This is a genomic window from Terriglobales bacterium, assembly GCA_035624455.1.
GTDB lineage: Bacteria > Acidobacteriota > Terriglobia > Terriglobales > Acidobacteriaceae > DASPRM01.
In genome coordinates this window covers 1-50279 of record DASPRM010000099.1, presented here as the reverse complement: position 1 = coordinate 50279, position 50279 = coordinate 1, and the positions used below count along the sequence as shown (strand labels likewise).

Below are 50279 nucleotides of genomic sequence, written 5' to 3'. Positions count from 1 at the left end.
GCCGTTTGAGCCTTACGTGATGCGCCACACGGCTCTGACCCGCATGGCTCCATTCTGTGACACTTTCACGCTGGCGCGGATTGCGGGGCATAGCTCAATCACGATCACACAGCGGTACTGCCATCCCCAAGCCGATGCCGTGGAAGCCGCATTCACGAGATTCGGCAATCGCTCAGAAGTGGTCACCGATGGTGGTCACCGCGAAAATCGGCAACTTGCAGACCGCAACGAAGCACAGACGGAAGCTGGTGCTTAATGAATAGGTTAGATGGTGAGCGCGGAAGGAATCGAACCTTCAACCTACTGATTAAGAGTCAGTTGCTCTGCCAGTTGAGCTACGCGCCCACGTCAGTATTCATGCAGGTTTCAGCGCTTTGAAGGCCCCGGCGAACCGGCGCCTGTACTTAACATGGCAATTCTAGGCTGCGCATCGCAGCGTGCAGGTCGCTGCCACGTGTGAACCTGCGCTTCTACCTTAACACGTTTGCCCAACCCTGTCGCGGCACAAGCCTTCTTCAATTCCGTGCGCAGGTTGCTCCTCCCAGTCGAAAGTACGTGCCACTGCTTTCTTCCACAGCCTGTACATCGATTCGCGTTTGACTTCATCCATGGCGGGTTTCCACGTTTTGTCCACTGCCCAATTTGCGCACAGGTCCTTGAGGTTCTCGTAGTACCCGACGGCGAGGCCGGCAGCGTAGGCCGCTCCCAGCGCAGTCGTCTCCTTCATCACAGGCCGTACCACGGGTTTGTTAAGGATGTCCGACTGGAACTGCATCAGCAGATCGTTTTCCACCATGCCGCCGTCGGTGCGGAGAACATCCAGGTCGATACCCGAATCATTTTTCATTGCGTCCACGACCTCACGAGTCTGGAACGCAGTAGCTTCGAGCACCGCCCTTGCGATGTGGCCCTTATTCACGTAGCCGGTCAGGCCCGCGATTACGCCCCGAGCTGTAGTCTTCCAGTAGGGCGCAAACAACCCGGAAAAGGCCGGCACAAAATACACACCGCCGTTGTCCTCCACCGTCTTGGCCAGGGCTTCAATCTCGGAGCTCTTCTTGATGGCGCCTATATTGTCGCGGATCCATTGCACCAACGCGCCGGTGATCGCGATGCTGCCTTCGAGCGCATAGCACGCAGGCTCCTTGCCGAACTTGTATGCCAGCGTAGTGAGCAGCCCGCAGTGCGACTGCACCGGACGCGTTCCTGTGTTCAGCAGCAGGAAGCAGCCAGTCCCGTACGTGTTCTTGGCTTCGCCCGGCTTGAAGCAGGTCTGGCCAACCAGCGCCGCCTGCTGGTCTCCCAGGTCTCCGGCGATTGGCACCCCCTGAATGCTCTTCACGATCGCTTTGCCATACACCTCCGAGCTTGAGCAGATGCGCGGCAGCACGCTGCTCGGAATATTGAACAGCGCAAGGATCTCCGGATCCCAATCCAGGGTCTGCAGGTTCATCAGTTGTGTGCGGCTGGCATTGCTGACATCGGTGACGTGAATACCACCATCGGCGCCGCCGGTCAGATTCCAAATGAGGTAGGTATCAATATTGCCGAACAGGAGGTCTCCAGCTTCCGCCGATGCGCGGGCGCCGGCGACATTGTCAAGAAGCCAGCGAAGCTTCAGGCCGCTGAAGTACGTGGCCAGGGGCAGACCACATTTGCCGCGCAACCGATCCTGCCCGCCTTGATCGGAGAACTCCGCAACGTAGTCTGCCGTGCGCGTGTCCTGCCATACAATGGCGTTGTAGACCGGCTTGCTGGTCTTTTTATTCCAAACGACGATGGTTTCACGCTGGTTGGTGATGCCGACGGCAGCCAGATCTTCTGGCTTCAGGTTTTTGGCTGCCATAGCTTCCGTGATCACTTCGTTAGTCCGCGAGAGGATTTCCTGCGGGTTATGTTCCACCCACCCCGGCTTGGGATAAATCTGTTCGTGTTCTTTCTGAGCAACGCTGATTGCCCGTCCGGCGCGGTCGAATATCAGGAAGCGGGTGCTGGTTGTGCCTTGATCGATTGCTGCAACGTACTTTGCCATTGCCAATGGCTCCTTCCCGGTGCGCCTGCGCACATCAGCAACGCATCCTGGTCTGAAATATCCCAGTCCACCGCTATCCGCAGTTTGTTATCAAAAATCCCGATGAGAGAACGGGAGTTCGACACACTCCAGGTGAGGTAAGAACCACGGCATGCTCTGGAGAAAAAGCCTGGGTCAAAAGCTTCAAAGCTGTTCTTGGCTGACAATTCGAGTAGAAAAGCCCCGGCAAAAATTCGGGAACCTAAAAGAAGCGAGGGTCGCTTCACGAGACAACTGCACGAACTAGAACACAAAGGCCAGCCCGCCGCGAACGGCGCGAGGGGACTGCACCAGGTACACGGTGCGGCCATCAGAAGCCGCCACTGGCATGTAGCCTTGCGCCAGCAAGTTCCTGATGTCCACCAGGACCTCCATCTTGAACGGCATGAAACCACCCGCCGGCAGCGGTTGACGCAGGAACAGGTTCAAGTAAGGATCGGCTTGTCCTGCCGAGACATTGAACAGATCGACCGGCGTAAGCGCTCCCCCACTGGTCCACTTGTAGGAAGCGATCCAGTGAGTCTTGGCAAAGGGAGCATCTCCGGAAAGCTTGGCCGCGACCCCATGACGGCGCACCGTATGCAGGTTCTGAATCGAGCCGCCGCTGTCGGTTGGCAGCATCGTGAGGACGCCGCCGTAGGAGTAGTTCACCGTCGCGGTCAAATCCTTGTTCAGCTTTCGCTGCAGTACCAGACGGATGCCGTTGGTATTCAGATCCCCGCCGTTGTAGGTGAAAGTGCCTGAATAAATATCCGGCAGCAGATTGGGTGAATTGGGATCTACATCCCCCACGCCCATCAGTGCGGCATTGCGGATGCTGTCGGAAAATGCCGCCAGCTGCAGCGAGGTCTTGTCCAGCTTGTGCGATACCGAAATTTCCTGGTGGCGCGCCTTCTCCAGAACCGGATTAAAGTCCACCATCGACATGCGCAGTCCGCCTTCGGTGAGATCGGCGGGTGCGCTGTCATAGCCTTTGCTGCGCCGGGAATTGGGCTCCGCCGTGGCGTACTGATATTCCACCACGGTATGCGGCGAGAGATGGAGATCCACGGAGCCGAAAGGACGGTATGCGTTCACCCGTCCCATGTATTGCACCGTCTGGAACTCCATTCCGGCGTGAAGATCCAGCACCTCCAAGAGCGTGGTCGTGTCCGCGAAAGATGCATTTAAGGCTTCCAGCGCTCCATCGCGGGCGACGGTCAAAGGCGAGCTGGCGAAGCGGCGCATGGTCAGCGCCAACTGCGGCCTGGAGCCATCCGCCAAGGCGTGATCGTAAGCCGCATGCAGGATCGTCGCTCCTGCGCCGGGTCCGTAACCAACATCACCCTGGAAGGCCAGGCGGCCGGAGCCGAAAAGCGAATGCTCCAGGGAAAAATCTGTGCTCATTTCACTGGGACCGCCGAAGCTTTCCGCTTGCGATCCTGCCATGAACCCAAGACTGGCCTTCAGGCTCTCACTCTGACCAGCCTGGTTTGAAACCACCACCGGACCGCCATTCTGCACCCGCAGCACAGGACGGTTCGCCATCGACCGCAGGGTCCACTTCCAGTCGTCATCGTCCTCGCCGGACCGTCGAGCCGGCAACAGCTTGATGGCGTCGGCCAGCGTATTCAGGGTCATGTTCACGACCATGCCGGCGCCGCCGTGAACGGGAATGTTCTCTCGCAGGCTGGGGAGAAACATGGGCGCACTGGCCTTGACCTCATACTTGCCGGGCAGCAAGTCCATCACCGCATAGAAGCCGCGCACATCGGTGAACACGGTAGCCTCGGGTAGCACTTTGCCGGCAGAGATGATCTCCACCATCGCGCCCATTTGCGGCACGCCCGAGGCATTCTTCACATGTCCGGAAATCGTGCCCAGCTTGCCGGCGTGGGCCGAAACCGCGAGACTCATCAGCAGTACTGCCAGTCCGACCCTTCTTATCATTCCACTAACCCCCACAGGACATCATGCGTTTTCAAACCAACGCTTTCGATCTGCTTGCCCGTGGTCCCAAAACCAACCCCGGTTGGGGCCATGTCCCGCCAATTCTTACTCAACTGCAAACCGCGCCGACGGCGAAATCTCCTGTTTCGAGATGCTGTCGTTGATCTTAATGGTTACCCTGTAGATCCCCGGTTCCATCCGGCTCAGAGCCAGCGACTTCTCCAGCGTGACCTGTTCTCCCACATTCCCCAGATCTTTTGTCGATTCCACCGCGTGCACCACCTCTTTATTGGTCGCCGTATTTACCACGTCGTACTCGATGGTGGCGGAAGGTTTTTTGGTTTGCTGGTCGATGCCCAGATTGTAGACCTGCATCCAGAAGTTGATTCGCTGGTCGCGCTTGAAGGTGGCCGGCTTGCCGTCGGCGCTGTCCAGTCGCGGGCGCACCTTAGTCGTGCCAATCACGAAGCTGCCCGCGCCCACGCTCTTGGCCGGCACCTTCTCCATCTGATCGGCCAGGATCAGCGTCGATGCCGTGAGCTTCTCATCCCCATACTCGGGAACGATGATCCCCTTGCTCCAGGAACCCTTGCGGTCCCCATTCACATCCTTGAGAACAAGGTCAACGCGATAACGCCCAGGCTTGAGCGGCAGGGCCTTCCAATACAACGAGGATGTTTCCAGAACCTTGGGCAGCAATTCCGACGGTTCCGATCGCTCCACCGTGTCCTCAAAGGTCTGAGCGATCTTTCCGGTGAGCGTCGTTACCCGGCCGTAAATGTTGACCACCCCTCGCGAGACACCATCCTTCGTCTGGAAGGTGATGTCCTTATTCTTCATTTCAATGGTGATGGGAACCAGCACGGTGTCCGAAGTGACTTTAATAAAGTCGGCCCGCACTTCGAAGGGCATCAGGTTGTAATGGATCTTGGTGGTGACTACTTCTTCGAGATCCTTGAATTTGATCGCCGGAGCCCTGTTCAACTTAGCGAACATCTCCAGTCGGTCAAATTCCTTCGATTGCAGCTGCGAATCCATCGGTCCTGGGCCCAGGTTCTCAGGATTCGTAAAGCGCTGCGTCTTGCTCGCCATGCCCATCTGCTCATACAGGGTTTCGCCGGCCCCAGGCACGTGCAGCAGCGCGTCCTTCTCCGAGCGGTCCATCGACAGGCGATACTCGCCGCACATGCACTGGTCTACGAACTCAACCTCGATCTCCTGCCCCACACCCTCCAGGTAGCGCCAGCGCCAGGTTTCAAAGGGATAGGTGGAGGTCGAACCGCCTCCTTCTTCAATCGGACGCTCGTACTGACCACCCGAGGGATGGGCATCAATCTCGTCGGGCGGCCCATACTGGATGTACAAGCGGCCGCGATCCGTCCGCCATCCCGGGATCCCCGAGGCAAAATGCTCATTGGCGTAGGCAATGCGCCGGTAGTGCTCTTCTTTATATTCGTTCTCTACCGTGTCGGGAGTGGGATCGCGGCGTAGCCAGAATTGCTCGATGAACTGGTCCCGCTCCTCGTCGTTGGAGAGTTTCTTAAACGCATCCTTCTCTTCGTCCGTGATGATCCAGCGCACATCCTCGTCGAGCCATTTCTTATAAGTCCGGCTGAGCTCTTGCTTGAGAGCCTTCGCATGTTCCTTTTTCTCTTTTTCGCTCAGTGGTCGCTTCAGCGGATCTTGTTCCTGGCTTGCAGGTTGTGCCTGGGTGCTGGACTGGCTTTGGGCCGCGGGCGGTGCTGCCGAGCCCTTGTCTGAACTTGATTGTCCCAGTGCGTTGGTTCCAAGAAGAGTGCCGGCCAGACCAATTAAGAAGAGGCGTCTAACAAATCCATCCGACATCGGGGATAAGCTCCTTGGAGACACTACTAGATTTGTAGATTGTATGTATTTACTGTACGTCAATCAAGCCGCCCAATGCTGAAAATGTAGGATGCATGCCTCTAAGTAGCCGGATGCCAACCGTTTTCGTTAATCCGCAGTTCATCCCATCCGGGTTCCGCACCGGGAATCTGTAATTATCAGACGTTACAACTCGTCTTCCTGAAGGGACGGCTTGCGGAACTGTCGGGTATAATTTCAACGGTAATCCCACAACGATCAGGTATCTGACACCTGCCTGAATCGAGCCGCCAAGCAACTGGTTGAAGCTCCGGAAGGCCAATTCGCGGCGAACTTTTGCTCCGCAAGCCGCGTATTTACTTAGAGACTGCCTTCTTGGCTCGGGGCGACACGACCGGGCTTGATGATCAGCCGGCGATACCCGTTTTCAACTGGGACCGCTCCGCGATGAGGCAAGAGTGAAGAAGTGGAAGAAAATCGCAATCATCATCGGCATTGTGCTGGTGGTGTGCGCAGTGGTCGGCTTCACCGTCCATGAGAGCAGTAAGAATCTCATAGCCGTACAGACCGGCAAGGTTCTTCGCCAGGATCTCTCGGCTACGGTGAGTGCTTCGGGCGAGATCAAGCCCAAGACTTACGTCAACATCGGCGCCAATGCCTTCGGCAAGATCGTGAAGCTCTACGTTCACGAGGGTGATCGGGTCAAGAAAGGGCAGATGCTGGCGCAGATCGAGAACGTCCAGCCGGGCGCGGACGTGGAAGCCAATCGCGCCAATCTTGAAGCAGCTCAAACCGATTCCGCCGCCCAGGAGGCCGCGCTGCACACCGCGCAGGCCGATCTCGAACGAGCCAACGCGGACCTGGAACGCGCCAAGCTCGACTACCAACGGGCGCAGGGACTCTATACCCAGGCGCTGATCGCGAAGCAGGAGTACGACGCGAAGAAAGCGGCCTATGACAGCGCGGTCGCTGGGGTGGCGCAAGCCAGCGCCCGCATCGTGCAAAGTCGCGCGCAGAAACAATCCGCCGACCGCCGCATCGCTCAGGCCAGCGCCAACCTGGTGCGCGCGCGTGATGTTCTGGACAAAACAGAATACGTCGCGCCCTTCGACGGCATCGTTACCAATCTGCCGGTGCGCGAGGGCGAGACGGTGGTGATCGGTATCCAGAACGCGCCCGGCAGCACGCTCATGACTCTGGCGGACATGTCGGTGATCACCGCTGAGGTCCGCGTGGATGAGACCGACATTGTGAATGTACGCAACGGACAGGCTGCCGAAGTCACCATCGACGCCATGCCCAAGCAGGTTTTCCATGGCGTGGTGACCGAGATCGGCAATAACGCCATGGTGCGCTCCACCGGCGTCTCCACCTCGCAGTCCACCGCCGCCAGCCAGGAGGCGAAGGACTTCAAGGTGGTCGTAACCGTGTCGGACCCGCCGGAGAATTTGCGCCCCGGTCTTTCCACCACCGCGAAAATTACGACCTCGACCAAGAAGGCGATCCTGACGGTTCCGATTCAGGCCCTGACCGTCCGCCAGCGAGCCGACCTGCAGGACAAAGACAAAGACAAGAAGTCCGACAAGTCGGTGCAGGCGGCATCGCCTGCTTCATTGGATCCTGCAAAGGCCAAGGAAGAGCTGCAGGGAATTTTTGTGGTGCGCAACAAGAAGGCGCAATTTGTGCCTGTTAACACCGGCATCAGCGGAGTCACCGACATTGAGGTACTCAGCGGCCTGGCAGAAGGCGACGAGATCGTCACCGGCAGTTACAAGGTCCTCCGCACCCTGCGCAATGGCGCTTCGGTGAAGGTGGACAATTCCGCCCCCAAGAAAGAAACGGAAGAGAAGTCGTAACATTCTGGCGGCTCGAGCGTCCATACGTTTGGCGGGATATTGGAAGTGGGAAGTGGGTGGCCACTCTTGTCGCGCAGCGACAGGGTGGGATCGAGAGAATGGGAGAAAAGAGCATGGCGACCGAGGTGGCGAGCTTGAACGAAATCGAGATCACCGCTCCTCCAGACGGGTGCATGATCTGCACCGAGAATCTGTGGAAGACCTATGACATGGGTTCAGAGCAGCAGGTGCAGGCGCTGCGCGGAGTCAATCTTCGCATCGAGCGCAACGAATACGTGGCCATCATGGGTCCCTCTGGCTCGGGCAAATCCACTCTGATGAACCTGATCGGCTGCCTCGACTCTCCCAGCGACGGCAAATACTGGCTGAACAACCAGCTGGTCAGCGAACTCGACGACGATGAGCTGGCCCGCATCCGCAATAAAGAAATCGGTTTCGTTTTCCAGACGTTCAATCTGCTGCCTCGCGCCACCGCTCTGCACAACGTCGAGCTGCCGCTGATCTATGCGGGTATTCCCGCCGAGCGGCGCCTCGAAAAAGCCAAGGATTCTTTGAAAGCCGTGGGTATGGAAACCCGCATGAATCACAAGCCCAACGAGCTCTCCGGCGGACAGCGCCAGCGCGTAGCGATTGCGCGCGCTTTGGTCAACAATCCTTCCATCATCCTTGCCGACGAGCCCACCGGCAACCTCGACTCGCAGACCGGCACCGAGATCATGGCGCTATTCGATCGGCTGCACTCCGAGGGCAACACCATCGTGCTGGTCACCCACGAGCACGACATCGCCGAGTACGCGCACCGCGTCATTCATATCCGCGACGGCCAGGTCTACGCCGACGAACGCGGCACCAAAAAGCGCGGGATAGGATTCACCGCAAAGTAGCGGAGTAGCTTCGAAGGGGCGCGGCTTCCCAGGCCGCGCCGTAACCATTCCTTCATTCTTGTCATCACGAGCGGGGGTCCCCAATAAGCCTGCTTTTGGCACAATCCCCCCTCCCCCTTCCCGGTTTACAAAAAGTGAGCCTCCATCCTATTCTCCGGACTATGCTTATCGCCGCTTCCGTGATATAACCCTCGGAAGGTTGAATAAAATCGCTCCCCCCTATACCACTCCGAATCAGTCCGGAAGGAGGTTTGTGCCCGACTCACGAACTGGGAAGCGGTTCGATTTGAAGCTGCCGGTTTCCATCAATCCTGCCGATTCGATTCAGAAGCTGGAAGGAACTACCGATAATTTAAGTGTCGGCGGGGTGTACCTGCACGCCGACGCCAAATTCGAAGTCGGCAGCAAGGTGAATTTCGAGATCACCCTGCCCGCGGAGGCCACCGGCGGCCCATCGGATGTGAAGATCCAATGCCGCGGCACGGTCGTGCGCACCGAGCGCGACGAACACGGCGGCCAGACCGGAGTGGCCTGCGTAATCGATGGATATGAGTTTGTCCGGACATAGGTTCTGACTGACATGTTGAAACTGGTAGTTGCCGATAAACAACCTGTATTTCGCGCGGGAATCGCCAAAGTGCTCGCGGTGGAAGACGAGATGCGCATCGTGGCGCAGGTGCAGCAACCCGAGCAGATGATGATGGCGCTGGAGCGCTTTCGTCCTAACGTGGTGGTTTGTTCCTCAAGCTTCTATGCCGATCTGCACGAACTGGCGGCCGCCACTGCGCGCGCCAAGGGCCGCCTGGTCATCGTCGGCGAGGCGGGTGAAAATCCTTCGCAATATCTCAGCGCCGGTGCGCATGGCGTGGTCTATCGCAACGTTACCGGACCTTCGCTGCTGCAGTGTGTGCGCGCCGTGGCACGCGGCACCAACTGGGTGCAGGACAACACCGTCCCCGCCGAGGTCAGCGAGAACGACATGGTGGGCGCACGCGTCGTCGATCGCCTCACTCACAAGGAACTGCGCATCGTGGCCCTGATCGTTCAGGGCTATAAGAATAAGGAGATCGCCACCGAGCTGGGGACCACCGAGCAGGTCATCAAGAACTACCTGCGCAACGTGTACGACAAGATCGGCGTCTCCGATCGCCTGGAACTGGCGCTGTTCACCATCCATCACCGCATCCTGGCCGAGGCCGCTGCCGCCAGCTCTGCCGGTGCCAGCACCAACGCCACCGAAGCGCGGTAGGGCAGGTTAGAAGGCTAGAAGTAAGAAGTCAGAAGTCAGAAGTCAGAGGTTGGGAAGTTAGAAGTTCGAACTTCGAACCGAAAATGTTCGAGTTCCACCCAGCGGCTGTTAGCGCAAATCCTTCCGCCTTGCCATCTCGAGCGGGCGCCAGCCCGGTCGGCAGTTCTTCACGCAATCAAACCTTTCGTACCCTGGGTGAAATCGAGGCAGTGTTTTCAGTTGCTTACAGAGAATTTCCGCGCAAAATATTGGGCGAGGGAGAGATAGGTCTCAAATTGTTGAGAGATTTGAGATTCAGAGAGAGGCCGAACTGCAGATCCCTCGCTCGCGGCGCTCGCTCGTGATGACAATAAAAAAAAGGCGCCTACCAACACTGGCCGGATAGTCGCGCCGCGGAGCCCCGCTTGAATGGACGAGATGTCCGTTCCCAGATGCAATTTCGATTCTCCACTCCCTATTTTCAGTGTAGCGAATTGGGAAGGGCAATTGGGACATGGAGGCGGATTTTGTATCGTGCTGCGACTCAGAAGGATACGAGAGAAATTGGGCTTAGGAAGGGCTTGACAAGAAATTGAGAGGCCGATCTGGGGGGCGCAAGTCCTGGAACGTGGGGCAGCCGCGGCGGGGTTGGCGGCCGGAAAACGGCCAAGCAGAAAATACCTTAAGATCCTGTCGCGCTGGAAAAAGCCCCACTCAAGCCAAAAGAGGGCTTGAGTCGGCCACCCCCAAAGAGCGGGCTAGAGTGGGGCACTCTTAAGATTCGGACTAATCCTGGTCGCGGCGCTTCAGGGTTGGACGATCGTCGTCGCTGGTGTCGGGTTTGGGCTGTCCGGTCTGATTGTCGCTGCTGTTGGAGCTGCGCCGCAGCGTGGGCGCGGTGGCGTCCTTGTTTTCGATGAGCTTGTGACGGTTCTCGAGCTTGGCCAGGCGGCCCTTCACATCGTCAAACTCAGAGGTGTCGACGATGTAAGTGTCGCGCGCCGGCAGGATCCTCTGAATCTCTGCCTGGCTCTTGTCAATGCGGTCCGGCGTGGGCGGATGGGTGGAGAACGCCTTGGCCAGCGTTCCAGGTTTCTTCTTCTCCTTGGCCTCGATCTTCTCGAAGAAGGAGATGAAGGCCTGGGGATCGTATCCCGTCTTGTACATGTATTGCAGGCCGAGGTAGTCGGCTTCGGCTTCGAATCCGCGGGAGAAGGTGAGGAAGGTCATGGGCATGGCGAGCCCGACCGCGGTGCGCACCGCGTATCCGATGCCGCCGCCCACGAAGATCAGGGGAATGGAAGCCAGGTTGGCGATCTGCCCGCGTGTCATCTGGCGGGTGGCGTGACGGGCGGCTACGTGCGCGATCTCGTGCGCCATCACCCCGGCCAGTTCGGCTTCGTCGTCGGCGGCCAGAATCAATCCTGAATTGACGTAGAAGAATCCGCCGGGGAGCGCGAAAGCGTTGACCTCATCGGAATCGATGACCTTGATGGTGAAGGGAACCTTGGCGTCGGAATTGCGCACCAGGTTCTGCCCGACGCGGTTCACGTACTCGGTGACCACCGGGTCCTGCACCAGCTTGGCAGAGCCTTCGATCTCCTGGGCGTATTGTTTGCCCATCTGGATTTCATGCTCCAGCGAGTACCAGTCACCCATGCTCTTGCCCCCGCCGACCTTGCGGTTGCCGATGGCATCAATGTCGTCTTTGCTGCCGTCGTGCTTGCCCTGGGGGTGGGGATTTTGCGAGGCCGTGTCCTGGGGCGTGGCGGGTGGCGGGGCGTCCTGAGCCAGCGCAAAGGGGACAAAGCAAAACCACAAAACCGCCGCCAGGAAATATGCGCGCCACTTCATAGGACCCTCCCTCGAGGTGCCGATTCGCGGTCGATTGGTGGGCTCATTATATGCCCAAACGAAGGCGACATTCCGAGGGGATTATTTGCTTCGGACGGTTCGGAGGGATCGGGTTCAAAGATGGGATTGCGAGCAGGGCGAGGTTGGGCAGGGAAATAAGGCATCTCATTCGCAAAAAAGGTCGTTAGAACCTGCGAGGATTGCCGGATCCAGGGTGTAATCCTGAGCGAGACGCGCGGGCTTCCCAGCAACCACCTGAGCTGGGCACGCCTGTTGGGTCAATGAATGCTAACGCCTGGTTTCGCCAACTAATGGAAGGATTAACCTCCGGTTCGGCTCCTCAGCGAAGAACATAAGGAGTCAGGAACATCTGGTGGCGATTTCCGAGATTGGAGACTGAGCGTTTTCTACCTCATTCCAAGTGGCACAGTTTCCTGTTTTCTGAATACGGCATTTCCCGGATTGAACAATGACCAAGCGGTTGTCAGTATTTCGGCCTACGCGCGGAAGAAGGTAGAACCTGTCTCATAAACTATAGTGGCGGAAGGGCATTCACCTTCAAAGGAGTCAAGGAGATGCAAACCGAAGAAACACTGTCGAAAGTTTGGGATCAGCACGTAGGTGCGGAGTTCGCGGCTCATAACGCGGATCAGGCAGTCGCTACAATGACGGCGCAAGCATACGTCAACGAGATTCCGCTGATGATCGGCGGCAGAGGGAAAAACGAAGTGCGAGACTTCTACGCGAACCATTTCGTGTCACAAATACCATCGGACACGGAAATCGTTCCTGTCTCACGGACTATCGGCCAGGGTCGGGTTGTTGACGAGCTCATTGTGCGCTTCACTCATTCGATCCGCTTAGACTGGATTCTGCCTGGCATCCCGCCGACTGGAAAAAAAGTGGAGGTCCCGGTGGTGGCTATCATACAGTTCGAAGGCGACAAAATCTCGCACGAGCACCTGTACTGGGATCAAGCTTCAGTTCTTGTCCAGATCGGCCTTCTTGACCGAACGCTTCCGGTTCGCGGCGGCGAAATCGCGGCGCAACTGTTGAACTCTACCCAGCCAATGAACGAGCTCATCCATGCCGCAGCACAGCACCGGGATGCTACCTGACCAAGGGTTATGAAGCCCCGGCTCGTATCGGTGAGAGTTGTCGAAAATCTCTAACACTCGTGACACGGCGGGTATAAAAGGCCACCGCTTGAGATTTTTCGTGGAAGATCGGAGGAGAGTGGTTCCAATTGCTGGAGGGAGCGAAAGCGTCAACAAACGCCAGTCGCTCTACAGCGGGTACACTCAACTGGCGTAACATCACGATTACGCTCATTGACCCTTAATTGGTGTAAACGTCTGGTTTGCGTTGTTCCCTTTTCGGCACCGATCTCACATGTTTCGGCGACCGGAGTCACTGACATTCATCGAGAACGGCGTATGTTTTCTTTTGACGTTTGCCCCGCGCGGGTTGCGCGGAGCGCTCCCGCCGTAGGGTTCTCGCCTCGGCCCTTCTATTTCAAGACAGGAGCGAAGTAATATGTTTGCCCGTGTACTGAATTTTGAAATCAAGCCGGAGAAGAAGGAAGACTTCGTGAAACTGATGAAGGATGAGATCCTGCCGATCCTGCGGAAGCAACCCGGCTTCCTGGAGGTTCTGCCCTTCTTCCCAGAGAAACTGAGAGACGAGAAGGTACTCCACGTCAGTCTGTGGATGGACAAGGCTGATGCCGAGCGCTATGAGAGAGAGCAATTTCCGAAGATTCACGAGATGCTGAAGCCGCATCTGGCGACTGCAATCAACGTGAGGCCCTATCACCTGGAGACGAAACTCTGCGAGCATTTTGTAGAAACGATCGCCGCCTGAACTAGGCTGAAATCAAGAAGACTTCCGGGCCCTGGAGAACGCGCTCCGGGGCCCTTTCCCTGTAGGCAAGAAGCCAGTCTGATGTCCCAACCGCTCTCACCAGACCACACCCATGACTGTTGATATTTCTAATTGCCTTCTTTCCGGGTCAATGAGTGATAACGCCTGTGGCTGTTGAAAAAGTCCCTTGGACCCTAATTCGCGTCAAACTAGATGACCGGAAATGTATCCACAATCGGAGAAAATCGTTTATAAGGCATCCTGACGCGATGTGATTTTTGGTGACCGGGGCGGAAAAGAGTTTTTCAACAGCCACGCCTGTTAACGACAAGCAATGGGCTGGTCAGGCGAGTTTATCTGCGTGGCGGACTAGCACCACAAAAAAAACTGCCGAGCACTCGCTCGGCAGACTTTTTCGTTATTATCTCGCACTTTTGGGCAGCAAATCGCGGACGCTTACTTCATCCGGCGACGGATCATGCCAGCCAATCCGGCCAGTCCAGTGCCGAGCAGCACCATCGATGCTGGTTCTGGCACAGTTGAGGTGGCCTGCAAGACGCCGGGGAGGCCGTTGACCTCTGCATACCACAGATCATAGGTACCCGGCCCAATGGTGACTGAAGAGGTCTCGGCGGTGGTGGGCTGCGCCGCCGACGTGGGCAGCAGATCGCCGGGACAGCTGGCGATGGTGCAGGTGCTCGTTTCGGTTCCCGCGAGGAACAGGCTGATGCCATCATCGTGGATGGCCGAGAAGGTTTCTGCTGTAGTTTCCGTAAAAGTGAACCGAAAAACTGTCGCCTGCGCGAAACCTCCCAAGCTCAGGGGATTAGTCAGGCACGCAGCCGAAGTACAAGTCGCCGGAGTTGGCGCTGCGGGTGAATCAGAGGCAAAGAAGCCTGGGATCGTATTGAGGGCCGTGTCATTGTAGTTGATCGGAAACACGAACGGGGTGCTGCCCGCAACCAGTGGAAGCGGGCCTCCGAATAATCCTACTGCCGTTGGCAACCCCTGCTGGCTGATCGAAGAGGAAGTCGCGCCGGGCGTCGCGGCATTCCAGATCGTTACGGTAGCAGAGGTTATCACGTCAGCCTTCGCCGTGCATATCGTCCCGACCAGACCAAGAACCGTGGATGCGAGAAGCAAACGTTTCATTAATTTCAACTTCATATGTTCTCTCCTTCGGACCATTAAAAGACGTGAAAGTTACAGTGGCGTGAAATTTTGTCCACGGTAGGTTTGCGAATGGCCGCTTTACCTTGCATTGGCCGTGAACAGGCTCAATGGTGCGAGATGTTTCCCTCATGTGGAATGGAACTTCCCGCACAGCGGGTCCACAGGTTGCTCAATTTACGAATTGGGGGCAAAGTTCAACGTGCATTTCCCTTAAGTCGATAAACCCCTGCTGGCGCGAGCGTGCCTTTTCGCACAGCGCGCTTTCAAAAGTAAACCAGCCTAAGCCCTGAATGCCGCACTGGTAAATACAGTCTTTACGGTACTCAACAATTAGCGGGGCGCTCCGGCCCTTGACGAGTTTTCTGAATCATGTGGCTATCTGGGAATGGCCCTACTGCTCATCTAGACTGTTGCCTTGAAGGATGTCAATGAAGCTGGTTGTGATACTGGCAGTCTTGGCCTGGATGTTTGCGAACTTCCAGAAACAGAGGCTCCGGCAACATTGGAGTTTCAGCGCGGAACTGACGGAAACGTATACCTCGACGGACGTCAGGTTAGCATTACTTTGCTGAACTGATCTTCCGCTTAGGACATCGACCTTCTGTCCCCGCTCTCTCTGCGCCCCATCGAATCCGTTCTGCCAGCATTTAGAGATTCACCCGACCTGAGCCCGCGAGGGATCTGCAGTTCCTCAAGCTGCCGTGGTTCACTCCAGGATGTGCTACAGGTCACTGAAGCGGGGACGATTCGGGTCGACGATTTTCCAGATGGTTGTGATCGATTCCTGGTAGTGCGCTGCCCCTGGCCGGCCACGGCGGGAAACCGCGACTGCAAGCTGCGAACCTCCCAGGGCAGAGAAGAGCTGGTCGTCGATGCATGCCAAGGGCCTGATAAGCCTCGCTGTAACCGTCTTGCTGTGCCTACCGAGCCTCGTTGGTGGAAGTGCTCTTCTCTTTAACCAGTGGCAGTACGGAAATATTGAGCAGTGGGAGCAGACCTCATCGGCGCTGGTGGCACTAGGGGTGCTTTTCGGCGGGCCACTGGTCGCAGTAGCAGCCCTCGTCGGCGGCACGACTGCGATCCGCAGTAACGTGCGCGTAGAGTTCAAGTTCGTGCAGTTGGTGACGGTCGGCCTGGCTGCGATTGCCGCCTTCACCTTATTGTTGCGTTTCGGAAGATAAGAATTTCAGGTTGTCAGCCAGCGTCGTTAGCCTCTGCGATTTCCTAATGGGAAGACAAAATCCGGTTTGTCGATGAGCGCATGTGCGAGATTCTCATGCCACTCATCTTGTGCACGACAATCATCGCCACACAGGCAAACATGGTACTGAGAAAACCAACGCGAAGACTGTGAAACTTGTCGGAAAGGTAGCCAACCAGCCACGGAAGAGCCGCTCCCCCCAGTCCGGCGACGCCCAAAACAATGCTTCCGGCGCCCCCGGTGCCGTACCATTCGGTGAAAATGGCAACTGCCGTCGGAAACAGCGCTGATAGTCCGAGTCCTGCGACAACCACGCCCAGAAACAGGCTCGCCGCGGGGCCTGGCAGCATGAACACTGCGATGCCAACCAGCATCGTCGTTATCCCATAATCGATCAGCCGGCCGCCCGTAATCCGGCGCAGGATCAATGGAGCGGTCAAGCGCCCGGCGAGAATTGCGCTCCAGAAGCTGGCTTGCAAAATCGCCGTTTGGGAATCTGAGGTGTGGTGGGTGCGCAGGGAGAATGTGGGGATCCAACCCGAGAGCGCAGTTTCAATACCGACATAAATAAAGAGAAGCAAGGTCGTAAGGAACAACAAAAAGGTTGTTTCGCCGGTGTGAGAAGTGGTCAGGATTTTGCTCCGCGGCGTCGCCGAAGGATGGGCAGTCAGAGCCGAAGCGATCCCGGCGGCAGCGGATGCGAATGCCAAGAGCAAGAGCAGGCCTGTGAGCCCGATCGGCTTCAGCAGAAGTCCAATCATCAGCGGTGCGGATACGGCGCCAACCCCCCAGAAAAAATTCAGCAGATTGAGCGCCGCGGCCCGGCCCTCGGGAATGAGTTGGGCGACAAAAAGATTGGTGGAGGGCAAGGCAAATCCCAGTCCCACGCCATAGCAGCAAACTGCCCCGACGCCCACGATCCATTGGGAACTGCTCAACAAGGCCACGCCCGCGGCCATGACGAACATCCCGATGATCATCGTCCAGCCCGGACCAATCAGCGAGATCAACTTGCTGCCCACTACCGAGCTGGATGCCGAAGATAAAAATTGCGCGGTGAACAGGTGCCCAGCTTGGCGGTCACTCAACGACCAACGTGCGGAAAGCAGCGGCAGGATCGGCCCCAGCATCGTGGTTACGACACCGGTGAGTGCGAAAGCAAAGTGGACTGCCAGGAGACGCAGCTTCAAACCAATTTCCCTGCGGCAGAGGTGTTGGGAGGTTTGGCGTGCGGGAGCGGCTGTGCAGAAGCCGTGGATTCTCGCACTATCAATTCAGGATCGAGCTTCAGACAGGCCGGAGCTGCGGTGGCGGAGCCATCGTGAATGCGCCGCACCAGGGTTTCCGCGGCCAGCATGCCCATGCGCACCAGCGGCTGGCGAATGGTGGTCAAGGCAGGGATGTGGTAAGCCGCCTGGTAAATATCGTCGAAGCCGACGACGGAAATGTCCTGGGGAACCTGCATGCCGGTTTCCCGAAACGCGCGTATCGCGCCGATCGCGGAAATATCGTTGAAGGAAAAAAGCGCAGTAAAGGGAAGTCCGGACTGAAGAAGTCTCCGAGCCGCGACGTAGCCAACTTCCGGCGAAGGAGAGTCGCCTTCCATCTGCGAGACCAGAGCCGGCGAGATAGTCACGCCCAGCTTGCTCGCGCTTTTGCGAATCGCATCCCAGCGGACCTTAGTATCGGAGCTGAACACCTGGCCTTTGAGAAACGCGATCGACTTGTGTCCGAGCTTCAGCAAGTGACAGAGCGCCAGTTCCGCCGCCAGATCGTGATTAAGAATAATGTTGGTGACACCGGGAACTTTCTTGTGTCCGGAAACCGAGATCACCGGTATCGGCAGCTTCTGCGCGTAAGGCGTGTCCACCGCAATCAAGCCCTCAACGCAGCGCTCATAGAGCAACCGTGGATGTTCGTCGATGAGTTTCTGCCGGTGGCGATGGCTGGTGACGAGATAAATGTATCCGGCTTGCAGAAGATAATCTTCGATTCCCCCGAGGACGAGGGCAGCGTAGCCATCGCTTAGCTCCGGAACCAGCACGCCGACAGAGAATGTGCGCTGCGAACGCAGAGATCGGGCGACAAAGTTAGGACGATAGTTCCATCCGCGGGCCGCAGCAAAAATTCGCTCCTTGGTCTCCTGCGGAATCGATCCCGCGCCGGCGGAGTTGTTCAGCACCAGGGAGAGAGTCGTGGGCGAAAGATTGAGTTTGCGCGCAAGCTCCTTCAAGCTGACCGGCTGCTGGGAAGAGCGCGCCCGCGGCGTCAGCGCCGCCCGTTTCTTCCTGATTTGGCGAGGCACGCGGGGGAGTTTCGCACAATCAATTTGCGCTCGCAAGCGGAGGAGGCCGCACCGTCCACGATGGCATAATGTTCTGGTGACATCGATTGCGCAGATAACCGCGCAAGAGCACCTGCGCCGCATCCGGAAAATTCAGACCATCACCATCGCGTGGATGCTGGTTGAGGCTGCGGTGTCGCTGTTTGCCTCCTGGCGGGCGCACAGCCCGGCACTGCTGGCCTTCGGGGGAGACAGCGCTATCGAATTGCTCTCCGCGATGGTTGTGCTGTGGAGATTTCGCGCCGGAACCATACATGAGCACGCGGAAAGGCGTGCAGCGCGGATTGCCGGAGGCTTGTTATTGGCGCTTGCGGTCTATGTCGTCGCGGCGGCGCTCGCGACACTGCTGGGGTACGGTGAACCTAAGCCGAGCCTGCTGGGGATCGCAATTGTGACGGTGGCGGCGATGATGATGCCGTGGCTCGCGCGCGAGAAGCGCCGCCTGTCCGCGGCCACGGGAAGCGCGGCGCTGAGGGCGGATGCGGCGCAGTCAGGCGTGTGCGCCTATCTTGCCGTGATTGCCCTGATCGGATTGACGGTCAATGCCATCTGGCAGGTGCGCTGGGCGGATCCGGTGGCTGCGTTGGCGATCGTTCCGCTCATCGTGTGGGAAGCGCGTCAGGCGCTGCGAGGCCAACCATGCAGCTGCTGAGAACGGATTGGCCTTCACGAAAGTGCCGCTACGACTTCTATTAGCAGGTTAGTGATGCAATCAGACTGCTGCCGCGTTCTCGCGTTGAGTTTCCTGCTGTTGACTGCGCTGGCCTCTGCCCAGCCGGGCTCCGGAAACGTTTCTGGATCGGATCACGATACAAATCAAAACGATACAAATCAAAACCGAGCGCAAGACCAGCAGGCGCAGGAGTTTTCGGAACAGGTTGTCCGCGTGCCGCTGGACGATCTGCGCAACGGACTTGAGGGTCACAGTCTGAAAATAACTCTCCAGGCCTTCGACGGCGACAAGATGGACAACTATCCTAAGTTCACCCGCGACATGCAGGCCTTTTTCGATACTTACGAAGCATTCCGCGTGCATTTCAAGGTCCTGCAGAGTTCAGGACAGGGACCGCGCGGCGCGGTCTTGCTGAATTTTGACCTGGAAAAAACGCCGGTGGGCGGCGGCCCGGTAGTGCGCAAGAGCGCGCAGGTACGCTTCGAGTTGGAATATGGCCGACAGGGGTGGCGCATCGTCCGCTTCCAGCCCAGAGAATTTCTTTCATAAGCGATGAAACGTGAGTATCCCGACAGGCCCGTAGTGGCAGTGGGGGCGGTGATGATTCACGATGGCCGGGCGCTGATCGTGGAGCGCGCAGCCCCACCTCGCAAAGGCGAATGGACAGTTCCGGGCGGAGTGCTGGAATTGGGTGAGACGCTGCGCCAGGGCGCCGAACGCGAAGTGCTGGAAGAAACCGGGCTGGTGGTCGAGGCGGGAGAGGTGCTGGAAGTGGTGGACAGTATCTATCCCGACTCCCGGGGCGGCACCGAGTATCACTACGTGCTGATTGATTTTCTCTGCCGGGTGATTTCCGGGGAGGCCGAAGCGCGAAGCGACGTGAGCCGGGTGCGCTGGATCCGGCCGGAGGAACTGGGAACCATGCCGCTGATCGGCAAGACCGAGCAGGTGATCGCGAAGGGATTCGCGCGCAGCAGCCCGTCGGGATTCGTGGTCCGCAGAGCCAGAGAGCGCGATGCCGATGAAATTCTGGCGTGTCTGGGAGCGGCGTTCGAGCCCTATCGCGAGTTCTACAGCCGCGAGGCGTTCGAGGACACGACGCTCACGCGCGAGACGGTTTATTCGCGGCTTTCCGATATGTCGGTCTTCGTGGCGCAGGATGCAAGCGGCGAAGTGATCGGCACCATCGGGTGCAAAATGGTCGATTGCGAAGAAGGCCATTTGCGCGGGATGGCGGTGCGCTCTGGCTGGCAAGGGCGAGGTGTGGCAGAGCAGCTGTTGCGCGTGGCAGAGTCGGAGTTGCGGGCTCGCGGCTGCCAGCGCCTGACCCTGGACACGACCGCGCCGCTCAAGCGAGCGATGCGCTTCTACGAGAGAAATGGCTACCGTCCTTCGGGGAAGGTCGGCGATTACCACGGCATGCCGCTGTTTGAATATGTGAAGGCGCTGCGTGGCAGAAGCGACTGAGCGCTCCGCTCCTTTCCCCCGGCAAAGTTCGTCTTGTCATCCTGAGCGAGGACGCGGTACAGCGACCCGCGTCCGAATCGAAGGACCTCGCGTTTCTCTCGAAGTTGAGATCCCTTCGACTCCCGCCTTCTTCCTTCTGCCCGGCCTGCACTCAAATGACAAAGGTCTTCGCGGGTCAAAAAGGGCACGACCCGCCGCTCGGAGCGCTCGGCCCTGTTTTGTCCGGTGGGCATTTATTTCTCAACAAAATGATAGAAACTCACGTACTCAAGTTTGCCATCCGAAGTAAACCTGGCATCAACCGAATCCACCAGCTCACATGGGGAATTGGCGGTGGATTTCGCCTCTGACTTTCTTGATTCTGGCAACCTGGATCCGCATTTGTGAGAGGTGTAGTAAGACAGTCTCTTCGCGCTCGAGTGGGATGGGGCGCCCAGAGCGCGAATTACTTCTGCGACGGTCGACCCGAGTCTGAGCTTCCTCAGGAATTCTACATTCCGTGAAACCTGCCTATTCGATTCACAGTTCTCGACATCTAAAGGATAGGCTCGCGCGTTGGAGACTGAAATTCGGGTCACATCAACCCAGCCACCTAAAGCGCCAAAATAGAAAGCAATGATGGTATCGTCATGTTTGGATTGGGAGCGATAGCAGGCCACGTCCTCCGCCTCGTCGCCGTGGCCGACTTCAGAAATTGATGCCTTACCAAGTCTTGCTTCCACTTCAGCCTTAGAGGTTAAGCCAATCGTTACACCCAAAACGGTCAAGTCTTCTCTAGTTAACTTCAGCGTTAGTGTGTCTGGCCTGTAGCACAACGAGGAAGAACCAGGAAAAGTACAAGGGCAAATTGGAGAGGACGTATCAATCTTCAAGCGTCTCTGGTTACGATTCTAACGATCTCAGTTCGGGGACCCGCAAATAGGCCAAAAAGGGCACGACCCGCAGCTCGGAGCAGGAACTGCGGGTCGCCGGTAGCTTGTGGAAATTGGCCTGAGGCGGTCACTCTGGCTGTGACCAGTCCCACGGCCTTCGGTTAGCGGCGCCTGTCCAGCCGCAACCACTGACTGATCCGAAGGTGTGGCAAAAGGGTTAGAGCGACCGGCTCTAAGCCTCAAGCACCTCACTGTGGCTATATCTATGACAATCAGAACTCATTGGATTCTGGATCACCTCCTTTCTCAGTGTAGGCACAATTTACCGCATCACTGGCGGCTGTCAATGGGATTTTCACCTTAGAGAAGTTACCGTAGAGATGCAGGCGAGGACCGGATCGGGCGAAGGCAGAAGCAAGAAGATCGGGTGAAGTCTGAAGTAAAACCCCAGTCAAGAGCCTTGCCTATACTTCAAACTTTGCAGATCATCCGATCTTACTTCTTACTTCTGACTTCCTACTTCTGCCTTTACCCGATCGCACTTCACACTTCGTCGGGACCTTTCCACTGGAATGCCCCCCGCTGAGGGAGCCCGATGTGCTGCAGAACACGGAAGGCGAACTGGCGCGCGATTTCCTCGACTGAATCGGGGCGATTGTAAAGGGCGGGGATCAGGGGAAAGATGGTCGCGCCTGCGTCGGCAGCGCGATACATGTTGCGGATGTGAATCTTGTTGAGCGGCGTCTCGCGAACACAGAGGAGCACCGGCCGTGCTTCCTTCAGGCAGACGTCGGCGGCGCGCTCGATGAGATGCGCGGCGATACCGTTGGCGATTCGCGCCAGCGTGCCCACGGAGCAGGGAAGTATGATCATCGCATCCGTGGGGTAGGAGCCGCTGGCAACGTTGGCGCCGATGTCGTCGTTATTTTGCAGTTCAATTTTGGAGCTGGCTTTGCCGAGTAACTGCTTGATCAGATTGCTGCGGCCGCTGATCCGGAGCTCTTCGGCCATAACGCGCAGGGCGCTGTCAGAGGCGACAAAGTTGACGTGGCCAATGCGGGCGTCCTGCTCGAGTGCGATCAACAGCTGCTTCAGGAAAATGGCGCCACTGGCGCCGGTGGTGGCCACGGTAAGATTGCGGGCGTCGGAGGTCATGAGAATTAAGCGGGTCGAGAATAGGGAGGAGTAGGGGAGGAGTCAAGCAGCGCGTGTGAGAAGTGCGATCTGCGATCGGGTGAAGAGTGATCGGGTGAAGTGTGAATTGCGATCTGCGGTGTAAGATCGACGATCTGAGTGCAAGGCGGGTGGTGTTCGTTCTCGTGGTGTGAGACATGAGCGGGCAGGAACCGCAAGGTCTTTCGACTCGGGCCTCGTCGGTATACTCGGCCCTTGCTCGGATGACATTCAGAAACATACCTAAGCATCATGAAGCCAGAAGAGCTCAAGCGATTGCTGCAACAGGTTCGACGGGGAGCGGTGTCGCCGGATGAAGCTGTGCAGAGAATGCGGCACATGCCTTTCGAGGACCTGGGTTTCGCCAAGGTGGACCACCACCGCGTGCTGCGGGCCGGCATGCCGGAGGTGGTGTTCGGGCAGGGCAAAACGCCGCAGCAGGTTGCCGGGATTTTCCATCGCCTGGCCGAGCGCCGCACCAATGTGCTGGCCACGCGGGCGACAGAACAGCAATACGAAGCCGTAAAAGCGGTGTCGGCCAAGGCGGAATATCACCCGCTGGCGCGGGGAATTGTGCTGCGCCAGGACCGGAAAAAATACGGCAAGGGCAAAATCGCGGTGATCTCCGCAGGGACCAGTGACATTCCGGTGGCGGAAGAAGCGGTGCTGACGGCTGACGTGATGGGCAACGACGTGGAACACGTCTATGACGTGGGCGTGGCGGGCATCCACCGGTTGCTCGCGAGCCGCAAGGTGCTGGCAGCCTCGCGCGTGGTGATCGTAGTCGCGGGGATGGAGGGCGCGTTGCCCAGCGTGGTCGGAGGCCTGGTGGGCGTGCCGGTAATCGCCGTGCCGACCAGCGTGGGTTACGGAGCATCGTTCCAGGGTCTGGCAGCGCTGCTGGGAATGCTGAACTCGTGCGCTTCGAACGTGAGCGTGGTGAATATCGACAACGGCTTTGGGGCGGGCTACGTGGCCTCGGTGATCAACCGCGGGTGAAGGCAGGAAACTGCAGCCACGGATTGCAGGGATTTGCACGGATCAGTTTTGTCAAATTCAGGATCTGTACGCGAATTAGCCGCTTTGTCAGGCTCTCAGGCCGCCCCAAGGTGCAGCCCTGCAACCAAAAATGAGATCCTTCGATTTTTGTCTTCTGTGTCTATGTGAATCCGCGTAATCCGTGGGCTATTCCAGTTTGACATATCGCTGTTATAACGACTATCGTTATTCCTGTGACTCCCCACTTACAGGGCGAGATCAAGCAGCGCAAACCGTTCGTCAGCCTGGAAGCGGAGGTCTATCTGAACCTGCAGCGCACGGCCGACGCACTGGCGCGCAAGGAGGCAGCCGTACTGAAACCCTTCGGCTTGTCGGCGACGCAGTACAACGTGCTGCGCATCTTGCGGGGCGCGGGCAAGGCGGGGCTTCCTTGCGGGGAGATTGGCGAGCGCATGATAACGCGCGATCCTGATATCACGCGCTTGCTCGACCGAATGGAGAAGCGTGGCCTGCTGCAGCGGGCGCGTGACAGCAAAGACCGGCGCGTGGTGATAGCCCGCATCCTGCGCCGGGGACTGGACTTGCTGGACGAATTGGACGCTCCCCTGGTGGGTCTGCAGAAGACATTGCTAAAGGGACTCAAGGCGGAGGAGCTGCGGACATTGTCGGAGCTGCTGGAGCGGGCGCGAGGAGCGTGAAGATGGAAACGTCGGCCAAGAGCAACTCGATCTGCGGAAAACCCCGCCTATGCCGCGCTTGAAGGGGGGGCACCCTCAAGGGCCTGGTGTGATCGGGGAAATTGCGAATCAGGTGGGCCACAGTTGGAGCGGGGTGGGGCGGGCCCCGGTCATAATTTTTTGCGACGATAGTTGTTGTCACGACATTTATTAGCGACAGGAGGCAGCTTATGACGAACTGGCGGGCGCAGGATTGGGGGCTACTGGTGCTGCGGGTGGTGGTGGGAATTGTGGCTCTGATCCATGGGGGGCAGAAGCTGTTCGTGTTCGGGCTGGGTGGGACGGTGGCGTTCTTCGGCAAGCTGGGTTTGCCGGCCTTTGCGGCGTATTTTGCGGCTTTCGCGGAGTTCCTGGGCGGAGCCTCGCTGTTGCTGGGAGTGCTGACGCGCGTGGGAGCGGCGTTGCTGGTGATCGATATGCTGGGCGCGATATTCACCGTGCACCTGAAGAATGGCTTTTTCAATCCGCTCGGGTTCGAATACCCGTTGACCTTGCTGGCGGCGAATCTTTGCTTGTTGATTGCAGGCGCGGGAGCGCTCTCGGTGGATGCAGCGATCTGGAAGCTGAAGAAACTGTAGTCAGGAAAATTGTAAACGGAAAACTAAGTGAAGAAACCCGCCCAGCCTGAGCTGAACGGGTTCCGAGGGATAGGATTTCAACCAATTACTCAGTCGAGATCTTCCAACCCTTGTCGGTCTTCACCAGGTTCAGGGCTTCCTGGGTAGGTGTGGCGTGGTAGTAGTCGGCGCCATATTTTTGAATAAGAGTGCCGCGGTCCCAGGTGTTGAAGGTCTTGATGGCCGTGCTATTGAGATCGAAGACCTCACCCAGACGCGTGGGCTCCCACTTCCAGGAAAATTCCACCTTGGCGATGCTGGGGCTGACCATAGTTACCTTGGACAGCGAGACCAGCTTGCGCTGAGCCAGCGGGGCCACATACGTCTCGGTGCCATCGGTGTTCTTGAACTTTTTGAAGCCGGGTAGCTCCGAGAACTCCCTCTGGCCAGCCGGGGTGACCACCACATAGGTGCCGCCGCCGACAGTCGGTTTCAGCGTGACGATGCCGGCTTTTTCCAGCAGCTTGTAATGCGGATCACGCGGCTTCTCGTCCACGCTGGGCATGACGTTGCCGGCATGAAAATGCACGATGGCCGGACCCTTGGAGTCCAGGTATTCGTTGACCACAGCGGTGGCTTCCTGGGAAGACAAGCCGATCCGGCTCTGATAGAAGAAGTAGCCGATGCTACCGACGATCACGAACAGCAGCGCGAGAACCAGGAGCAGCGGTCCAATGGAGGAAGACTTTTTTTCAAGTTCGACTTCTGCTTCAAACACGGCACCCTCCTCTGAGAGTAAGCCTCGATCTCTAGGAAAATCATAGGGCGGAAAAAAACGCTCGTCGCGGTCGGCTGTCACAGAGGGATGTGATCAGGAATCAGCCGTCAGCGGTTGGCAGCTGGCAATAGGGCCTGAGTACGCAAGTGGCTGGAAACGCAAGATCCCACCCTCCGCAAAGGAGTGTGGAGGGGTGGGCCCACCCGAATGAAAAACCTCAGGAGCGTCGTGACAACGGAGAACTTTGATTGGGGAAGCCGACTCTCTGTGAGCAAACCACCCCGCCCAAGCTGCGCTTGAACGGGGCACCCTCAGGATTATAGGGAGGAATCAGCGGCCGACCTTTTCGGTCTTTCCGGCTTTGAGGCTGACGCTCCTTGCTGCAGAGCTGGCGCCCAATACGCGATCGAAAATCTTGTCCACGTTGCGCAACTGGCGGTCGAGGTCGAAGGCGCGCTCGAGTTCCCGGCGGGGAATGCGAGAAGTGATTTCCGGGTCAGCCAGGATCATCTCGCGAAAATTGCCGCCGTCATTCCAGGCTCGCATGGCGTGGCCTTGCACGATGCGATAGGCATCTTCCCGGCTTACTCCCTGCTCCACCAGATCGAGCAGCAATTGTCCGCTGAAGACCAGACCGCCGGTGCTGTTCAGGTTGGCCAGCATGCGCTCGGGATAGACGATCAGCGTCTCGATCAGGTTGCTGCTTTTTGCGAGCAGGTAGTCCAGCAGGATGGTGGAATCGGGAAGAATGATGCGTTCCACTGAAGAGTGCGAAATGTCGCGCTCGTGCCACAAGGCGACATTTTCGAAAGCCGCCTGGGCGTTGCCGCGCACCACCCGCGACAGGCCGCTGATCTGCTCGGCGGTGACAGGATTGCGCTTGTGCGGCATCGCCGACGAGCCTTTTTGTTTTTCGCTGAAATATTCTTCGGCTTCGCGCACTTCCGTTCGCTGCAGGTGGCGGATTTCCGTGGCCATGCGATCCAGGGTGCAGGCGATTACCGCGAGGGTCGCCAGATAGTTGGCGTGCCGATCGCGGGCGATCACCTGGGAGGTTATCGGAGCCGGCTTTAAGCCAAGCCGGTGGCAGATCTTCTCCTCGAGTTCGGGATCGAGATGAGCGCCGTTGCCAACTGCTCCAGAAAACTTACCAACACGCATTTCTTCAGCGGCACGATCGAAACGCTCGATGTCGCGCGAGACTTCGTCATAGAAATTTGCCAGTTTGAGGCCGAAAGTGATGGGCTCGGCGTGCACCCCGTGGGTGCGTCCGATCATTGGTGTGTGGCGAAATTCCAGCGCGCGCTGGCGGAGGACCTCGTGCAAGCGCACGAGGTCGCGGCTGAGGATGGCCGAAGCTTCGCGGATCTGGAGAGCCTGGGCGGTGTCGACGACATCATTCGACGTCAGGCCGAAGTGCAGCCAGCGGGCTTCGGGACCGATCTTCTCAGCGACAGCTGTGGTGAAGGCGATGACGTCGTGCTTCACCTCTGCTTCGAGGGCGTCGATGCGCTCCAGGTCGAAGCCGGCGTGCTGGCGGATTGCTTTGGCGGCAGCGTTGGGAACCAGACCAGCCTCGGCCAAGGTTTCCGTGGCGGCGAGCTCGACTTCCAGCCACTTGCGGAATTTGTGTTTGTCGCTCCAGATGCGCCCCATCTCGGGACGGGTATAGCGAGGGATCAAGTAGTATTCCTCCAGGGAATGCGGAGCCGGAGCAGCCGCCCAGTGCGCAACAAGGTATTGTAAATGCATGGAAAAACCCCGCCCAAGCTGGGCTTGAACGGGGCACCCTCAGGAGGATCGGGGCATCGGGTAAAGGGTAATCGTGTGATCTGAAATCGGGCGAAGTTCGAAGTTGAAGGGGCGAGGTTCGCTGGATGAAAAGCGCAAGATCCTTCGACTTTGCGCTCGCGACCCGCAGAAAGCGCGGGTCGAAAAAGCAAGCCGGGCGCGTCGCTCGGATGACGTTCGAGGGGAGGGTCGAGCTTGTGATTCCCACCCTCCGCCAAAAGAGCGCGGAAGAGTGGGCCACCGAGGGGACTGCTCGCGAAACAGATACGCTCTGTGTCGCAATACGACTGATTGCATTGACTTCAGGGGGCCGCGCAGGTACGCTGCCTAGCAGGCTGGACGGGAAATGCCGGGCGGGAGGAGGGGCAGCCCCGGAGTTTTTCACGACCAGCACCCAGGGTCTTCCGCGATTTCCCGCGCCAAGTAAGCCAATTTCAGTTTTGTATCGCCAGACGATACAATGAGAGTGGATCGATGGCATCCAGACGCGACGTCTCCCAGCCCGATTACCAGGCCATGGCGCAGTTCCGTTACCAGATTCGCCGCTTTCTTCGCTTCAGCGAACAGGTAGCGCGCTCGGCCGGGTTGAAGCCGCAGCAGTACCAACTGATGCTGGCGCTGAAGGGCCTGCCGCAGGGAACGCAAGGCAGCATTGGGGAGTTGGCCGAACGGCTGCAGATCCAGCATCACAGCACGGTCGAGTTAGTCGACCGCCTGGCGGCGCAGGGGCTGATCCGACGCCGCCGCGCGGGGGCTGACCGGCGGCAGGTGCTGCTGGACCTGACTCCCAAGGGAGAGAAGGTGCTGCGCGACCTTGCGATCCATCATCGGGACGAATTGCGGACGCTGGGGCCAACCCTGGTCAGTTCGCTGCGCCAGGTGCTGTCAACCAGTTCGCGCGCCGAAGGCCGCCACCGATCCAAGTCCTGACCTGCGACAACTCCCTTACGCCTGCTCGAGGTCACAGCAGGCGTTTCCATTCCGGGGAAGCCGCGGTCAACTGGAGGAGATGCACGTGGGCGGGAATGAACGCGAACAGCGGCTGTCTATCTCCGGCGTGGCCATCGAAAGCGTTTCGCCGCAAGCCAAGTTCCGGATGGTTTGGGTTTCGCTTTTGGCGGCGGTAATTGGCGCAGGCGCAGGAATAATTGCTTACCTGCTCTACAACCTGATTGGCTTCTTCACCAACCTCGCCTTCTTTCATCGCGTTTCCTTTCAATTCACCAGCGCACGGCTGAACACGCTGGGGCCGTGGGTCATCGTGGTCCCGGTGATAGGCGGTCTGATCGTTGGCGTGATGGCGAAGTATGGCACGTCGAAAATTCGCGGACATGGAATTCCCGAGGCCATGGAGGCGGTGCTGGTCAGCCGCAGCCGCATTGAGCCAAAGGTTGCGCTGCTGAAACCGCTGTCGGCGGCGATCGCGATCGGCACCGGCGGACCGTTTGGCGCGGAGGGCCCGATCATTCAGACCGGCGGCGCAGTGGGCTCGCTGCTCGGCCAGTTGTTTCACACGACTGCGTCCGAGCGCAAGGTGCTGCTGGCATGCGGAGCGGCAGCGGGCATGGCAGCGACGTTCAGCACTCCGATTGCGGCGGTCATTCTGGCCATCGAGCTTCTGCTGTTCGAATTCAAGGCGCGATCGTTTATTCCACTGGTGATTGCAAGCACCATCGCCACCAGCATGCACCTGGTGCTCATGGGCCGGGGGCCGATGTTCGTGGTGGGAGCGGTGGACTTCGGCGTTCCCAACGCGCTTCCCTGGTATCTGCTTCTCGGAGTGCTGTGCGGATTGGCGGCAGTGGGATTTACCAAGGCGCTGTACGCGGTGGAAGACGGATTCGAGCGGCTACCACTCGATCCGATGTGGTGGCTGGCGATCGGAGCGGTCGGGCTTGGAGTGATCGGCTACTTCGTGCCGCGGGTGCTGGGCGTGGGATACGACACGATCTCGGACATCCTGACGAGCAAATTGACGCTGGAGCTGTTGCTGGTGGTCATGATTTTCAAGTCGCTGGCGCTGGTGGTCTCGCTGGGATCGGGGACATCGGGAGGGTTGCTCGCGCCCATGTTCATGGCCAGCGCCGCCATGGGCTCGGCGACAGGCATGATGATCAACCGCATCAGTCCAGGTGCGCATATCGCTCCGGGAGCATTCGCCCTGGTTGCCATGGGAGCGGTGTTTGGAGCGGCCTCGCGGGCGACGTTTGCCTTCATCATCTTCGCTTTCGAACTGACGCGCGATTACAACTCGGTGCTTCCGCTGATGCTGGTGAGCGTGATTGCCGACGGTATCACTATGTTCTTCCTGCCGACATCAATCATGACCGAGAAGCTGGTGCGGCGGGGACTCCGTATCCATGCGGAGTACGAGCCGGATGATCTGCAGATCGTGCCGGTGGCGGAGACCATGGACACGAATGTGCCAAAAATTTCGGATCAGGTTTCGGTCGGGGAATTGGCGGCGCGGATTGCGGCGCGTGATACCACGGTGATTCAGCATCAGGGGCTGGCTATCGTGAACGGTCAGGACGAACTGGTGGGAATGCTGACGCGGGGAGACATTTTGCGGGCCTTGGAGCAGGATCCTGGTGGACGCATGACGGTCCTGGAAGCAGGGAATCGCGAGCCGGTGATTACCTTTCCCGATGAGGTGCTAGCGGAAGCCGCGGAAAAAATGCTGCGGCACAACATAGGCCGGTTGCCGGTGGTGAGCCGGGAAAATCCCAAGAAGCTGGTGGGATACCTGGGGCGGCAAGGGATCATGGCGGCGCGCCTGCGGCGTATCCAGGAAGAGGGCGTGCGCGAGGAAGGCTGGATCGCGAGGTTTGTGCGGCGAGCGTGAGCTCAGCCACGGATCACAAGGATTAACACGGATCGGAATTAAATTTAAACCCCAAAGCCCAAAAAGTCTGGGTCTTACCTGAGCATTAGCACTCCCCATCTGCAGTTCGACTAGCCTCCCGTTTAGCTGATTGCTGATTGTCCAAACAAAAGTCAAAAGAGAATCCGTGGCAATCCGTGTCCAGCGCTTCTGCTGCATTTTTGGGCAATTGACGGGGGCGCGAGCGGGGTATAGAGTCCGGCATCGCAGAGTGCCACGCGTTACAAGTTCGTCCTGTTGCGGCCTAGTTTTATTCCCTCGGAAGAAATCTAAATTCAGAAAGGAGTCAGCGATGAAAAAGCTGATGTTCCTCTTACTGCTGCTGGGACTTTGGGTCCTTGCAGGGTGGGCGCAAGACAACGCAAGCATCTCAAAATACGTCTGGGTGGAACACATACAAGTCAACTCGGGCAAAGGGCCTACTTTTACGAAGTATGTCAGCCAAATCAAGGAAGCGGTTGACTCGAACAATGCGGAGCTGAATTGGATTGCCGGAACTGCGATGACCGGCAACATGTCGGACTACACGTTTGTCAGTTTCCACAATTCGTTTCAGGACATTAGCAACTTCGACCAGGCATTCGGCAAGGTGATGAAGGCGGCCATGGTCAAGAATGTGTCAATGCTGAGCCAGGCGGCCGAGTCGGAGCGGATGGCGCATGCCGAGATGTACAAGTACCGCGACGACCTCTCCTGGAATCCGACGAAGGTTAACGGCCCGCAGACCACGTATTGGCGAGTAACGGTTTATCACGTCAAACCGGGAATGACCATGAAATATGAGGACCTGGTGAAGGAGGTCTTGTCACTGCGTAAGAGCGGGAACATCGATGACAACTGGATTGAGTACCAGGCAGTTGCGGGCGCGCCCAACAATACATTCGTATCAGTGGTGCCGATGAAGTCGCTGGCGGATATGGATGTAGACCGCAAAGCAGCCATCGATGCGGTGTACACGCCGGCAGTCAGGCACAACCTAGGGGCGATGGTGGCCGAATGCCTGGAGTCCTCGGAAAGCAACATCATTTCCGTTAACCCGAACATGAGCCGGCCGCCGAAAACTTACCTGGCAGCCAATCCGGATTTCTGGACGGTGAAGGCAGATGACATGCAGGCAGCATCCGCCAAGACCACTGGCAAGACAAAGTCGAAGTTCAAGGAAGCAACCGTAAAGGAAGAGAAAAAGCAGTAGCAGCCTGCTGGGTCAAGAGGCCCCTTTCGGTACTCGCAATTTGTGCGCACAATCGGGTGTAAGAAAGGCCGCCAGAATTGGCGGCCTTTTTTAAGATCAGTGAAAACCAGTTCAGTTTGAGTACAGCAGCAGGCCTTCGGATTCTTTCGAGTCCACCGGACGGTAGAACAGTTGCTCGCCTTCGCGGTAGACCTCGATGAATGCCGGACGCGCATTGATCGTGCCCTGGATGAGGGCTTCGCTGAGCGGGTCCTCGATGTACTTCTGCAGGGCGCGGCGCAACGGACGCGCGCCGTAAGTGCGGTCGACCAGCGTGCGCTCGAGCACCCACTTCTTGGCGTCTTCGGTGACCGTGATGGTGATCGACTTCTGCGCCAGGTTCTGGTTCAGTTGGCTGACCATCAACTCGAGAATCTGGATCAGATCCTGCTCGGTCAGCGAATTGAAGATGATGATCTCGTCCAACCGGTTGAGGAACTCGGGATTGAATGTCCGCTTGACCTCATTGCGGACAAGGTCTTCAACCTTGCTGCCAATCTCGCCTTCCTTTTCGTCGGTCTGGAAACCGAGCCCCTGCTTCTTCTGCAGGTGGCGTGCGCCGATGTTCGAGGTCATGATGATGATGGTGTTCTTGAAGTCGACGGTATTGCCCAGACCGTCGGTGAGCTGACCATCTTCATAGACTTGCAGCAGGATGTTGAAGACATCCGGATGCGCCTTCTCGATTTCATCCAGCAGCACGACTGAATAGGGCGCGCGCTTCACGCGCTCGGTGAGCTGTCCGCCCTCTTCGTAGCCGACGTATCCCGGAGGCGAGCCGATCAGCTTGGAGACCGAATGCTTCTCCATAAATTCGGACATATCGAAGCGGATCAGGGATTTTTCTGTTCCGAACATGAACTGCGCCAGGGTGCGCGCGACTTCGGTTTTGCCGACGCCCGTAGGACCGAGGAACAGGAATGAGCCGATCGGGCGATTCGGGTTCTTCAGTCCGGCGCGGGAACGGCGGATAGCACGGGCCAGCGCACTGATGGCTTTATCCTGAGAGATGACTCGCTTGTGCAGTTCATCTTCAATGCGGAGCAACTTTTTCGACTCTTCTTCCTTAATGGAGGCGATAGGAACGCCGGTCCAGCGGGAGACGACATCTTCGATGTCCTCGCGGGCGACCACGCCGGTGGAGGATTCGTCGAGATGATACTTTTCGCGAAGAGCGCGCAGGTTCTCGCGCTCTTTGCGCTCCTCGTCCGAATAGAAGCGTGCCTTCTCGAACTCATGGTTCGCGATGGCATTCTCCATGCGATGGACGATGAACTTGATGCGTTTCTGAACTTCGGTGATCTCTTCGGGCAGCGAAGTCTGGCGCAGTTTTACGCGAGCGCCGGCTTCATCGATGAGATCGATGGCCTTGTCGGGCAGGAAGCGATCCGGGATGTAGCGGTTGGAGTGGGAGACCGCGAAGCGGATCGACTCGTCCGTGTAGCTGACCGCGTGGAACTTCTCGTAACGCTCCTTGATCCCGCTCAGAATCTTGACGGCATCGTCTTCACCTGGAGGCGGTACTTTGACGGATTGGAAGCGGCGCTCGAGCGAACGGTCCTTCTCAATCGACTTGCGGTACTCGCCCGGCGTTGTGGCGCCGATGCACTGGATCTCTCCCCGCGAGAGGGCGGGCTTGAGAATGTTGGCGGCATCGAGGGAACCTTCGGCCGAGCCGGCGCCCACCAGGGTGTGCAACTCATCGATAAAGATGATGGAGTTTTGCGACTCCATCAGTTCCTTCATAATCGTTTTGAGACGTTCTTCGAACTGGCCACGATACTTGGTACCGGCCACGATCAGGGATAAATCCAACGCTAGGATGCGCTTATCCGCCAGGAAGGAGGGCACATCGCCATCGGCGATACGCTGCGCCAAACCCTCCACTATTGCGGTTTTTCCCACACCGGGCTCACCGATCAGGACGGGATTGTTCTTGGTGCGGCGGCAGAGAATCTGCACCACGCGCTCCAACTCAGACTCGCGTCCGACCAATGGATCCAATTGGTTATCCATGGCGGCCTGAGTGAGATCACGGGAAAACTCGCTCAATAGGGACGATTCGCGGGAGCGCTGAGGCTGAGCCTTTTCCTGGGAGGTGCGAGCCAGTTCTTCGCGGACACTGGAAAGACGAAGTCCCCGCTCATGAAGGATTTCCGCGGCAAAGCACTTCTCTTCGCGCAGGAGGCCGAGAAGCAGATGTTCGGTGCCGATGTGCTTGTGGGAGAGGCGCTCCGCCTCTTCTGCGGCGTAAGCAAGCACCCGCTTGCACTCATTGCTCAGCGGCAGGTCCACTGAGGTGGAAACCTTTTCCCGGATGGTGGTGTGGCCCTCGATCTGCTTGCGAATGGATTCTACCGAAGCGTGCGAGCGCAGGAACCGGTTGGTCAGGGCCTTGTCTTCGCGCAAGAGTCCGAGCAGCAGGTGCTCCGTTTCAATATAAGGAGAACCAAACTGGCTCGCTTCATAGCGTGCGAAGAAAATTACCCGTCTGGCTTTTTCCGTGTACCGTTCAAACATTTTCCCTCTCCCAGGCCCGGGGAACGCAAATCAGCACCGCATCACCTTACCACCGATGTGGAGCCAGGTCTGTGCCCAACCCGACCTATTCTCCCGTTGCTGTCCCCACTACGCTGGCGGGAACCTGTAACCCTCAGCTAGGAGCACGCAATGTGCCAAACTCAGATGCCCAACCTCCTGCGGAATATTTACCGTCAAAACCGAAGTCCCAAATCAGGCCGTCAGCACCTCCGGCGAGACCTCCTCCAGCCGCCCTCGCTCCAGCCGAAGAACGCGATCACAACGTCGCGCAAACGCAAGGTTATGGGTGGCTATAAGGGAGGTCAAACCGTAGTCGCGATGAAGCCGAGCGATCAATGCAAACACCGCCTCGGCGGTCTGGTTATCCAAATCGCCGGTAGGTTCGTCCGCCAGCAGCAGCTGCGGACGAGTAACCAATGCCCTGGCGATCGCAACTCGCTGTTGCTCGCCACCGGAAAGCTCGCCAGATCGATGATACGCCCGGTTCTGTAAACCCACCTCGCGCAACCACTGCAGGGCTTCGGATTCGGCTTCGCGCCGATGACGTCCCCGTACCAGCAGGGGCATGGCCACATTCTCAACCGCGGTGAATTCCGGCAGCAGATAATGAAACTGCCAGACGAACCCAATCTCGCGGTTGCGAAAATCCGCTGCCGCTTCTTCGGAGAGCGATCGCAAGTCTTCTTTGGCGCAGTATACGTCACCTTCCGAAGCCCTATCAAGCGCGCCCAGGATGTGCAACAGGGTACTCTTGCCCGCGCCCGACTGGCCTACGATAGCGACCATCTCGCCATGCTTGACTCCCAGCGATAAGTTTTCAAAGACCACCAGATCCGAACTGCCGGAACGAAAAACCTTCTTGAGTTTTTCTCCGTGCAACACTTCGTGTTGTAGATATAGATGCAGATCGGACTCCAATGGTTACGAATTAGCCCCCGCGGCTACACCTTGCAGAGCCGCATCAAATCTGCTCGATTCTCACTTCTTTAATACCTGATTACAAGACTTTTTCTTTGTCAAAAATTGTCGAAAGTTCCGGTAGAAGTAACTGCAGGAGTAGCGAGCACCTGACGTGCCAAATTTCGCGGGCCCGCTAACAGCCACCGCAAGTGTTTGCCACCGAATTGCAACCGGCAGGTTAGAGAATCTCTCGCCTTGCGATACACGCTCGACAGCCCGGGAATACAGCAATCCCATTACTCGTAGCGCAGCGCTTCGGCAGGATAAATGCGTGCCGCTGATATGGAGGGATAGATGGTGGCCACAAGGGAGATAGCCAGGGATACCGCAGCCACGATCAGGCCGTCGCTGAGGCGGGGTGCAAAGGGCACATAGTCGATGGAATACACCTCCGGCGAAAGCGAAATGAAGTGATAGTGGCCACTGGCCCAGGACGCGGCAAAGCCGATGATGAGTCCGATGGCGGTGCCGACGATCCCAATCAAGAGTCCCTGAAAGACAAAAATATTGCGGATTTGTGCCCTGCGAGTTCCCATCGAGCGGAGTACGGCGATGTCGCGGGTCTTCTCCATAACCATCATGATGAGCGAGATGAGGATGTTAAGCGCCGCCACGAACACGATCAGACCGATAGTGATGAAGGTAACCACCCGCTCCAGGCGCAAGGCGCGGAACAGGGAACGGTTCTGTTCCATCCAGTTTGTAGACTGAAAGCCTTTGCCTGCGGCGTGTTCAAGTTCGCGTGCGATTTCTCCGGCTTTGTAGATGTCATCCACCTTGAATTCCAGCACTGAGACCACATCGCCCAGGCCTTCCAGTTTCTGCGCCTCGGAGAGGCGAGTAAACCCCCAACTGGCATCGTAGTCGTAGAAACCGGAGTTGAAGATACCGACAACTTTGAAGCGAACGTACTTGGGCGTCAGGCCGAAAGGCGTGAGCTCACCCTGCGGACTAGTGACTAAGACTACTGAGCCCACGGTCGCGCCCAGATCATCTGCCATGTCTTTGCCGAGAATGATTGGGGGCATCGCCGCGACGCGCGCCTGCACGGCGGACAGATCGTCAGGTTGAGAAGAATTCGATGGCGATGTTGTGGCGCGAGATTCGGGTGCTGCCGGCATCGGAGTGCTGGTCTGATTAAGCGGCTCGCTGGAGCCAATCTTGACACTTTGCAGAAGATCGCTGACTTGCCGCTCGTAATTAGGGATCACTCCTTTAAGCACAGCGCCGCGAGCGCGTGATCCGCGGGAGATAAGCACCTGATCGTAGATGGCGGGTGCGCCGGCGACCACGTGTGGCGTTTTGACCAGGCGAGTGAGCAGCTCCTGCCAGTTGCGGATGCCGTCGTTTTCGATGCGCAGCAGGTTGATATGAGAAGAGGAACCGAGCAGGCGATCCTGCAGGTCCTGGCGGAAGCCATTGTTGATGGCCAGGGCGATGACCAGGGAAGCGACTCCCGCCGCGACGCCAGCGATGGAGATGGCAGTGATCACGCCGATCACCGCCTGACGCCGTTTCGCGCGTAAATAGCGCGCCGCCACGAAAAGTTCAAAGCGCATAAATTGCTAGCGAGTCGAGTATACAGTTATTGGGTTTGGCGCTCAGCAGTCAGCAGTCAGGCGAGCACTCAGCCACCGTCATGTCGACCGCGCGATTGGATTGCTCGCAATCCAATCGCGCGTGGAGGAAACCTTGCTTTTGGGAGCTGGCCAGCAGTCGCCGGGCGAAAACGCAAGATCCTTCGACTCCGCGCCCGCGACCCGCAGAAAACGCGGGTCGGAAAAAGCAAGACGGGCGCGTCGCTCAGAATGACACTCGAGAGTTCCTGAGGAGTCGCGCCTTTCAAAGCAGAGCCAACCACGTATCCCACTCAAGCCAGCGGAGGGCTTGAGTGGGCCACCCGAACCCGCGCGAAGTTTCGTCCAGAGGACGAGTCGAGCTTCGCTCGACCTGGACGGACGGAGCGTCCGTCCCCACGTACTTGGTGCGCTGAACTACAGCCTTGGCAAGAACGTTGGCACGTCCTTCTGATACTGGCGGTATTCGTCGCCGAAGCGCTGCTCGAGCTCCGCATCTTCGCGCCGAACCATAAATGCGCCGGTGATGAGGGCAAAGCCCGTCAGTCCGAAGAGAACGGCCAGCCCGGTTCCGATGCTCCAGCCGAGCATTTCGCAGACGTGGCCGAGGTAAATCGGATGGCGCAGACGGCGGCGTATGCCCGTCACGACCAGATGTTGCGAGTGGCGATCGGGAGCGAGTTCCGCATGTCCGGAGAGTTGCAGTGGGGAGAAGCCGCGGCGGCCGCGCGCATAAAGATAGATTCCTAGAGCGATCAACAGCCCTCCTGGGATCCAGGCAAGATGCGAATTGTAGAGAGCAATTTTTCGAAACGGCCAAGTGATGGCGCCGAGGACGACCCACATTGCCATCCAGAGTGGCAGCAGGAATTGATAGACGGGGCGTCCTGCGCGGAGCCGCTCGCGCCAGGAGTCGGCGCGGGGATGGATGAGTAGCCAGAAAGAAGGCACGGTCGCGTAAATGACGCAAGCCACCCAGCCGAGGGTGCGCAAGAGCATGGAGGGATTGTAGCGAAGTGGATCGGGTGAAGGGTGATCGGGTGAAGTAAAAACCCCACCCAAGCTCGGCTTGAGTGGGGCACCCTCAGGGTTCGTAGGTGTGCTGCGATCCCTCTACTTTCCCCGGATCACGGTTTTGGCTGAGGCTTGATTATCGAAGCGGTCGTACACGCGCACCACGATCACGTGCTCGATCGGAGCGGCAGCTTCTGCGTTCTTCACATTTCGCACCGGCCCCGCGGAATGCGGAGTGGTAACTGCCCCAGTGGGAGGATCGTCCGCCAGCGCACTTCCACCTTCAGAGAGCGGCACGTTGAAGTCGTAGTTCTCGATACGGTAATCGGAAATTTGGCCCACGGGCTCGATAAGCTGCCAGTCGCCGGCATCAACGGAATATTCGGCGCGTTGAATAGGAGAGAAAGTGTCTTCGGCGCGGAACACAACATGAACCGAGTTGCCGTTCAGTTGTCCCGTGAGCCTTTGAATTTGGGGAGGCGTGGTATCGACCTCGAAGCGAGAGCTCTCCTTGACGTCGGTGAGGGCGCCTTCGGAATGCGAGGGGGCATCGGAGGCGACGACCAGAATGGTGTAGCCGCCATCGGGCAGAAGGGCGGCATCGAAGGAGTAGTACTTGTCGGTAAGCTCATCCTTCAGCAGCTTCCAGCGGGTCTCGCCGTCTCCCCGATAGTAGAGGGAATAGACCAGGTCATCATCGTTATCGTCGTGGGCAGTCCAGCGCACGGCAATCGAGTGCGGATCGCGAACCGCAGTGGGAGTGGCGTCGAAGTGCGCTGCAGCCGGCGAAGAGGGTCCTGGACCCACGCTCACCGATTCCTGTACCGCCAAGGGCTTGCTGGCGGATTGAAAGCGCGCTCCTGTCTGAACGTAGACGTCATCCACTTCGGGAGCGACATTCTTGGGGAGGTAATTGATCAACACGCTGTCGAGCGTGGTGGGCGGACTGGCGGGATGCAAAACCGCTTTCCATTGCAGAAAGCGTGCAGGGGGAGTCGTGAGTGGGGCTTCGTTCGGCAGATCAACTTTTTTCCACGGACTCCAGTTACGGTCAGGATTATCGACGTTGCCGCTGCGGGCGAAGAGTTCGTAATTTCCGGTGGCGCGCACCTGCGCGCGTCCCCAGCGCGAGAAAATCTTGGCGTCGAGGACATCGCTTTCAAAGCTGCCGTCGGCGTCAGCTCTTCCACTCAGCAAAAAGATTTTCCCCAGATTACTGGTAGCCAGATAGAGACCGCCATTCGGAGCGGGGCAGATACCGGTGACCTGGCTGGCACTGGCCTTGCCCATGTCGGTGAAGCGGTCTTCGGACTCGACCTCGAAAATGCGCCCACGGTTTCCAGTTCCGGCCAACAGGCGTCCGTTGCGATCGAAGCCCAGCGAATAGACGAGGTCGTCGTGCGAACTCCATATGCGCTTGGGCGAGCCGTCCGGAGCAATGCGGTAAATCTCGGCGCCGCCGCTGGTGGAGAAGGGTGACAGGCCGGGAGTGGATCCAAGGACCGGCCCGGTCGGACCACCCACGCCCAAAACCGAGGCGCTTCCAGCGCTGGAGACCGGTGGTCCGGTGGGGATTGCCGGAGGAATGCTGGGAAATGTCAGTCCCTGGGGACGCTTCTCGCCTACACCCGCAGCAAAGACGTTGCCGGCGGGATCGATCGCCAGGGCAGTGATCTCTTTCTTAGGCGCGCTGTAGAGAACAAAAGCCTCTCCGGTCGGCGAGATGCGGTAGATAAGCCCGCTGCCATCGGAGCCGGCGATTACGTTGCCTTGTTTGTCTATCGCCAGCACGCGAATGTGCGCTTCGTCGCTCTTGAAGAAGAGCACAGCGTTGCCGTCTTTCTCGATGCGGAAGACTTCTCCCCGATCTCCGGTAGCAACATAGAGGCGGTCCTGATTATCCAGTGCGAGTGACCATATGTACTTCGTCTTGGGGTCAAACCAAACGCTAGCGCTGTAAGAAGCGTCCGTGGACAAGGAGGCCGGCTTATCGTTACTAGTGCGCCCTTCTGATTTCTCTGCTGGTGTTTGCGGATTCTGCGGAGCTGGCGAGGCTGCAGTGCGGACGATCTTATAAACCTTCCCGTCGGGAGACGTAGCGGCATAGATGGTGCCATCGTTGGCGATGGTTAAGGCCTGAACTTCCAACTCACGCGGTTCAAAGATGATGGTTGTCTCTCCCTTGGGAGTAACGCGGTAAATCCGCGCCGGTGCACCCGCGGCGGCGAAGACGTTTCCCTGGTTGTCACTTGCCACCGCCCATATATAGGTGGAAGGAGTGGTGGTCAACGGATTGACGGCGGGAGCCAGCTCAAGAATGCCATCGCTGCGGATGGCGACGCCCTTGGCAGTGCCTTTTTCGAACTCGTCGTAACGCGATTGAAACCACGTGCGTGTACCGTCAGCATGAGCCAAATCAACAGGGATGAGAAAGAACAGCAGAAGAGCGACAACAAATTTTGACATTGGAATCCTGTGCAGAAATCTAGCGTACCACGAGACGGCGGTCGTGAACGAAGGGGCTGATGGGCGAAAGCAGGTCCCTCGCTTCGCTCGGGATTTCGCCTGCAGGCTCCCGCCAGGCTCACGCCTGCAAAACAGCTCAACGTACCACGAGAGGGTGCTGAACGAAGCGTGTGAGGCGTCGAGGCTGCGCCTCGACCTGAACGGACGGGACGTCCGTTCCCACGTGCTTCCTACCCCCCGACAAAAGATGGCGGAATTCGTTGGGTGAGACTCACCATTCCCGATTCGTCACCAATTATTTTTTGATGCGTTTAAGAAGCGAAAGAAATCGCCGCAGGCCCATGCAGGGAGTAACATTAGCTGCGTCCCTGTGGTTCCAGGGGGCCCGGACAGTTCCGGGTCTGGCCACGCGATTCCTTCTTTAAAGCGCTTTGGTGGGTTATGCCGGAGTCCAGTGCACGCCAGCGAGTGGACTTGCAGCCTGGGGATAGCCTCGTCGGCTTGAAGGTGGGGCGTTACCTGATTCGCGCCCGTGTGGGTTCGGGCGGGATGGGCGAAGTCTATTGTGCGGATGACTCAGTCCTGAAGCGGACGGTTGCTCTGAAGCGCGTCACGCCGGCTTTCTCTGGCGACCTTGAGTACCACGAGCGCTTCCTTAAGGAAGCCGAACGCGCTTCCAAAGTCTCCGACCAGCACATCGCTGCTGTCTACGACGTGCTCCAGGAGCGCGGAGAAGTCTTCCTGGTCATGGAGTACGTGGAGGGTCGCACCCTGCGGCAACGAGCCGCGGAGCCGCTGAGTATCGCGGAGTTCTTCGACATCGCAGAGCAGTCATTGCAGGCGCTCGTGGTGGCCCATGAGAGGGGCATTCTTCACGGGGATATCAAGCCGGAAAACATCATGCTCACCCAATCGAAGGTGGTGAAGATTCTGGATTTCGGCTTGGCCAGGCAAATTCCGCGTGCCGGCTCTGCGCCGGGCGAGAATCCTACAACCAGCGAAGCCCGTGCGCTTACTGGAACGCCTGCCTACATGGCGCCGGAAATTCTGCTGGAGCAACCGCCCGACCAGCGGGCAGATATTTTTTCAATGGGGGTCGTGTTCTATGAGGTGCTGACGAGGGAGAGTCCATTCCGCGCCGACAGTTTCGTGGGCACCACCGACCGCATCCTGCGCGAAGATCCGCCGGCAATCCGCCGCTTCAATCCTGCTGTGCCGCGCGGCCTGGAGCGGGTGATCTTCAAGATGTTGGCCAAGCCGCCCGGGCAGCGGTATGCGAGCGCGACGGACGTGCTGACAGATTTGCGGCAGGTGCGGGAGGGCGCGGCCGGGCCTGCGTTCAGAACCAGGACAGAGCGTCTGCGGTTCTGGGGACTGCTGGCTGTCGTGGCATTACTGGTGCTTGTGCTGGCATTCACGCTGGTGGAAAAAATGAAGCGGCAGAGGCCGCCGGGCGGGGAGCGGGCAGCGCTCGCTCCGGCAGGCCGTTACCTGGCCGTTCTCCCCTTCCAAGCAATTAATGGGGACGATAAGACTCGCGCCTTTTGCTACGGGCTTACGGAAACGCTGACCAACAAACTGTCGCAGCTAACGCAGAAGCATGCTCTGCAGGTCGCCCCGGCGAGCGAAATACGGGGGCAGCAGATCACTTCGGCGGAAAAGGCGCAGGCCATCCTGGGGGCGAACCTTGTGCTGGAAGGAAGTCTGCAGCAAGCGGGCGACAAGATGCGGGTCAACTACAGCCTGGTCGACGTCCACTCGCACAAGCAACTTGGAGGCGATACCCTGACCGAGCTGGCTGCCGACTCGTTCGCGTTGGAAGATCAAGTGGTGGAGAGCGTTCTCAATAAGCTCGAGGTTGAACTGGGAGCCGAAGAACGCCGCACGCTGGCGGGACATGAAACCTCGCCTGCCGCTCACGATTTTTATGTGCGCGGACGAGGATACCTGCAGGAATACGAGAGGCCGGAAAACATCGACAATGCGATTACGGAGTTCCGGCACGCCCTCGACAGTGATCCCAATTATGCGCTGGCTTATGCGGGACTGGGTGAGAGCTACTGGCAGCAGTATCAGCACACCCACCAGACGGATTGGATCGCCAAAGCTACGAACGCTTGCCAGCAGGCGGTGAAGCTGGGTCCGACTCTGGCGAATGGCTATACCTGCCTGGGGATGGTCTATAACGAGACCGGGCAATATGAAAATGGCGCCAAGCAGTTCCAGCGCGCTCTGGAGCTGGACGGGACGAGCGATGACGCCTATCGCGGATTAGCCTACGCTTATGAGCACCTGAATCGTCCGGGCGATGCGGAAGACACGTACAAACGCGCCATCGCCATGCGGCGCAATTACTGGGCGGGGTACAACTGGCTGGGGAGCTTCCTGTATCGCCACGGCCGGTATGCGGAAGCGGTGGACATGTTCAAACAAGTGATCGCGCTGGCGCCGGATAGCTTCCTCGGCTACAGCAACCTGGGTGCCGCTTATCTGGTATCGGGCAGCTACAATGAGGCAGTCCAGAACCTGGACCGATCCGTGGCCATTCGGCCGACGGCGCGAGCGTACAGCAACCTGGGTGCGGCTCATTTTTATTTGCGACAGTTTGGAGAAGCGGCCAGCAATTATGAGAATGCGGTAACGCTCGATCCGCGCAGATCCTCTCTGCAAGGGAATTTGGCGGAAGCCTACTATTGGGTTCCGGGAAAGCGGCAAGAATCCCTGGCCATATTCCGTAAAGCACTGGAACAGACGCGGGAGGACTTGAAGGTCAATCCGCGGGATGGCATGACACTGAGCGAGTTGGCGTTCTATTCTGCCGCCCTGGGGGATGCTAATGGCTCGCAGGCCTATTCCAGGCAGGCGCTAGCGGTGGGAGCCAGCGATCCGGAAGTATTGCTGAAAATTGCGCAGGCGGCAGCCTTTTTGAGGCAAGATACACTTTGCATCGAGTATTTGAGGCGTGCGCTTGAGAGAGGATTGCATCCGCGCAGCGTCAGGGAAAATCCCAGCTTTGACCGTTTGCAGTCGAATTCGCAGTTTAAAGCAGTTGTGGGCCAGTAGCGTCAGTGATTGTCCAAACCCAGGAACCAGCCAATAACAAAGTAAAGGAGGGGAAATATGGCGGCAGAACCGACTCCATTTGCGAAAATTCAGGAAGCCGTAGTCACGGTCCTCGATGCCTCCGGCAACGTGAATCAGGACGCTGTAACCCTCAACAATGGAGATCAGATTTACTGGACTTCGACCCGTGGCATTGGAGATTGCTGGATTGTCTTCCCATCTGTGAAAAAGAGTCCGTTAGGCGGGCAGGCTGCTGTCCAGCTATTGCGGGACGGAGGGACGATAGGTCCATTTCCGATTAAGGGCAAAAAGAGAACAGGCTATAAGTACTCGGTCATCGGGCTCGAAGACTCGAATGACCCCACGATCATCGTGGACAACTAAGCCGTTCGGGTCTCTCAGGCCATTTCCAAATTGGGTGGGATGATACTCGGTCCTAACGATGAAGAAAGAGGAGGAACGAGTATGAAGAAGAAGTGTGGGTTCTCACGAACCTGTCGATTGGTGTTCCTTACCGCAGGTGTGCTGTGTCTCGCAGTGTCCGTCGACTGGGCTCCCCGAGCGGTCCCGGCTATTATCGCCGGACCGGTTCTGGCCGTAGACACCACCAACTGCCAAGACCTTCAAGGCGCGAAGATCGTCATCAGCGGTAACCAAGGAGGTTTGAAGAATCCAAAGCACAAGTGCGTAATCGTTCACGTCGGCAATGGAGAAAAAGAGATTGTCTGGAGTGTAGATGCAGGAACGAGTGAAGCTTGGGTTCTCTTTAGAACCGCCTCTCCCTGTAAGGATAACCACAAGCCACATCCCCAACCTGGGCATGACGACAAGTGCGAACTAAGCGATGCCGTGATACAGCAAGCGAGGGATCCAGAGATCAAACACGTGGAGTGCACTTATTCGATCAAGGGCACTCAGGGAACGAACAGTGATCCAACGATCATCGTGGACAATTAGGGACACGGGGCAATCGGGAAAGTTGTAATCGGGTAATTTCAGAACCGCAGACCCGTATTCGTGATGGGATGAAACGCAAGATCCTTCGCCTCCGCGCCCGCGACCCGCGAAAAGCGCGGGTCGGAAAGCCAAGGCGGGCGCGTCGCTCAGGATGACAGTTGGAGGTCATGAAGCTGGGCTTGGTTAGCGAACTGGGTTTGGTTAGCGAACAAACTACCCCGCCAAGCTTTGCTTGAACGGGGCACCCTCAGGGATATCGGGTGGTCGTGTGATCGGCGATCGCGAGATCTGAAGACCCGGACCCTAGCGCACATTCACGGTAATGATCTGCGCGCCAGAAACCACAAAGTCCAGGGGCGTCGATGCCTCGTTCACCGCGGACTCTCCCAGGACTACCATGTCCTGCGTGCCGCGCATGCCGTCCATCACGTTCATGATCGACAGCGGGACGCTGGGCATGATCTTGTCTTCCACCATGGCTTCGGGATTGGCCTCCAAAAGCGAGACATAGAGCTTGTAGTTGGAGCGTTCGTTGTTAAGCATGGAGATGGTGGAAGCCAGGTCGAGGCGGCGCGAGGTGGGCGCCATGCGACGCATGCGGTCGATGGTGTCGCCATCGCTCACCAGGATGCGCAGCGTGCCCTTGGGAGCCGAGGTGGGAATGCGGACGGGAATCTTGCGCACGATACGCTCGCCGCGATAGGGCCGCAGAGCGGCTTCGACCACGATGTCATCGCCGGGACGGGCTTCGGTGACGTCAGTGCGGGCGCCCTCCAGGCGTGCCCAGCGGCGCTCGGGCACCAGGTCGAGATCGAGTTGAACGCTCTTGATGTCGGGCTTGGCGTAGGGATTGTCGTAGATGCGCCCGAAACGCTCGCCGAGAGAAAGGGCAACGCTGGCGGCAGTGGGCGTGCCGCTATCGGTGGGCGAGAACATGTCCTGCATCTTGACTTCGGGGTAGCCGTTTACGTCGATTCGTCCCTGGAAGCGGTAGGTAACATCCTCGCCGTACTCATTCAGCCCCTGCAGGACGCTGTAGGCGGTAGCCATCACCGCAACCGGAGTGAGGCGCGCGTTGTTCAGCACCGAATAATGGAAATTGCGGGGCTTGGAAATGCCGTGGACGGTCAAGGTCACCGGGATCATATCCGGCTCCTTGCTGAAGCGGCCGAGTATGCCGGAGCTGCGATCCTGAACGAAAGAACCAACCTGCTCGGTGGTGTTGATGATCTTGAAGGCGTTGAGCGGCGAGGGTAGTGTCGCCACCACGTTGGCCTTGGTCATCGGGATATCGACCTGGCCGAACTTCAACAGCGGATGGCCGCAGGCCAGCAGGTGGTCGGCATCGACATAGGTGACAGTGCAGGTGGCCGCAATATTGAGGTCGCCCTCGACCAAGACCGCACTGACCGCGGAGCCGGGCTCTAGGGGCTCAGGCTGCGGCTGATGGCTGGCCGAACCAATGCCCATCACTGGAACAATTCCAGCCGACGCAAACTGACTCTGAAAACGGCGAACTGCATCTTCCGAGAAGCCATTGAAGACCAGCGGAGTGTCGATGGGGGTCATCATGCTGGCGAGGTTGGCCAGCGAGGTTGACGGGAGACCCGGTCCGGAGGTCTTTTCCAATACCTGCGCGGCAGGAGGGGTATTGCTGGCATCGGCGGGCGGCGCGGAGCGATCCAGTTCGTCAATCTCCATCATCTGGGCGATTGGGGTCACTCCGGCAATGGGCTCTTTGGAAAATTCGCCGATGCGATAGGCGAGCGCCCCGACCAGCTTGCCGTCGATGTACACCGGGCTACCGCTCATCCCGGCGACAACGCCGGTGTATTCAGGCTTGGAACCCTTGAGCCGAATCAGGATCATGTCCTGCTTGGGCCCGATGGCGTTGTTGAGAACGCCCAGGACTTCGATATCCATGGGTTCCGGGTTGGCACCCTGAAAGACCGTGAGGGCATAGCCCTTCATACCCGGATGGATTTCGGAAACCGGCATAGTGGCGACTGCAGGTTTCCCCTGTGCTAACGCCGGCATCAAAGTTAGCAGATACCCGACGAGAGCGAAGACGAAGAGTGGCTGAGTTTTTCTCATACCGCTGGTATGTGACCTCGAAGGTTCGGAGCGTACTTGCAAACACCATAACAAACACAAAAGGACGTACGCTTGACGGAAAGAACTGCTCAGGGAGCTGCTCTTTCGCGCCCGGTGAGGGGGAGTACACCCAAATGAAAAAGCAGATTTGAGCAGCTATACTAACACAGAAAAATACCGCGTAGCGTCACTTAACGAATACAACGGATAAAAAAATGTGGTCGATGAAAATTATTCCCATGGCAGGCAGGAGTCTTTTGAATAGCTTCGTGTTGCTGGTCCTAGGGGGCCTGTTGGCGCTGCCTTCGGCCGCTCAGAGTCAGGGTTCAGCGCCGAGCAGTACGCCCAAGCCCCAGGCGCAGGCGCCGGCGGAAGCTGGCGGTCCCGAGGGAGACGTGGGCCCCATCATCCTTCCCAAGAAGAAAGAGGACGATGCGCCACCACCCCCACCCGCTCGCACCACTCCCAAGCAACCGGAGGGCATGCCCGACTTCTCGATCCGGGTGGATGTACCTGTGGTCAATGTGCCGGTTACCGTAGTTACGAAGGACGGCCAATTCATTCCCGGGCTGAAGAAGGAGAACTTCAAGATTTTTGAGGACGGTCAGCCGCAGCAGATCAGCAATTTTGGGGTCTCGGAAGCGCCGATTACGGCGGTGCTGCTGGTGGAGTTCGCTTCGACCGCGTACCGTTTCATGTATGACGCGCTGAACGCCTCCTACACATTTGCCAGTACGCTGAAGCCCCAGGACTGGATTGCGGTGGTGTCGTATGACATGAGGTCGCACATCATCACCGACTTCACCCAGGACAAACGCGAGGTCTATGCCGCGCTGGGGCAGTTGCGGATTCCGGGGTTCAGCGAAACCAACCTCTTTGACGCGCTCTATGACACGCTGGACCGGCTGGACCGGATCGAGGGCCGGAAGTATGTCATCCTGATTGCCAGCGGGCGCGACACCTTCAGCAAGCTCACCTTCGACAAGATGCTGAAGAAGGTGCGCGAGACCCCCAACGTGCAGATCTACACCATCAGCACCGGCGAAGCTTTCCGCATGTGGCTGGACTCGGTGGGCGGAAGCTACTTCGGCGTGCAGCAGTATCTGCTGGATCTGATGCAGGCAGATAACGAGATGAATGCTTACGCCAAGCTCACCGGAGGCCGGTGGTACAAGCCGCGGTTTGAGGGCGAGCTGCCGGAGATCTTTCGCGATATCGCGTCCAATATCCGCAACGAATACACGATCGCTTATCACCCCACGAACGCCAAGCTCGACGGCACCTATCGCAAACTGAAGGTGGAGCTGACAGCGCCTGATGGCGGGCCCCTGAAAGTGCGAGATCAGAAGGGCCACGACCTGAAATTCATGGTGATTGCGCGTGAAGGCTATACGGCGAAGCACCAGGTGGAATAAAGGAAGCACTCAGCAATCAGCGGTCAGCAATCAGTAAGATCTTGAGCGTGCCCCATCCTCGCCGTCTTTTTGCCAGGGTGGGGTGTTTTGTTTGAACTGGGTCTCAGGATTTTTCGGGACGAGAGCGTTACCCATCAGTGCATGTGGAATATCAGGTCCAGCAGGAAGGGGCAGGCTACTCCCACGAAGACCACCAGCGCCGTCTTGATTCCAGGTTCGCGATTGACTTCGGGGATGAGGTCGGAGGCGGCGACATAGAGCGTAACTCCCGCTGAAATTGGCAGACCCACTGAGACTGCGCCGCGCGTGAAGGCCATGGTGGTCACGCCGAGCATAGTGGCCAATCCCAGCAACGCGGCTGATCCCCAGGCGACGCGGCGGCTGCGTCCCGCAGCCAGCATCACGGAAGCGATGGTGAAGCCCTCGGGAATTTTGTGCAGGAATACCGCAAAGAAGATGATCCAACCCAGCCAACTGGCAACCAGGAACCCGGAGGCGATCGCGATGCCGTCGAAGAAGGTGTGGATGGCGAGGCCGCCGACCACGGAATAGGTCTTATGGGAGTGCACAAATGCTTCGCGGTGCGTCTCCTCGCCGAAATGAAAGTGCGGAGTGACCGTGTGCTCGAAGAAGTGCACGATCAGATAGCCCAGCAGGATCAGAAGTGCCGCACTGTCGCCGCGCAGGCGGACGCTCTCGGGAAACATCTCTGCCAGCGCGGTGGCCAGCATGAAGCCCGATCCCAGAGCCACAAAGTATTTCAGATAGTGGCGCTCCCAACTCTTGCGCACGATCACGCCGCCACCGAAGATATTGGCCGCGGCGGCGGTAAGGCCGAGGAGAAAGCTGATCGCAATGGGACTCATGTGGCGGGGAGCAGGGTATCAGCCGGGGGAGGGAGTTTCCAAGTGCTTGCCGGTGCGGTGCAAAGCTAAGAAAAACGCGAGATCCTTCGACTGCGCGCCGCGACCCGCGCAGAACGCGGGTCGGAAACCTACACGGGGGCGTCGCTCAGGGTGACATTTCATGGGATTCGTCCTGCGTAAGGGGTTCAGTCCTGTGCTAGGCTGTGGGGCACACAAAAAGCTGTCGAGGCTGCGCCTCGACCTTCCCACCCTAGCCAAAAGACGGCGAGGATGGGGCACCCACCCAATTTCCCGCTCTATTTGGGGCATAGAGGAGAAGTCGTGAATCTTACATCCAAGGGCAAGGCGCGAGTTCTGATTGCCGTCTTCGGCGTCATGGTCATCACAGCGGCGCTAATGCCGACGGCCACACAGGCACAACTGTTTTCGAAGCAGTTTTCCGCCGACATGAGCATGAAGACTCCTCACGGTGTCCAGACCGGCAAGATCTATGTCGGGGACCAGAAAATTCGCTGGGACATGAACACGCAGGGACATCAGGGCGAGATGATTACCGATGCCGCCGCCAAAACCGCGTACATGATCATGCCGCAACAAAAGATGTACATCGAATACAACATGAGGGACGCGCAGCGGCAGGGAGCCATTGACTGGTCGCAGATGAAGCACTTTGACCCCAACAATCCCTGCGCCACCTCTGAGGATTACACCTGCAAGAAGGTAGGCAGCGAGAGCGTGAATGGTCGCAGCTGCGACAAGTGGCTGTTCACATCCAAGACAGAGCCCAGCAAGACCACCACCGCCTGGATCGACCAGAAGCTGCATTTTCCCGTGCGCAGCGAGACCAGCAACGGAGTGGAATGGAACCTAGCCAACATCCAGGAAGGATCGCAGGATGCATCGCTGTTCCAGGTGCCGGCCGGGTATAGGAAGTTCGATATGGGGGCGATGGGAACGCGGCAGCCGCAGTAAGCCACGGATTACACGGAAGCCGCGGATTACACGGATTTTCACGGATTAGAATCATGAGACCCCTGAGCGGGATCAGGGAACTTGTGGAGATTGAATCAGAGTGGAATCCCGGACAAAAAACCTCGGCCAAGCTGCGCTTGAACGGGGCACCCTCAGCAGTTTCTTGACAACGGACAGCGTAGATTGGGGACGAAGATCGGAACTGAATAGAACTCTCTGATTCCTAATCCGTGAAAATCCGTGGAACCCGTGGCTCTCTTCACCCGCTGTGCCGAATGTGCAGCACATCGCCGTCTTTCACGATGTAGTCTTTGCCCTCCAGGCGCAGGGTGCCTTTGGCGCGGGCGTTGGCTTCCGATCCGGCTTCGAGAAGCTGATCCCAGTGAATCGTTTCGGCGCGAATAAAGTGCTTCTCGAGATCGGAATGAATCGCGCCCGCCGCCTCCACGGCGCGCGTGCCGCGAGGGACGGTCCAGGCGCGGCATTCGTCCTCGCCCACGGTAAGGAACGAGATCAGCCCCAGCAGCTCGTAGGTCTTGCGGATCAGGCGCACCAGCCCGCTCTCCTTTAATTTGTAGCTGGCGAGAAAATCGGCGGCGTCCTCGTCGGACATCTCGGCCAGCTCGGCTTCCACCTTGCCGCAGACCGCGGTCGCGCCGGTGTTGGGATGCGCGGCCAGCTCGGCGATCGCGAATTTTGCGACGGCTTTTTCCAGGTCCTCGCCCAGGTTCTCGCTTTCGGAGATGTTCAATACATAAAGGATGGGCTTCTCGCTCAGGAACATGAAGCCGCGGATGCGCTTTTTGTCCTCGGGGGTCATCTCCATCTGGCGCAGCGGCTTTTCTTTTTCCAGCCAGGCCTGGGCGTGCTTGAGCAGCTCGTGTTCTTTTTCGAGCTCGGGATTTCGCATCTTCTTCAGATCTTTTTCCAGGCGCTCCTGCCGC

Annotated in this window: 40 protein-coding genes and 1 tRNA gene; 22 read left to right on the top strand and 19 right to left on the bottom strand. The window is 58.2% G+C overall.

Going from position 1 to position 50279, the window contains the following annotated elements:
* Nucleotides 1-256 (top strand): hypothetical protein (locus VEG30_10955; protein HXZ80439.1); only part of this gene is annotated, 256 nt, incomplete at its 5' end.
* 13 nt (nucleotides 257-269) lie between these two features.
* On the opposite strand, the gene VEG30_10950 is transcribed toward VEG30_10955, so the two are convergent.
* The 4 genes from VEG30_10950 to VEG30_10935 form a co-directional block, all read right to left on the bottom strand.
* A tRNA-Lys gene (locus tag VEG30_10950) sits at nucleotides 270-345 on the bottom strand.
* Between the two features lie 130 nt (nucleotides 346-475).
* Nucleotides 476-2032, bottom strand: coding sequence for a glycerol kinase GlpK (gene glpK, locus VEG30_10945; GenBank protein HXZ80438.1), 1557 nt, complete (start codon nucleotides 2030-2032; stop codon nucleotides 476-478).
* A gap of 282 nt (nucleotides 2033-2314) precedes the next feature.
* Nucleotides 2315-4000: a TonB-dependent receptor gene (locus tag VEG30_10940; protein ID HXZ80437.1), complete on the bottom strand. Its 1686-nt coding sequence runs from the start codon at nucleotides 3998-4000 to the stop codon at nucleotides 2315-2317.
* A 105-nt stretch (nucleotides 4001-4105) separates the two neighbouring features.
* Nucleotides 4106-5845, bottom strand: coding sequence for a GWxTD domain-containing protein (locus VEG30_10935; GenBank protein HXZ80436.1), 1740 nt, complete (start codon nucleotides 5843-5845; stop codon nucleotides 4106-4108).
* Nucleotides 5846-6303: 458 nt separating this feature from the next.
* Between VEG30_10935 and VEG30_10930 the strand changes: the two genes are divergently transcribed.
* The 4 genes from VEG30_10930 to VEG30_10915 all read left to right on the top strand — a co-directional run bounded on the left by VEG30_10930 (nucleotide 6304) and on the right by VEG30_10915 (nucleotide 9834).
* On the top strand, nucleotides 6304-7701 hold the full coding sequence (locus VEG30_10930; protein HXZ80435.1) for an efflux RND transporter periplasmic adaptor subunit: 1398 nt from the start codon (nucleotides 6304-6306) through the stop codon (nucleotides 7699-7701).
* A gap of 113 nt (nucleotides 7702-7814) precedes the next feature.
* Nucleotides 7815-8585, top strand: a complete 771-nt coding sequence (locus tag VEG30_10925; GenBank protein HXZ80434.1) for an ABC transporter ATP-binding protein — start codon at nucleotides 7815-7817, stop codon at nucleotides 8583-8585.
* Nucleotides 8586-8838: 253 nt separating this feature from the next.
* Nucleotides 8839-9153, top strand: a complete 315-nt coding sequence (locus VEG30_10920; protein HXZ80433.1) for a PilZ domain-containing protein — start codon at nucleotides 8839-8841, stop codon at nucleotides 9151-9153.
* A gap of 12 nt (nucleotides 9154-9165) precedes the next feature.
* Nucleotides 9166-9834, top strand: coding sequence for a response regulator transcription factor (locus VEG30_10915; protein ID HXZ80432.1), 669 nt, complete (start codon nucleotides 9166-9168; stop codon nucleotides 9832-9834).
* A 765-nt stretch (nucleotides 9835-10599) separates the two neighbouring features.
* On the opposite strand, the gene VEG30_10910 is transcribed toward VEG30_10915, so the two are convergent.
* Nucleotides 10600-11667, bottom strand: coding sequence for a M48 family metallopeptidase (locus VEG30_10910; protein HXZ80431.1), 1068 nt, complete (start codon nucleotides 11665-11667; stop codon nucleotides 10600-10602).
* 575 nt (nucleotides 11668-12242) lie between these two features.
* Here VEG30_10910 and VEG30_10905 point away from each other — a divergent pair.
* Both VEG30_10905 and VEG30_10900 read left to right on the top strand, forming a co-directional pair.
* Nucleotides 12243-12785 carry a nuclear transport factor 2 family protein gene (locus VEG30_10905; protein ID HXZ80430.1) on the top strand — a complete coding sequence of 181 codons (543 nt, stop codon included), beginning with the start codon at nucleotides 12243-12245 and terminating at the stop codon, nucleotides 12783-12785.
* 418 nt (nucleotides 12786-13203) lie between these two features.
* Entirely contained in the window at nucleotides 13204-13530 is a 327-nt protein-coding gene (locus VEG30_10900) for an antibiotic biosynthesis monooxygenase (GenBank protein HXZ80429.1), read from the top strand.
* A 456-nt stretch (nucleotides 13531-13986) separates the two neighbouring features.
* On the opposite strand, the gene VEG30_10895 is transcribed toward VEG30_10900, so the two are convergent.
* Nucleotides 13987-14697 carry a PEP-CTERM sorting domain-containing protein gene (locus tag VEG30_10895; protein HXZ80428.1) on the bottom strand — a complete coding sequence of 237 codons (711 nt, stop codon included), beginning with the start codon at nucleotides 14695-14697 and terminating at the stop codon, nucleotides 13987-13989.
* Nucleotides 14698-15575: 878 nt separating this feature from the next.
* On the opposite strand from VEG30_10895, the gene VEG30_10890 reads away from it, so the two are divergent.
* Nucleotides 15576-15884: a hypothetical protein gene (locus VEG30_10890; GenBank protein ID HXZ80427.1), complete on the top strand. Its 309-nt coding sequence runs from the start codon at nucleotides 15576-15578 to the stop codon at nucleotides 15882-15884.
* Nucleotides 15885-15927: 43 nt separating this feature from the next.
* Here the strand turns inward: VEG30_10890 and VEG30_10885 are convergent, their stop codons facing one another.
* Complete coding sequence (locus tag VEG30_10885) at nucleotides 15928-17094, bottom strand: MFS transporter (GenBank protein HXZ80426.1); 1167 nt, start codon at nucleotides 17092-17094, stop codon at nucleotides 15928-15930.
* Entirely contained in the window at nucleotides 17091-18209 is a 1119-nt protein-coding gene (locus VEG30_10880; protein HXZ80425.1) for a LacI family DNA-binding transcriptional regulator, read from the bottom strand. Before VEG30_10880 ends, VEG30_10885 begins: the two co-directional genes overlap by 4 nt.
* 76 nt (nucleotides 18210-18285) lie before the next feature.
* Between VEG30_10880 and VEG30_10875 the strand changes: the two genes are divergently transcribed.
* The 3 genes from VEG30_10875 to VEG30_10865 are packed head-to-tail and all read left to right on the top strand — an operon-like array spanning nucleotide 18286 to nucleotide 20388.
* Complete coding sequence (locus VEG30_10875) at nucleotides 18286-18900, top strand: cation transporter (protein HXZ80424.1); 615 nt, start codon at nucleotides 18286-18288, stop codon at nucleotides 18898-18900.
* Between the two features lie 54 nt (nucleotides 18901-18954).
* Entirely contained in the window at nucleotides 18955-19470 is a 516-nt protein-coding gene (locus tag VEG30_10870) for a hypothetical protein (protein ID HXZ80423.1), read from the top strand.
* Between the two features lie 3 nt (nucleotides 19471-19473).
* Nucleotides 19474-20388: a GNAT family N-acetyltransferase gene (locus VEG30_10865; GenBank protein HXZ80422.1), complete on the top strand. Its 915-nt coding sequence runs from the start codon at nucleotides 19474-19476 to the stop codon at nucleotides 20386-20388.
* 1415 nt (nucleotides 20389-21803) lie between these two features.
* On the opposite strand, the gene VEG30_10860 is transcribed toward VEG30_10865, so the two are convergent.
* Nucleotides 21804-22415, bottom strand: a complete 612-nt coding sequence (locus tag VEG30_10860) for a UbiX family flavin prenyltransferase (GenBank protein HXZ80421.1) — start codon at nucleotides 22413-22415, stop codon at nucleotides 21804-21806.
* A 270-nt stretch (nucleotides 22416-22685) separates the two neighbouring features.
* Here VEG30_10860 and larB point away from each other — a divergent pair, with 270 nt between their 5' ends.
* The 3 genes from larB to VEG30_10845 all read left to right on the top strand — a co-directional run bounded on the left by larB (nucleotide 22686) and on the right by VEG30_10845 (nucleotide 24747).
* Complete coding sequence (gene larB / locus VEG30_10855) at nucleotides 22686-23432, top strand: nickel pincer cofactor biosynthesis protein LarB (protein HXZ80420.1); 747 nt, start codon at nucleotides 22686-22688, stop codon at nucleotides 23430-23432.
* Between the two features lie 233 nt (nucleotides 23433-23665).
* Entirely contained in the window at nucleotides 23666-24130 is a 465-nt protein-coding gene (locus VEG30_10850) for a MarR family transcriptional regulator (GenBank protein ID HXZ80419.1), read from the top strand.
* Nucleotides 24131-24339: 209 nt separating this feature from the next.
* Entirely contained in the window at nucleotides 24340-24747 is a 408-nt protein-coding gene (locus tag VEG30_10845; GenBank protein ID HXZ80418.1) for a DoxX family protein, read from the top strand.
* Between the two features lie 85 nt (nucleotides 24748-24832).
* Here the strand turns inward: VEG30_10845 and VEG30_10840 are convergent, their stop codons facing one another.
* Nucleotides 24833-25504 (bottom strand): hypothetical protein, encoded by a 672-nt coding sequence (locus VEG30_10840; protein ID HXZ80417.1) that lies wholly within the window; start codon nucleotides 25502-25504, stop codon nucleotides 24833-24835.
* A gap of 330 nt (nucleotides 25505-25834) precedes the next feature.
* Complete coding sequence (purB, locus tag VEG30_10835) at nucleotides 25835-27187, bottom strand: adenylosuccinate lyase (GenBank protein ID HXZ80416.1); 1353 nt, start codon at nucleotides 27185-27187, stop codon at nucleotides 25835-25837.
* A gap of 582 nt (nucleotides 27188-27769) precedes the next feature.
* Here purB and VEG30_10830 point away from each other — a divergent pair.
* The 3 genes from VEG30_10830 (at nucleotide 27770) to VEG30_10820 (ending at nucleotide 31371) form a co-directional block, all read left to right on the top strand.
* Nucleotides 27770-28225, top strand: coding sequence for a MarR family winged helix-turn-helix transcriptional regulator (locus VEG30_10830; GenBank protein ID HXZ80415.1), 456 nt, complete (start codon nucleotides 27770-27772; stop codon nucleotides 28223-28225).
* An 85-nt stretch (nucleotides 28226-28310) separates the two neighbouring features.
* On the top strand, nucleotides 28311-30140 hold the full coding sequence (locus VEG30_10825) for a chloride channel protein (protein ID HXZ80414.1): 1830 nt from the start codon (nucleotides 28311-28313) through the stop codon (nucleotides 30138-30140).
* Between the two features lie 331 nt (nucleotides 30141-30471).
* On the top strand, nucleotides 30472-31371 hold the full coding sequence (locus tag VEG30_10820) for a hypothetical protein (GenBank protein ID HXZ80413.1): 900 nt from the start codon (nucleotides 30472-30474) through the stop codon (nucleotides 31369-31371).
* Nucleotides 31372-31482: 111 nt separating this feature from the next.
* Here VEG30_10820 and VEG30_10815 read toward each other — a convergent pair whose 3' ends face one another.
* The 5 genes from VEG30_10815 to VEG30_10795 form a co-directional block, all read right to left on the bottom strand.
* Nucleotides 31483-33930: an ATP-dependent Clp protease ATP-binding subunit gene (locus VEG30_10815; protein ID HXZ80412.1), complete on the bottom strand. Its 2448-nt coding sequence runs from the start codon at nucleotides 33928-33930 to the stop codon at nucleotides 31483-31485.
* Nucleotides 33931-34143: 213 nt separating this feature from the next.
* Nucleotides 34144-34869, bottom strand: a complete 726-nt coding sequence (locus VEG30_10810; GenBank protein HXZ80411.1) for an ABC transporter ATP-binding protein — start codon at nucleotides 34867-34869, stop codon at nucleotides 34144-34146.
* A 278-nt stretch (nucleotides 34870-35147) separates the two neighbouring features.
* Nucleotides 35148-36470, bottom strand: a complete 1323-nt coding sequence (locus VEG30_10805) for an FtsX-like permease family protein (protein HXZ80410.1) — start codon at nucleotides 36468-36470, stop codon at nucleotides 35148-35150.
* A 435-nt stretch (nucleotides 36471-36905) separates the two neighbouring features.
* Complete coding sequence (locus VEG30_10800) at nucleotides 36906-37487, bottom strand: isoprenylcysteine carboxylmethyltransferase family protein (protein HXZ80409.1); 582 nt, start codon at nucleotides 37485-37487, stop codon at nucleotides 36906-36908.
* Between the two features lie 114 nt (nucleotides 37488-37601).
* A complete protein-coding gene (locus VEG30_10795) occupies nucleotides 37602-39968 on the bottom strand; it encodes a hypothetical protein (GenBank protein ID HXZ80408.1) in 2367 nt (788 codons plus the stop codon).
* 441 nt (nucleotides 39969-40409) lie between these two features.
* Between VEG30_10795 and VEG30_10790 the strand changes: the two genes are divergently transcribed.
* The 3 genes from VEG30_10790 (at nucleotide 40410) to VEG30_10780 (ending at nucleotide 43988) form a co-directional block, all read left to right on the top strand.
* The gene (locus VEG30_10790; protein ID HXZ80407.1) at nucleotides 40410-43031 is read left to right on the top strand and encodes a protein kinase; all 2622 of its coding nucleotides are present in this window, start codon (nucleotides 40410-40412) and stop codon (nucleotides 43029-43031) included.
* A 57-nt stretch (nucleotides 43032-43088) separates the two neighbouring features.
* On the top strand, nucleotides 43089-43415 hold the full coding sequence (locus tag VEG30_10785; protein HXZ80406.1) for a hypothetical protein: 327 nt from the start codon (nucleotides 43089-43091) through the stop codon (nucleotides 43413-43415).
* Between the two features lie 81 nt (nucleotides 43416-43496).
* Entirely contained in the window at nucleotides 43497-43988 is a 492-nt protein-coding gene (locus VEG30_10780) for a hypothetical protein (protein ID HXZ80405.1), read from the top strand.
* Between the two features lie 303 nt (nucleotides 43989-44291).
* Here the strand turns inward: VEG30_10780 and VEG30_10775 are convergent, their stop codons facing one another.
* Nucleotides 44292-46082: a SpoIVB peptidase S55 domain-containing protein gene (locus VEG30_10775; protein HXZ80404.1), complete on the bottom strand. Its 1791-nt coding sequence runs from the start codon at nucleotides 46080-46082 to the stop codon at nucleotides 44292-44294.
* 215 nt (nucleotides 46083-46297) lie between these two features.
* Between VEG30_10775 and VEG30_10770 the strand changes: the two genes are divergently transcribed.
* Nucleotides 46298-47497 (top strand): VWA domain-containing protein, encoded by a 1200-nt coding sequence (locus VEG30_10770; protein HXZ80403.1) that lies wholly within the window; start codon nucleotides 46298-46300, stop codon nucleotides 47495-47497.
* A 134-nt stretch (nucleotides 47498-47631) separates the two neighbouring features.
* Here the strand turns inward: VEG30_10770 and VEG30_10765 are convergent, their stop codons facing one another.
* Nucleotides 47632-48363 (bottom strand): ZIP family metal transporter, encoded by a 732-nt coding sequence (locus VEG30_10765; protein ID HXZ80402.1) that lies wholly within the window; start codon nucleotides 48361-48363, stop codon nucleotides 47632-47634.
* A gap of 321 nt (nucleotides 48364-48684) precedes the next feature.
* Here VEG30_10765 and VEG30_10760 point away from each other — a divergent pair, with 321 nt between their 5' ends.
* Nucleotides 48685-49335, top strand: coding sequence for a DUF4412 domain-containing protein (locus VEG30_10760; GenBank protein HXZ80401.1), 651 nt, complete (start codon nucleotides 48685-48687; stop codon nucleotides 49333-49335).
* Nucleotides 49336-49594: 259 nt separating this feature from the next.
* Here VEG30_10760 and VEG30_10755 read toward each other — a convergent pair.
* Nucleotides 49595-50279 (bottom strand): DUF933 domain-containing protein (locus VEG30_10755; protein HXZ80400.1); only part of this gene is annotated, 685 nt, incomplete at its 5' end.

Bases quoted from the DNA above. Each gene is read 5' to 3' on its own strand.
- VEG30_10820 (HXZ80413.1), top strand. From the start codon at position 30,472: ATGAAAAAGCTGATGTTCCTCTTACTGCTGCTGGGACTTTGGGTCCTT.
- VEG30_10845 (HXZ80418.1), top strand. From the start codon at position 24,340: ATGACGAACTGGCGGGCGCAGGATTGGGGGCTACTGGTGCTGCGGGTG.
- VEG30_10800 (HXZ80409.1), bottom strand. From the start codon at position 37,487: ATGCTCTTGCGCACCCTCGGCTGGGTGGCTTGCGTCATTTACGCGACC.
- VEG30_10890 (HXZ80427.1), top strand. From the start codon at position 15,576: ATGCATGCCAAGGGCCTGATAAGCCTCGCTGTAACCGTCTTGCTGTGC.
- VEG30_10775 (HXZ80404.1), bottom strand. From the start codon at position 46,082: ATGAGAAAAACTCAGCCACTCTTCGTCTTCGCTCTCGTCGGGTATCTG.
- VEG30_10830 (HXZ80415.1), top strand. From the start codon at position 27,770: ATGGCATCCAGACGCGACGTCTCCCAGCCCGATTACCAGGCCATGGCG.
- VEG30_10905 (HXZ80430.1), top strand. From the start codon at position 12,243: ATGCAAACCGAAGAAACACTGTCGAAAGTTTGGGATCAGCACGTAGGT.
- VEG30_10770 (HXZ80403.1), top strand. From the start codon at position 46,298: ATGTGGTCGATGAAAATTATTCCCATGGCAGGCAGGAGTCTTTTGAAT.
- VEG30_10780 (HXZ80405.1), top strand. From the start codon at position 43,497: ATGAAGAAGAAGTGTGGGTTCTCACGAACCTGTCGATTGGTGTTCCTT.
- VEG30_10865 (HXZ80422.1), top strand. From the start codon at position 19,474: ATGAAACGTGAGTATCCCGACAGGCCCGTAGTGGCAGTGGGGGCGGTG.
- VEG30_10815 (HXZ80412.1), bottom strand. From the start codon at position 33,930: ATGTTTGAACGGTACACGGAAAAAGCCAGACGGGTAATTTTCTTCGCA.
- VEG30_10805 (HXZ80410.1), bottom strand. From the start codon at position 36,470: ATGCGCTTTGAACTTTTCGTGGCGGCGCGCTATTTACGCGCGAAACGG.
- VEG30_10860 (HXZ80421.1), bottom strand. From the start codon at position 22,415: ATGACCTCCGACGCCCGCAATCTTACCGTGGCCACCACCGGCGCCAGT.
- VEG30_10940 (HXZ80437.1), bottom strand. From the start codon at position 4,000: ATGATAAGAAGGGTCGGACTGGCAGTACTGCTGATGAGTCTCGCGGTT.
- VEG30_10935 (HXZ80436.1), bottom strand. From the start codon at position 5,845: ATGTCGGATGGATTTGTTAGACGCCTCTTCTTAATTGGTCTGGCCGGC.
- larB (HXZ80420.1), top strand. From the start codon at position 22,686: ATGAAGCCAGAAGAGCTCAAGCGATTGCTGCAACAGGTTCGACGGGGA.
- VEG30_10925 (HXZ80434.1), top strand. From the start codon at position 7,815: ATGGCGACCGAGGTGGCGAGCTTGAACGAAATCGAGATCACCGCTCCT.
- glpK (HXZ80438.1), bottom strand. From the start codon at position 2,032: ATGGCAAAGTACGTTGCAGCAATCGATCAAGGCACAACCAGCACCCGC.
- VEG30_10900 (HXZ80429.1), top strand. From the start codon at position 13,204: ATGTTTGCCCGTGTACTGAATTTTGAAATCAAGCCGGAGAAGAAGGAA.
- VEG30_10895 (HXZ80428.1), bottom strand. From the start codon at position 14,697: ATGAAGTTGAAATTAATGAAACGTTTGCTTCTCGCATCCACGGTTCTT.
- VEG30_10870 (HXZ80423.1), top strand. From the start codon at position 18,955: ATGCAATCAGACTGCTGCCGCGTTCTCGCGTTGAGTTTCCTGCTGTTG.
- VEG30_10915 (HXZ80432.1), top strand. From the start codon at position 9,166: ATGTTGAAACTGGTAGTTGCCGATAAACAACCTGTATTTCGCGCGGGA.
- VEG30_10790 (HXZ80407.1), top strand. From the start codon at position 40,410: ATGCCGGAGTCCAGTGCACGCCAGCGAGTGGACTTGCAGCCTGGGGAT.
- VEG30_10765 (HXZ80402.1), bottom strand. From the start codon at position 48,363: ATGAGTCCCATTGCGATCAGCTTTCTCCTCGGCCTTACCGCCGCCGCG.
- VEG30_10910 (HXZ80431.1), bottom strand. From the start codon at position 11,667: ATGAAGTGGCGCGCATATTTCCTGGCGGCGGTTTTGTGGTTTTGCTTT.
- VEG30_10785 (HXZ80406.1), top strand. From the start codon at position 43,089: ATGGCGGCAGAACCGACTCCATTTGCGAAAATTCAGGAAGCCGTAGTC.
- VEG30_10795 (HXZ80408.1), bottom strand. From the start codon at position 39,968: ATGTCAAAATTTGTTGTCGCTCTTCTGCTGTTCTTTCTCATCCCTGTT.